This window comes from Prosthecobacter sp. GW821-HT29F12 (assembly GCF_058803405.1).
The window spans coordinates 460324-517994 of record NZ_CM179517.1 but is presented as its reverse complement, the minus strand read 5'-3'; the positions used below and the strand labels follow the sequence as shown (position 1 = coordinate 517994).

Below are 57671 nucleotides of genomic sequence, written 5' to 3'. Positions count from 1 at the left end.
AAGCGCTTTGCCTTCCACATCCACCGTGCCGCATGGCAGACTGATTCCCGGAAGTCCGGCCAGATTCACGGGAATGGTGAACACGTCTTCGAGATAAGCCGCCAGCGGGTTGTCTTTGAGTTCACCCAGCTTGTGGGCTGGTGTGGGGCTGGTAGGGGAAAGAATCACGTCCACCTTCTTGAAGGCCTCCGTGAAGTCATTGCGGATCAGCGTCCGCGCCTTCTGCGCACGGATGTAATACGCGTCATAGTAACCTGAGCTGAGCATGTAGGTGCCCAGCAGGATGCGCCGCTTCACCTCGGGGCCGAAACCTTCTGAGCGGGACTTCGTGTACTGCTCCATCAAATCCCCTGCACTGCTGCTGCGGTGGCCGTAACGCACACCGTCAAAGCGGGCGAGGTTGGCCGAGGCTTCTGCTGGAGCGAGCACGTAGTATGTTGCCACACCGAGCTCCGTATGCGGCAGGCTGATTTCTTCAATGATCGCTCCCAGAGACTCCAGCTGACGGATCGCCGCCTGCACGCTGGCAGACACCCCGGCATGGATGCCGTCGATGTAATACTCTTTGGGCAGGCCGATGCGCAGGCCCTTGATGTCCTGGCCAAGGGTTGCGGTGAAATCCGGAACCTCGATATTCAGCGAAGTCGAGTCATGGGCGTCGTAACCACAAAGATGGTTCAGCAAGAGCGCGGAGTCTTCCACCGTCTTGGTGACCGGGCCGATCTGGTCCAGCGAAGAAGCGAACGCCACGAGCCCATAGCGTGAAACACGGCCATAGGTGGGCTTGATGCCCACGCAGCCGCACAGCGCCGCAGGCTGCCGGATGGAACCACCCGTGTCTGAACCCAAGGCCGCAATGGCGAGATCCCCCGCCACCGCCGCTGCACTGCCACCGCTGGAGCCGCCGGGGACGCGGGAAAGATCACGCGGATTGCGCGTGACGCCGAGGGCGGAGTTCTCCGTGCTTGAGCCCATGGCAAATTCATCCATGTTCAGCCGGCCAAACGGGATGGCACCACCCGCACGCAGCTTTTGGATCGCGCCCGCATCGTAGGGGGCCGTGTAGTTTTCAGCCAGGATGCGGGAACCGCAGGTGCAGGGCTGGCCGGTCACGTTCATGTTATCCTTCACCGCGATGGGGATGCCCCCCAGCGGCTTCGTGATATCCGCGCGGTCGGCTTCCGCGAGAGCGGCTTCAACGTCCCAGGACAAATAGGCACCGATCTCCGCATTGCCTGCTTCGATGGATTTGGCGACATCCAAAACGATGTCTCGTGGCGTGATTTCACCCGCAGTGATGCCTTTGCGCAAGGCTGCGATGGTGGAGGAGGCGAGCATAGGAAAAAGAGAGCTGGAAGCAGCGGCAGAGGTTGGACGGTTACTCGATCACCTTGGGGATCTGAATCTGGTCGGCGATGCGTTTCGGCGCGTTGGAGAGCGCCTGCTCCTGGGTAAAGCCAGGACGGGGCTCATCCGCACGCAGCACATCATAGACGGGCATGGCGTGCGCCGTCGGCTCCACTCCGTCCAGATTGTAGCGCGTCAGCGTGTCGATGTAAGTCAGAATGCCGTCCAACTGGGACTCGTAGCGCTTGGCTTCTTCGTCGGTGAGCGTAAGCCGGGCCAGCTTGGCCACATGGCGGATGTCGATCTTATGAGCTTCAGGCATGAGGAAACGGTTCTTTCTTGCCAGCAGGAACCCTGCTTTGCAAACAAAAGGCACAGACTGTTTGCAGTCTGTGCCTTGAGAAACTTGCCTTGTTGGCTGTTACCAGCCCTGAGAGGAGGAATACGGAATCTCGGAGCGGAAGCCCACTTCAGGAGCGAACTCCGTGTAGCCCCACCAAGTGTCCACGTTTTCCTTGTGATGATAAGGTGGGCGGTAGGTGCGCTTCCAGCTAGGAATTGGGAAGGTGGCAATCTCATAGAGACCGTAGCCAGCTCTCACCAAAGTGCGCTTGGTTCCTTCAACAAGCATGTCGGAAGCAGCGGCGATGGAGCCGTCAGACTCGTTGGTCTTGCGCCAGGTGGCCGGGTATTCGAACCAGCCAAACAGAACGTTGCCGATACCGCGGCTGAGTTTCCGGCTCCACGTAAAGTGATGTCCGGGAGGAGACTGGATGTCACCGTAAGCGATGCTGGAAAGAGCGCAGACGGTGCAGGCAAGGAGTAGAAAACGATTTTTCATGTGGCTTAATGATGATTAACAAAATTTGGGCGTCATTGGCAACCATTAAGTTGCGCTTTTTTACAGTCCTTCTGCCTGTTTTATCGCTTTCCACGCGGAAATTGGCGTACCAAAAGCTGCTGCGCCTGTTCGAGGGCCGCACGATCAGCCGGACTGGCGATCACATTGTTCATTTCCGCCTCATCACGGACGTGGTCATACAGCTCGCTCGCCACCACGCTGCCTGTGTCAAAATCCCGCCATTCCGTGTAGCGCAGCGTCGGGGTGCGGACGCTCACACCCATCACCTCCGGCCTGCCACGCGGGGTACGGTCCGGATAGGCAGGTCGGGGAAACTGCGTGTAGGCGGCATCCTTGATTTGGGCCTTGGGATCGTTCAGCAGCGGCACAAGGCTGACCCCGTCCAGCCCCGGCGCATCCGGGACTGCGCACAGGGCGGTGATCGTGGGAAATAAATCCACCATTTCCACCAGCGCATCCGTGCTGGCCCCGGCATGCTTTGCCTGCGGCGGCACCACGATGAGCGGCACACGCGCATCCAGCTCAAAGTTCGAGGTCTTGGCCCACAGACTGTGTTCTCCGATGTGGTAGCCGTGATCCCCCCAGAACACGATCAGAGTGGAGTCCAGCAGGCCCTGCTTTTCCAGCGCGGCGGTCACCTTCCCCAGCTGGGCGTCCATGTAGCTGATGGCGGCGAAATACCCATGCCTCATCTCCGCCGCCTGCTCCGCCGTGGGCTGCTTTTGATCTTTCACCGGCCCCAGAATCTCCGTGCTCGGGTGAAAAGCGATCTCTGGAGCGGCGGCAGGCCGTGCGGGATCGAGCACCGGCAGCCGGTCCCGCTGATACATGTCCCAGTATTTTTTGGGAGCGTTGAACGGGGCGTGCGGCTTCCAAAAACCCACGGCCAGAAAAAACGGCTCGTTTTTGATCTCCCCCAGCACGCGCACGGCCTCGGCGGCCACCCGTCCATCATAATAGGCTTCGTCCGGCACATCGCGGCACTCGCACAGCGGCACCTTGCCATACTGGCGCAGGCTGCTGGAGAGCGTGGCCAGGTTCGGCGGCAGCGGTCCGCCGACCTGCGGCACGTCATCGCCATGGTTTGCGTAGTGCAGGAATTCCGGAGCGCTCCATGAGCGCGGGTCGCCATGCTCCTTCGTATGCCAGTTGTGGAAGATTTTCCCCACGCAGCGGGTGGTGTAGCCGTGGTCCTTCATCCATCCGGGCAGCGTGTTCACCGCCGGCTTCAGCTCACGGAAATGCGTTCCATTCACATACAGCCCCAGGGTGTCCGGACGCAGCCCGGTCAGCATGGAGGAGCGGGAGGGATTGCAGACCGCCTGCTGGCAGTAGGCCTTCCGGAAAATCATGCCGCGCTTTGCCAGCGCATCCAGATGGGGAGTGACCGCCACCGAGCCGTAGCAGCCCAGCTCCGGCCGCAGGTCATCCGCCATGATGAACAAAACATTCGTGCGTGCTGCCGCGTGCAGCAGTGGAACGAACAGCAATAAAATGGCCCCGAGGGCGGCAGAAGGACAAATCATGGTCGGCTCATAACGCACCGTCCTCAGCATTATTGCCCCGCAGGCGGGCAAAAACTCAGGCCTGCTGCCCCTTCATCTGGTTTCGCATGCTGCGCCACTCGGCACGGTGGTTCTGAGCCCAGTCATTGAGCGCAAACTCAAACCCGATGTCATGCCCCTCGCTCTCGCTGGCGAGCCACTTCAGGCGTTGAATTTCTTCCTGCTCGGCAAGGAATTCACCATACGGGGTTCCAGCTTGGGCAGCAATGGTTGGACTGGGCATGGGGCATGATCCGTGAGTTCACCCAAGATTCAAGCACGAGCTGTCGGGAGGCGCGTGCCTGTCGTTTGCACCTCATCAAGCCTTCCCCAACCGCCCTCGAGCTAAGAATTTTTCCACCGGTTAAAGAAAGCAAATGACAAGATCTGAGCACCCCTTATATAATTAAAGACTTAAAGTCACACGTTCATGCCGGAGTAGCTCAGTGGTAGAGCATCGCATTCGTAATGCGAGGGTCGCGGGTTCAAATCCCGCCTTCGGCTCCACCAACGCGTGTTTGCCATGACCCATCCGAGCATCGCTGACAATGATCCGCCACGCCGCAGCCGAGCCCGGCGGCGGGAGGCCATGATCAACGCCGTTGCTACCATTCTGGGCTGCATGGCCCTCGTGATCATGATCGCCACGGTCGTACGGGTCGTCATGATCAAGCTTTGGGAATCCGCCCGGGTCAATCCTGAGTACGTTCAGTCGGTGTATGATAATGACAAAGATCATCACTGGTCGGGCAACATCAAAGAGCAGCCTTCTCTCTTGGGCGATCCCTCCGAGATCCGTCCGTCCATTGGCGCCCCCCGTAAAATCAGCGCCAACACCCCTGTCAGTTCCCAGTCCAGTTCATTGAAACTCATGGCTTCAGGCTCCCCGAGTCCCTCCTCCATTGTGGACCTAGAGAGCAAAAGATCCCAAATTGAACGCACACTTCGTGGCTTTTTTGAAGCCTCCACCATGGACCAGCAGCTTGCTCATGTCCGTGATCCCCAGCGTGTGCGTCCATTGATGGAGCATTACTATAGAAGCCATCCGCACACTCCGCTCGAGTGGAAAACTCTTGGCTGGGCACTTCCGGTGGAGGAGGTAGGCTACCGTCTCGGGTATGCCCAGGCCGTTTTTGCCAATGCCGAGCCTGTCAGCCTCATCATTGAAGAAATGGTGGACGGCACCTTCCGGGTGGATTGGGAAAGCTCGGTTCGTTATGGCGAAATCGACTGGGAGGAGTTCATCAAAACCCAGCCGTCCGCGCCCACGCTCCTCCGCGTGATCGCCTCCAAACCTCAGAATATTCCGCCGGAGGCCGCTCCGATGGGCAGCGAACTGCTCGAAATCAAGCATCCTGACGATAATGACGTCGTTTATGCCTACTTCGATCGTAAAGATCCTAAATTCCAACCCCTTCTCCAGCAACTCCAGACCGGAAACTGGAAAGATGTCCCCTTAACTTTACGACTTTGTTTTCCAGGCCCAGCAGGCAGCGCTAAAAACGCACGGATCGCGGAAGTCGAAGGAAAAGGATGGCTGATATTGCATGGAACCAGGAGCTAGACTGTGAGCAAACCTAAACGAAACACGAAAAAGGCGGCCCAAGGTAAGGCCAGGCCTGCTGCGGCAAAATCCAACAAAACCGTGGCCTCCAAGACCAAGGCCAAACCCGTGCCAGCCAAGAAAACGCTGACCCAAAAGAAGCCGGTTCCCGCCAAAAAGACTGCAGCCAAAAAAACCGCAGCCAAGCCAGCCCCGAAGAAAGGGGTCAAAAAAGCCACTCCACCCAAGGCCGTGGTGAAAAAACCTGCGGCCAAGGCTCCTGCTCCAAAAACCAAGCCTCTCGCGGTGAAGCCCGCTCCGGTTCCGGCCAAGCCTGCCCCCAAACCGGTTGCTAAAGCGGCCAAACCGCAGGCTCCCGCCCCTTCCAAGCCAGCCGCCGCCGCCAAAGCCCCTGCGTCTCCCGCGCCAGTGGCTGTCAAAGCCTCACCAGCTCCTGCGAAGCCCGCGCCCGCCAAAAAGCCCCCCGCCCCCGTTTCAGCCCCGGCGGTGGAAGTGGCTGCACCCGTAGAGCCCCCTGCTCCGGCTCCCGCTCCAGTCGTCGCCGTGGTCAAGAAAGCACCGGCCCAGCCGCTGCCCCCTCCCGGCCCCACCAAGTCTGGCGCTTTGTTTTACGATTCCCACATGCACACCCCGCTGTGCAAGCATGCCTGGGGTGAGCCGGAAGAGTACGCCCAGCAGGCCCTCAAGGCCGGCCTCAAAGGCATCATCTTCACCTGCCACTGCCCCATGCCCAACGGCTTCTGGCCCACGGTGCGCATGTCGGAGAGTGAATTCGACACCTACGTCGCACTCGTGCAGCGCGCCGCCGACGCCTTCAAGGGCAAGCTCGACATCCGCCTCGGCATCGAGAGCGAATATTTCCCCGGTTGTGAAGAATACATCGCCAACCTCCACAAGCGTGCCGACTTCCATTACGTGCTCGGCGCCGTGCACTGGCAGGCCAAGGAATACCTCAACAAGTTCGAGACAGGCACCATCGAAAACTTCCGCCGCACCTACTTCGAGCACCTTGCCAAATCGGCTGAATCCGGCCTCTACGACTGCCTGGCACACCCGGATCTGGTCAAAAACTACCATCCGGACTCCTGGTGCTTTGCCATCGTCAAAAACACCGTCTCCGCCGCGCTCGACCGCATCGCGGCCACCGGTGTGGCCATGGAACTGAACACTTCCGGCCTCAACAAGAGCTACTCCGAAATGAATCCGGGGAATGAAATGCTGCGCATGATGGCTGATCGCAAGATCCCCATCGTCCTCGGCTCCGACTCGCATCGCGCCGTTCGCGTCGGCGAGCATTTCGTCACCGCCTTGAACCACCTGACTGAAGCAGGCTACGAAAACGTCAGCTACTTCCTCAACCGCCAGCGCATTGACCTCCCCATCCCCGAGGTGCTTGCCAGCTTGAAGAAAGCCGCAGACCACAACGCCTGATTTCCCCCCATGGTTCGCACAGGCATCGGTTACGACGTTCACTCCTTTGAAGCAGGCCGCCCCCTCGTCCTCGGCGGTGTCACCATCCCGCATTCGCACGGCCTCAAAGGCCATTCGGATGCGGATGTGCTCAGCCACGCCATCGCCGACGCCGTCCTCGGCGCTCTCGGCGAGCCCGACATCGGCCACTGGTTTCCGCCCAGTGATCCCACCATCGAAGGCATCTGCAGTCTCAAAATCCTCGAAAAGTGCGCCCAGATCGCCGCGGACAAGGGCATGCGCATTGAGAACGTGGACTCTTCCCTCATCGCTGAAGCACCCAAAGTGAATCCCCACGCCGCCGCGATGAAAAAGAACATCGCCGCCGCACTGGGCATCCAGCCCGATCAGGTCGGCGTCAAAGCCACCACCAACGAACGCCTCGGCTTCGTCGGGCGGGAGGAAGGCATCGCCGCCATGGCCGTCGCCTGCGTCAGCAAAATCTGATTCAGCGGGATTCTGCAAATCCCTCTTTTTTGTCTTCTTGCCAGCATGAGTGCAAGAGTGGAAAGAACTCGTGCTCCGTACTCGTGTTCACTCTCCGCCCGTGGATGCCTTTCACGGCTTCAATTTTACTCGTCATTCTGATTTCGTCATTCCCCTCATGTCCGACTCCGCTGCTGCCGCCGCTCTCGTCTCAGGTTACAACAAACTCAAAGCTGCTCTCGGCAGACGCATCGTCGGACAGGAGGCCGTCATTGAGCAGGTCTTCATCGCCATCGCCGCCGGCGGCCACAGCCTCCTCGAAGGTGTGCCCGGCCTCGCCAAGACCCTGCTCGTCAAATCGCTCTCAGACGCGATGCACCTGAGCTTCCGCCGCATCCAGTTCACGCCCGACCTGATGCCTGCGGACATCACCGGCACCGAGATCATTCAGGAAGATGCGGAGACGGGCCGCCGCAAACTCGTCTTCCAGCCGGGCCCCATCTTTTCCCAGATCATCCTCGCCGACGAAATCAACCGTACGCCGCCCAAAACGCAGGCCGCTCTGCTTGAGGCCATGCAGGAAAAGCATGTCACCGTTGGTCAGGTCACGCATGAACTGCCCAAGCCCTTCTTCGTGCTCGCCACGATGAACCCCATCGAGCAGGAAGGCACCTATCCGCTGCCCGAAGCCCAGAAAGACCGCTTCCTCTTCCTCATCAAGGTCGATTACCCCACCCGCAACGACGAGCGCGAAATCATCGCCCGCACCACAGGCGGCGAAACGCAGGAGATCGAAGCCGTCATCACCGCTGAAGAACTCCAGGCCGCACAGCAGCTTGCGCGCAAGGTGCCTGTGCCGGATCACGTCATCGACTTCGTCCTCGATCTCGTCCGCGCCACGCGCCCCACGGAACCCGACGCCTCCGAATACGTGAAGAGCATGCTCAGCTGGGGTGCCGGCCCGCGTGCCAGCCAGATGCTCGTCCTCGCCGGCAAAGTCCGCGCCCTCCTCCAGGGCCGCACCCATGTCACCACCGACGACATCGAAGCCCTCGCCGCCCCTGCCCTGCGCCATCGCCTGGTGCCCACCTTCCACGCCGAAGCCGAAGGCATCACCGTGGATCAGATCATCGCCGAACTGGTGAAGAAAACGAAGAAGAGCGAAACGCGAGTGCTGTGAGAATTCGAGGGCCTGGGAGCTGAAGAGAGCTTAAGTGCTCAGTAATCAGTTCTCAGTGCTCAGTTAAAATCAGGAAACAGGCCTGCAATGAGCATGAATGACGAGACCAAGCTGACGTTTGCGAAAGCATTCTGGGAGCTTCGCGTCTATGAAAGGGCACGTGATCTGCAGGGGGGTGTGTTCAGAGCATCGAGAGCCTTTCCGCCGGAGGAGAAGTACTCGCTCACCGATCAGCTTCGCCGCGCTGCACGCTCCATCGGCGCCCAGATCGCTGAGGCGTGGGGCAAGCGCGACTACATCAAGCACTTCCAGAGCAAGCTCAGCGACGCCGAGAGTGAGAACAACGAAACGCAGCACTGGCTCATCAGCGCCGTCGATGACGGCTATCTCGAAGCCACCACAGCGCGCCCCCTCTTCCAAAAATCCCGCGAAATCGGCCGCATGCTCAACACCATGTCCAACCGGGCCGAAGAATTCTGCCTCGCCCCTCTCTCCTCTAAAGTCCAGGAACCCTCCCCCGAATTCTTCCTTTCCCCCTCACAAATCCCCGACGCCATCCAATCCCTCCTCGACCCCACCACCAGCTCCACACTGAGCACTGAGCACTGAGCACTGAGCACTTAAGCCCCCTCCGCACCCACCGCCCTCAAATCCCCCCCGTGGCTACTCTCTCCGACATTCTTCAAGCCGAAGACATCACCAGTCTGCAGACTCTGCAGCTCTTTGCGCGCACGGTTGTCGAGGGTTTCACCACCGGCCAGCATGCCTCGCCGCACAAGGGCTTCAGCGTCGAGTTCCGCCAGCACCGCCCGTATGTTCAAGGGGACGAAATCCGCCGCCTCGACTGGAAGATCTTTGGCCGCACCGATCGCTTCTATATCCGTGAGTTTGATGAAGAGACCAATCTGCGCGCCACCGTCGTTCTCGATGCCAGCGGCAGCATGGGCTACCGCGGCCAGAAGGGCATTTTGAAATTCGACTACGCCCGCAAGCTCGCCGCCTCCCTCGCCTACCTGCTCATGAGCCAGCAGGATGCCGTGGGCCTCATCACCTTTGACTCCAAAATACGCGACGTCATCCCCTGCCGCACCAAGATCACGCACCTGCATCTGCTGCTTGAGACGATGGTCAAGACCGAGCCCGGCAAGGACACCAGCCTTGCCCCGGTGCTCGAATCCCTCGCTCAGCGCCTCAAGCGCCGTGGCCTCGTCATCCTCATCAGCGACTTTTTCGACGATCCCGCTGCGCTCCTGCGCTCCATCGGCGTCCTGCGCAAGAAAGGCCACGAGATCATCGCCCTCCAGCTCTGGGACCGCGACGAAATCGACTTCCCCTTTGGCAACTGGGCGCGCTTCGAAAACCTCGAAAACGACGACGACTTCCTCCTCCTCGATCCCGCCACGATTCGCCAGCGCTACATCGAGGCCCAGCAGAACTTCGCCGCCCAGCTCAAGGAGGGCTTCCGCAAGCATCAGGTCGATTACTTGAGCCTGCCTACCGACGAATCACACTCCGCCGCGCTGCGGAGTTATTTAGCACTGAGAATGCGATGAGTTTTCTTCACGGCATTCTCCTTTTTGGCGCAGCGGCCTTTCTCATCCCGCTGATCATCCACTTGTTGAACAAGCGGAAGGTCGTCACCGTGCGCTGGGGGGCCATGCACCTGCTGCACGAGGTGATCCGTCAGCGGAAGCGCAAGATGAAGGTCGAGCAGCTTTTGCTGCTCATCATCCGCATCGCCATTCCCATCGTCCTCGCACTCTGCCTCGCACGCCCGGTGCTCACGGCGCTGCGCTCGCTTGGCCTCGGCAGTTCCTCTCTCATCGTCATGCTGGACGATTCCTTCTCCATGCGCGCCCCTGCCGCGCAGACCACGCTTCCCGGCGGCACCGTCATGCAGCAGGCACGTCAAGACATGCAGACCATGATCACCGATCTGCCAGACGGCTCCAGTGCCCAGGTCCTTCTCTCCGGCGGCACGCCGCGCAAGCTGCTGGATCAAGCCACCACGGACCGCACCCTCATTCCCAAGCAGCTCAGCGAGGTGCCCTCCATGTCCGGCCCGCTGTCTGCGAACGATGCCTTCCAAGCTGCCACCTCGGCCTTGAAGGACTCCCCCAATGCCACGCGTGAAGTCGTCATCGTCTCCGACTTCCAGGAAGCCGACTGGAAAGCCATCGCCGATGGCGCCGCGCTCCCAGCACTCGAAACGATCTCCAAACAGGAGCCCAAGCCGCAGATCACCTTTTACCGTGTGGGCAGTGATCTCGCGGAGAACATCAGCATCGCCAGCGCCGACATCTCCGCACTCGTCGCCGCTGAGTCCCAGCCCATCGGTCTGCGGGTGCGCATCAAAAACCACGGCAAACGCCCCTGGCAGGACATCCCCGTGCATCTTGAAGCCGATGGCGCACGCCTGCGCACCGCGCGTGTTTCTCTCGCCCCTGAAGGCGAGGCCGTGCTCTCCTTCACGCATGCCTTCGACAAAGTCGGCGACCATTCTCTTTCAGTCCGCCTCGAAGGCGACAGCTTCGCCGACGACAACGCCTTCCATTCCATCGTGCAGGTGCGCAATCAGCTCAACGTCCTGCTCATTGATGGCAGCCCCGGCAAAGAACCGCTCAGCGGCGCCACCGACTTTCTTGAGATCGCCCTCACACCGCACACCGTCGCAGCAGCCACCCTGAAGGACCTGATCCGCACCAAGAAGATTGATCTGCGAAAGATACGCAATGAAGACCTCCGCCAGCAGGAAGTCATCATCATGGCCGATGTGCAGAAACTGCAGGGCAACACGCAGAATGAGATCGACAAATTCGTCAAAGAAGGCGGCGGCCTGCTCGTCTTCGCCGGACCTGACTGCGATCTGGATTGGTACAACCGCGAGTTCTTCCGCAAAGGCGAAGGCATGTATCCTGCCGCCATCAAGGGCCAGGCCCGCGCCGATTCCGACTCCCTGCCCGCGCGCATCCTCATGCAGCGCTTCACGCATCCCTCCGCGCTGTATTTCAATGATGCTCGTGCGGGTCGTCTCCAAGACGCCGAGTTCCGCCACTGGCTTGAGCTCGCACCACAGGGGGATCAAACTCAGCGCATCTTCAATCTCGACCGCAACGTGCCGCTGATGATCGAGAAAAAGTACGGCCGTGGCCGCGTCATCGCCGCCGCCACCACGGCCAATGCCGAGTGGAGCAATCTGCCACTGCAGCCCTTCTTCGTGCCGCTCATGCAGCGCCTCACCACCTACCTCGCCACCGTCGGCAGCGCTCCTGCGTGGCAGCTCGTCGGTTCCACGATCCGCCTGCCGCTCGAAAAAGCCGAACTCGGCGCCGAGTTCACCCTGCGTGATCCCACCGGCCAGACACAGACGCTCAAGTCCGCCAAAGAAGGTGACGCCGTCTTCGTCCAAAGCCCCTCCATCACCCAGCCCGGCATCTTCCAACTTCAAAAGGTGGGCACGGAGAAGACCATGCTCCTCGCCTTCAACATCGACGGCACCGAGTCCGATCTGAAAGCCCTGCCTTCCGCCGACATCCAAAAAATCGCCACCCGCTACGACGCCGCCTTTGCCGACACCCTGCCCGCCTATCAGGCCCTCGACCGCACCCGCCGCCACGGCAGCGAACTCTGGCAGCCCCTGCTCATCCTCCTGCTGGGCCTTCTCTTCGCGGAAGTCCTCCTGCAACAGCACATCGCCAAAGGCTAGCCGACTCAAGCATGACTCCCCAGACCGAAACCTCCCTGCGCTTCACCGGCGGCTATTCGCCGCTCCCGGTGGTCGTGCTCGCGTTCGGTCTCTCGGCGCTAATGTGGTTTCTTTATCGCCGTGAATTGAAGTATGTCGGCAGTCGCGCCGCACAGGTGCCCGCCATTCTGCGTTCGCTGGCAGTTTTCATTCTGGTGCTCGCACTCGCCGGCCCGATCCTGCGCCACGTCACCACCTTGCGTCAGCTTGGCCGCGTTGTCGTCGCGGTGGACAGCTCCGCCAGCATGCAGCTCACGGACGAGGCCACCGGTGCAGCAGCAGGCACTTCCAAAGCACGCTTTCAACGCGCCGAGGACCTCCTGCTCAAAGGCACCACACCGCTGCTGAAAAAACTCGCCGAGACCCAGGATGTGGAGCTCGTGGCCCTGCGCGGCATGAACACGCAGCGCCTGTGGTGGTACCGCCAGGGCGGCAAGGACACCTCCGGTGAAATGCCCGCTACGTTTGAGCTGCCCGCCACCTCACCCATCACCAATCTCGATCAAACCCTGCGCTCCGCACTCGGCCCCGCCACCGCAGGCACCGCGCTCGTCGTTCTGTCTGATGGCCAGCACAACTCCACCGGTTCTCCCGAAGAATTCAGCACCGCACTCAAAGCCAGCGGCACCGCCATCTTCACCATCGGCTTTGGTACTGAAATTCCACCGCCGGACTTGGCCCTGCTAGCCGTCACAGCTCCCGAATCCGTCTTCTCCAAGGAAAACTTCCAGGGCCGCCTCACCGTCAACGACAGCATGCCCGCCGGTGTTCCGGCCAATGTGCGCATCGAAAGCCAGGGCAAGGTGCTGTGGAAAAAAGACTTCACCACCGATGGCAAAGGCGAAAAGGGTTTTGATTTCATCTTCCCCGTCACAGAGCTGCCACCACCCGCCCCCGGTCAGCGCGACAAAACACTGCGCAGCGTGAACATCCTCATCTCCGCCAGCGGCGACCGCGCCGCACTGGAAAAGACACGCTCCAACAACGCCCGCGAGCTCTCCATTCACCTGCTGGAAAAGAAGCGCAAGGTGCTCATCCTCGATGGCCGTCCGCGCTGGGAGTCACGCTACATCCACAACCACTTCGACCGCGATGAACGCTGGCAGGCCACCAGCATCTTCGATGACATGGCTGACAACGCCGCCAATGGCAGCCTGCAAAAAGACTTCCCCAAAACACGCGATGAACTCCTGAGCTACGACCTCATCATCCTCGGTGAAGTCATACCAGGCCGCCTCAAGCCGGAAAGCCTCGACTGGATTCTTGAGTTCGTCGAAAAACGCGGCGGCGGTTTGATCATGATCGATGGTCAGCGCGGCAAATTGCACGAATGGAGCCAGGGCAAAACGGCCCCGCTCATCCCGGTCAAGTTTGTCCCTTCCAGCACCAAGCATCAGCCCACCAGCCTCGAACTCACCACCGATGGCCAGCGCTTCGATGCACTGCGCCTCAGCGACAGCCCCAGCGCCAACACCGCCCTCTGGCCCACGCTTTCCAAAGTGAACTGGCACGCGAATGTCGAGCCCCTGCCCGCCGCCATCACCCTCGCCAAAGCGCAGCAGCCAACCATCGTCTTCCGTCAGGTCGGCGCCGGTGCCGTGCTTTACCTCGGCACGGATGAGCTCTGGCGCTGGCGCTTTCAGGTCGCGGACTTGTATCATCAGCGTCTGTGGATGCAGCTTGGTGCTTGGATCGCCGCCCCGCCATTCCAGATCGACCAAAAGAAACTCTCCGTCGGCACCGACCGCCTGCGTTACTCGCCCGGCGAAGCCTCTGAAATCCGCGTGCGTGTGCGCAATGACAAAGGCGACATCGTTACCGATGCGCAACCCCGCGCCTACCTCATCCACGACGGCGCTGATGTCGCCACCCTGCAGCTCGAAGCAGATCCCACTCACATCGGCGTCTATCGTGCTCTCACGCCACCGCTCAAAGCCGGCACCTATGAGATCGCCGTGGCCGAAAGCCCCAGCGCGCCACGCAGCGAGGCACGCCTCTCCCTCCACGTCTCTGATACCGGCAATCCCGAGTGGGCCACGCTCACCATGAACCGCACGCTGCTCGAAACCATGGCCACCAACAGCGGCGGCCGTTTCCTGCGTGAAGAACAAGCCGCCACCGATCTTCCCAGCCTGCTGCAAAGCATCGACCGCAAGCAGGTCATCACCCAGGAGACCAATCTCTGGTCCAGCTGGTGGTGGTTCGGTGCCGCCATCCTGCTGCTCACCGTCGAGTGGCTCATGCGCAAACGCCTCAAACTCGTCTGATCATGGCCGCCTCCACGGATCGTTCCCAGCTCGCCGTCCGCGTCACACCGAACGCCAAGAAATCCGAATTCGCCGGATGGACTGCCGATGAAAAAGGTCGCCCCGTGCTGCTGGTGAAACTTCACGCCCCGCCCGTGGATGGCAAAGCCAACACCGAGCTCATCCGCTTCCTCGCAGAAGCCCTCGACTGCCCCAAAGGCCAGATCACCCTGCTGCGTGGCACTTCAAGCCGGCAGAAAACAGTTGAGCTGCCGGCGGCGGTGCTTGAGCGGCTGTCCAAGTGAACGTGGAAGTTCGCTACTCTTCTTCCACATCTCTTCGCACAAGATAGGTCCCCGCACCTGCATATCCAGGAGGATGTGCCTCTTTCAGTATGCGATTGAGCTCTCTGAGATATGCTTCGCTCGCGACACTTCCACCGACCGGAATGTAAGGGAACAAGATGCAATCATTGCTGTAACCGATCAGACGAACATCCTTGAAACGTGCATCATTCCGAAGCTGAGGCTGCATGCGTTGGATGTATCGAGCCGTGAGCCACATGTCGCTCTGCTGCAGGACAACAAGACTCGCGTCAAAACCAACGGACGCGCAGAGCAGTGACACAACAATGCTAAGAATCCGTCCCCGCAAACCCGCTGGCGGCAACTGCACAAAACGAAGACAGCCTAAAAACGCGAGAAGCGCAGGGATGCCATAAGCGCATGCAGCCCAAAGGTGAACACTCATTCCACTGAACGAATCTGACAGGGACCGCACCACACGCGCCAGCAACAGGACGGCCACGATTTGACCTCCGACCAAGACCAGCAGTCTCAGCGCTGATTTCATACGATCTGAATGTAAAGGCTACCCCCGCGCCCGCTCCAGCAGATTCATCATGAGGAAGGACAGCAGCAATGCCAGTTGCTCCCCTTCATCAGCCGGGCCCTCCTGCGTCAATCCAAAGCGCCCTTCGAAAAGCGCAGGCTGTTTGGTCAGGCGCAGCGTGGGAGCACCCGCTTCGCCACGGGTGGCGATGTAGCTCGGATGCAGCATGTAGCCGGTGAATATTCCCACGATGGGAATCTCGCCTACAAGGCCATCCAGCATTTTCGTCCACGGATTCGCTTCCTGAATCGCAAATGTCGGCGTCTGCGCTCCAGGAGCAAAGACATCATAGTGCGCTCTCCACAGCGACTTCATTCCGCGCCGGCCAATGGCTCCGAGCACCTGACCCGTGGGAGATTTGAACGTGTAGCGCGCCGACCAGTCGATGATGCGGTCCGCCTCAATCGTCGCCAGCTGCGTCCTCATCGTGTCATCCGCAAACACCTCCACCTTCTCTTTGAAGCGAAACAGCTTCTGCTTCACATAGCAAACCGTGCCGCCATGGGCATCCGTCACGTAGATCTGCGGAGAGAAGGCCAGAAGCTTGAAGTGAAAAGTCAGCGGGTAGTGCATGTGAGAGCCAAGGTGGCCTGACCAAAGGTGGTTGCAATGATATAACAGACGCTGGTTTGCAATCAGGCGGCCGCTTTGGCCATGTTGCTCAGCAGCGCCTGCGCACACGCCGCCGCAAACTCCGGCGCGTTGATCTCGCAGTCCATCTCCACCAACGGAATGCCCGGACGCAGGTTCTGACGGATGGCATCAAACAATGCCGCATCAGCCTCAGCATCATAGAACGGCTTGCCCGCAGCGCTGATGATGCTGATGGCCTTCAAGGGCAACAACACCGTGACGGGGCCACGGTAGGCATTTGCCTTCATGGCGAGGATGCGGCCCAGCTCCGCACATTCCGCAGCATCCGTGCGCATCAGCGTCACCTGAGGATTGTGAATGTAGAAGTGCCGTCCTTCAAACCTCGAAGGCACACTCGCGCGCTCCCCAAAATTCACCATGTCGAGGCAGCCCGGTGTGATGATGGCCGGAGTACCTGTCCTTGCGGCCGCATCCAGGCGTGTGGGGCCGGCGCTGAGAATTCCGCCCAAAAGTTCATCCGCCCATTCCGTGGTGGTGATGTCGAGCACGCCTGCAAACATCCCGCTTTCGATCAGCGATTCCATAATCTTGCCACCCGTGCCGGTGGCATGGAAGACGAGCACTTCATACCCGGCGTCTTCCAGCACCTGCTTCGCGCGGTTCACACACTCAGTGGTATTGCCAAACATCGAGGCGGCAATCAGCGGCTTGTCCACGCCCTCCGGCACCGTGCTTTCCACCATGCCGCAGATCGCCCCCGCAGCACGGGCCAGCAGCACACGGGAAATGCGATTGATGCCGCTGACATCGACGATGCTCGGAAACATCACGATGTCCTTCGTGCCGACATACGGCGCCACATTACCAGCCGCCAGCGTGGACACCATCACCTTCGGAAACCCCACCGGCAGTGCCCGCATCGCCGCCGTGCCGATGGCCGTGCCACCGCCGCCACCAAGGGAGATCACCCCCTGCACCTTGCCACTCGCGACCAAGGCCGACAAAAACGCCGCAGCCGCCCCAGCCATGGCCGTCACCGCCTCGCCACGGTCCTGCCGCTCCATGATGCCCGCCAAGTCCACCTGCCCCGCCGCCGCGACCTGCTCCCGCGTCACATCCGGCTTTACCTGCGGCACATCCCCGCTGCCCGTGTCGATCAGCAGCGTCTGATGCCCGCGTGCGCGGATGATTTCCGCCACGTAGGCGTGTTCGTGACCTTTGGTGTCGAGCGTGCCGAGAACTGCGATGGTTGCCATGGTGGCAGCATAAAAGCGGGCGCAGGAAGAACAGCAACCGTTTCACACCACCTCCTATCCGCCCTCCACCCGGCTTGACGGGCCAGCCTCGGGCTATTATCCTCCAGCCATGATCGCCGAACGCCTGCCACAGCTAGCAGCCATGTCTCGAGACCAAAAGTGGCTCGTTTTTCGGGAGCTTGAGGAAGAACTGGCGGCTGACGATTCGACCGAGACTCCGGCAGGAAAGGCAGCTGTGATAGAGATTCTTGAGCAGCGCTGGCAAAACTACCTGTCTGATCCTGGCTCAGCAACGACGTGGAGCAAGGTGCAGGAACGCATGCATGACTACCGTGCGAAAAAGCGCGCGGAGGAGGCATGAGCCATGAAGTGGTTGTCCTCGCCGGTGCTGACGATGACATGCTGCGAAAATTTGTCGAACTCGACGCCTTTTCAGAAGAACTCGCCGATTCCTTCGCCGCTGACACTCAGGAAGCGCTCAATCTCATTGGCCAGAATCCGTTCATTGGCTCGGGCTATTCTCATCCTCCTTTTCGGAAGTGGCTGTTGCTGGATTGGGATATGGCGGTCTTTTACCGCCCGTTAGGCAGCCGATGCTTTGTGCATGCCGTTCTCAGCCTGCGGCAGGATCCCAAAACGGTGCAAGCCATCCTCAGGACAAGGGGCCAGCCTTGACCCACCCGTCATTTTCCTCCCCCTCCGCCATTGAACACGGCGGATTCCTCGCCAAGTCAGGGGGTCCCACCCATGTCCCAAGCCGTTTTCCGCACCATCCCCCTCCGCGAACTCAACGCCGACCAGCTCCTCGACCTCTCGAAGCGCATGAAGCTCTCGCTCTCACGCGCCGACATGCTGGCCGTGCAGAAGATTTACAACGACGAAGGCCGCGAGCCCACGGACGTCGAGATGGAAGTCATCGCCCAGACCTGGAGCGAGCACTGCAAGCACCGCATCTTTGGCGCGAAGATCCAGCACACCCTCGACGGCAAGGAGGAGATCGTGGACGGCCTCTTCAAGACCTACATTCGCAAGGTCACGGAAGAGATCTGCAAGGACAAGCCCGACTTCGTGCTCGGAGCCTTTGAGGACAATGCTGGCTTTGTCCGCCTGGACGCCGACAAGGCCGTCTGCCTCAAGGTGGAAACCCACAACCACCCCAGCGCCATCGAACCCTACGCCGGTGCCAATACCGGCCTCGGCGGCGTGATCCGCGACATCCTCGGCGCAGGCAAAGGCGCGAAGCCCGTCGCCTCCATCGACGTGTTCTGCTTCGGCCCGCCCAACATCGAGCAGGAAGACATCAAGGCCAAGGACGTCATCCACCCCCTCGGCGTCATGCGTGGCGTGGTGCGCGGCGTGCGCGACTACGGCAACCGCATGGGCATCCCCACCGTCAATGGCGCGATCCAGTTTGACGACACCTTCATTTACAATCCCCTCGTCTTCTGCGGCACCGCCGGCATCATCCCGATCAAGGACATCGCCAAGGAAGTGAAGCCCGGCCACCTGCTTGTGGCTGCCGGTGGTCGCACTGGCAAGGACGGCCTCAAAGGCGCGACCTTCTCCTCCGCATCGCTCACCACCGATTCCCACGAAGAGGACCAGACCGCCGTGCAGATCGGCAATCCCATTGAAGAAAAGAAGGCCGCCGACTTCGTGCTCGCCGCACGCGAGAAAGGCCTCATCCAGTTCGTCACCGACTGCGGTGCCGGTGGTTTCAGCTCCGCCGCAGGCGAAATGCTCCGTGAAACCGGTGGCGAAGTGTGGCTGGAAAACGCCCCGCTCAAGGCCCCCGACCTCGAAAGCTGGCAGGTCTTCATCAGCGAATCCCAGGAGCGCATGGTCATCGCCATCGAGGAAAAAGACCTCGCTGCGATGCACGAACTCGCCGCCATTTACCAGACCGAGCTCTGCGTGCTCGCCAAGGCCGACGGCTCCCAGCGCCTCAAAGTCTTCCACCACGGCACCATCGTGTGCGATCTCCACGTCGCTGCTCTGCATGAAGCCCCGCGCCGCGAAATGAAGGCCAAATGGCGCACCCCGCCGTCTGTGAAGCCCGTCGTCCCCGTGCGCCCTGAATCTTGGACCGCCACGCTCAAGACCCTTCTCGCCGATTTCTCCATCGTCTCCCGCGAACCCATCATCCGCGAATACGACCACGAAGTGCAGGGCAACACCGTCCTCAAACCGCTCGCCGGTGCTTCCGGTGACGCCCCGCAGGACGGCAGCGTCATCCGTGTGGACGGCAGCAATCAGCTCGTCTCACTCGCCTGCGCCTTGCTCCCTGAGTGGGGCAAGACCGACCCGCACCTCATGGGCCGTGCCGTCGTCGATGAGTGCGTGCGCCAGCTCGTCGCCATGGGGTCCAATCCGGACCGCATCGCCATCCTCGACAATTTCTGCATGGGCAATCCCGACAACGAGCGCGAGCTCGGCGCCCTCGTGGAATGCACCAAGGGCATGGCCAAAACCGCCATCGCCTACGCCGCCCCCTTCGTCTCCGGCAAGGACAGCTTCTACAACTACTTCATCACCGACGAAGGCCCCGTCTCCATCCCCGTCACTCTGCTGCTCAGCGGCTTCGGCATCGTGGAAGATGCCAAGCACGTCATCGGTGCCTCCCTGCGCCGCGTCGGCAGCAAGATCGCCATCCTCGGCAAAGCCAGCGCCGGTCTGCGCGGCAGCATCGTCGCCAAGTACACCAAAGGCATCGGCATGGACGCCGGCCCTGACTTCTGCGAAGTCGAAAGCCTCGCCGCCTACCGCCGCTACTTTGAACTCGTGAAGCAGGGAGCCGTCCTCAGCGCCCATGACATCGGTGAAGGCGGCCTCGCCGTCGCCCTGGCCGAAATGGCCTTCAGCGGCAAAGGCGGCCTCCGCATCTCCACGGACAAGATGCCCGCCAACGCCGGCCTCACCACCGCCGAACTCCTCTTCGGCGAAACTCCCGGCCGCCTCCTCGTCGAGATTGCCCCCGAACACGTCAGCGCCGCCGAAGCCGCCGGCCTCACCATCATCGGCGACTCCACCCGCGATCCTTACCTCTACATCTCCCACAACGGCACCACCCTGATCGATTCCCCCATCGATCAGCTCAAGCCTCTGTGGCGCGATGGTTTGGTGAAGTACTATTGATCCACCTCAAACCGATCATGACCTCATTCTTCAAGGCCGGCATTCTCGCAATGCAGGCCTCGAAGTCAGTCCATGCTGCGGTGTTGCAGTGATAACAGTCAGCAAAAAGGTAAGCTGTTCGTGCAGTCGGCAGCCTGTCTCCCCTGCTCCTCGCTCTATGAATGCGACTGCTCTGCAGCCAGTCCACCGTCCGAATTCCCAGGCAGCCTCAACCGGCAGCAAACACAAGTTCCCCCCGCGCTGCTGGGCGTAATCTCAAAGCTGGCCCCCACGCTCTGCGCGCGGTACCGCATGGTCCGCAGGCCCATGCCAGTAACGGCGGGCGTCTTTTCCGTTACCATTCCCACGCCGTCGTCTTCCAGGCGCAGCTCCAGCACCTCGCCGCGCTGGTCCAATGCGATGACAATTTCACGGGCTCGCCCATGCCTCACCGCGTTGGCCACCGCTTCCTGGGCGATGCGATAGAGATGCATGGCCACCTTCGGGCTGTCGATCTGGATCTCGCCGCTTTCCTGAATGACGATGGAGATACCGGTCAGCCTGCTGGTGTTGGCCGCCAGCTCTTTCAAGGCGACGGAGAAACCGGAGTCGTCCACATGCACCGGGAAAATCCCACGGGCGAGATCCCGCGCATCTGCCATCGCCTGCTGCACGGACTCCACCACCAGGGCGGCATCCTGCGCCGCAGGTGACTGCTGCGAATGCAGATCTTCCGCCAGCGCATGCACGGCGCAGCCGATGGCTGCCAGCTGCTGGCAGAGACCATCATGCAGATCCTGGCCGATGCGCTGCTGCTCGTGCTCGCTGACCTTGATGATGTCCAGCTCAAGCTGGCGGCGCTCCTCCAGCATCTGGATGTGGGCCGCGTCAGCATCCTGCTTGCTGCGCACCGCATTCACCGCAAACACCAGCACACAGAAGTAGAACTCCCGGTTGATCATGGCCCACGCATAGCCCATCTGGGTCGTGTAGGGATTGGAGTGTATGTTGGCCACCCACCACACTCCGCCGGACACGATGGCCACAGCCATGCCCCCACTGAGTCCTGACCACCAGACGGCCAGAATAATGGGAAACGCATAAAAGATAAACCAGCTGATTTCCCAGCTGGTGGCATGATCCAGCCAGCCAAGAAGCACCGTCAGCAACATGGGCGCTGACAGCGAGATCCACCAAGGACTGGCACGCATCCTGACAGTGATATTTCCCGCCCGCGTTTTGCCCTCCCCAGGCAGAGGCCAGACATCAGTGCTGTTTACAGCACTTCCATTCATGAGATGAAAGAGGGCGGATTCAGCATGGGATCAGAAAGGCGCATTCCGAGAACTTTGCCAAGAATCAAATCCCTCATTGTTCAGGCGAAAAGTCTGAAATCCAGGCATGCAGCCGCCGGCGAAAAGAACTCGTTGTCTTCTTCTGCCAGCAGCCTTGCATGCGGCATGTCATCGCCGCTCGTTCTCCTGAAAGCCTGCGCGCTCATGCTGGCACTTGTCCTGGCCCCCTTGGCGGTTTTCGGCCTCTGCTGCATGCACACCTGGCAGGGCAGGCTTCTCAGTACCGCCATCGGTCTGCTGGCAGTCAGCCCCCTGCTCTACTGGATCGGTGATGAACGCGGCTCCGTGTTCCAGACGCGATTGGGAAAAATGGCGTCTCTCGCCGCATGCGTCGGCATCGTGGTCGCACTCTGGCAGACTCCCGATGCGCACACCTCGGAGACGGCACGGATTCACTCGCGCTTCTCCGACGGTGGCTGGCACTATGACCGCGGTTCCATCGGCTCCCTCCTGCCAGAAATCGATCAGATCCATCTCGGTTATGCCGCGGCGATGGCCTTCGATCCGTTCTTCACGCAGCAGCAACGAAGCAAACTCTCTGCGATGACCGACACCCTTTATGCTGAGATCAGCGCGGATCCAGATTTCACCGCCGTCGGTTCTGCGCTGCCGTCCATCTACCGCGAGATCAGTTTCAGGGATTTCCGTGACGGCCATTACTTCCACTACATCCCGGCCAGCTTGGACCGCAGCAAACCAACGCCCGCCCTGGTCTTCCTGCATGGCAGCGGCGGCAACTTCAAAGCCTACGTCTGGCTGCTTTCCAAAATCGCCGATGAACTCGGCATCACCGTCATCGCCCCCACCTTCGGAATGGGAAATTGGGAGAAGAAGGGTGGCTACGAGACCATCACGCGTGCCCTGGCCGATGCCGGAAAGCACGCAGCCATTGATCCCGATCACATCCACCTCATGGGCCTCTCCAATGGCGGCAAAGGCTTGTGTCTGGCCGAATCAACCGGCGGCCCAAAGTTCCGCTCCCTGATATTCCTCTCCGCCGTGCTCCACAATCGCATCAAGCCGGCGGACCTCGCCGCACGTTTGCAACCCCGCCGCGTCCTGATCCTCTCAGGCGGCAGCGACGACCGCGTGCCCTGGGAGTATGTCTCCGGTTATGCGGAAAAGCTGAAGACAGGCGGGCTTGATGTCACCTCACGCCGTTTTGACGGGGAAGATCATTTCCTGTTTTTCCACCAGCGCGGCGAGGTGTCGAAACTCATAGCCGGATGGATTGCCGCCGAATCGACGGCGCGCATTCCACCATCACGTTGAATTCCCTCTGCCTCAACGCGGCCTGCCCTTCTCAACCAGCGCAATTTGAGCTGCTTCGATCAGTTTCTGAAGCTGGGCATCTCCCGGCTGCACCTGTTCGGCAGCGTGATAATGATCAAGAGCCCGGTGTGGCAGGCCGGTTTGAAAATACACCAGCCCCAGTGCCTTGTGCGCCTGGGGGTCATTGGGTATGGCCCGCAGGATGTCCCGGAAGACGGCCACGGCTTCATCATACCTGCCAACACCTGCGAGGCTGAGGCCAAGGGTGAATGCCACCGGCGGCTTGGTGGTGGCGGTTTTGTCGATGTTGATGAGCTGCATCGTGGATTCCAGCGCCTCCTTCGGGCGGTTGAGCCTGAGCAGCGAGTTGGAAAGATTGAGCAGTCCGTTTTGAAAGCGCGGTTCGACTTTCAGCGCCTCGCGGAAGCAATGCACCGCCTTTTCGTTCTTCCCGGCGTCGGAATAGGCTGCTCCCAGATTTCCCCAGGTGCGGTATTTGCCCGGACTTTTCGCCACGGTGTCCTCCCACAGGCTTTCCCGCGTCCGCCAGACATTGTTGCGAATGCAGGTTTTCCATGAAAGCGCCCCCACACAGAGAAGGGTGAGCACCGGGATCCCCACCCGCAGCATCCGTGCGCGAAGGCCGCTGCTGCTGTTGCGCAGCCAGTCCAGCAGGCATGCCACCAGAATAAAAATGCCAATCGATGGCAGGTAGGAACGATGCTCCGCCACGAAGTCCGGCAGTGGCGTCAGTGCCGAAGACACGGAGATCGTGATGAAAAACCATCCCACGCAGGCAAAAACCAAAACAAACCGCGCATCCCCCCGGAACCGGCGGAACAAGCCCCATGCCGTCAGCACCATCCCGCTCAGCACGGCCAGGGCCAGCAGCACCGGCCCCTGCAAGAGCGAGCCATAGAGCGGCCACTCAGGATCGAGATTCATCCCCTTGGGCCAGAACATCTGCCGCAGGTAATGGGTCATGACCGTCAGTTCGGTCACAAAGTAGTGCCAGTGACTCACCGGTTCATCCCGTGAATTGACGATGTTCATGGCGGCATCGAAATTAAAGCCGTCGTGCTGCGCCGCCGCCGTCATGAAAACCAGCACAGGAATGAGCGGCATGCATAGCAGCAGCGGAAGCGCCCTGACTGCAGCTGCCCGCAGCCGCGTGCCGAGCACCAGCCAGTCCAGCAGCACCGCCAGCAAGGGGATCATGAAGGCATCTTCCTTCGTCTGCATGGCCAGCAGCACCGCCACCACCGCGCCTCCACGCAGCAGCCACCTGCCCCACCGGGACTGCACCGAGCATGAGGCGAAATACAGGCACAAACTCAGGAGCGAAAAAAGCACCACCAGCGAGGTAAAACGCTGAACAATGTACGTCACTGATTCCGTGGCCAGCGGATGGACCGCAAACAGCAGGGCAGCCGTCGCAGAAATAAACAGCACGGAACCTCGCTGCAAACTGGCGGCCAGCGGCGAACGACGGAGCAGCACCGTAACCAGCGCATAGAGCAGGATCGCATTCACTGCGTGAATCGCCACATTCGCCAGTCGGTACCAGTGCGGGTTGAATTCATCCAAACTGTAGTTCAGGCGAAAACTCGCATAGGCGACCGGGCGCATGACAGCATTGACGGCATAATCAGGGTCAGACCCAATTTTAAAGGGCCGTTTCACAAACTCGTTGAAGTCCTTCAAATGATCAAAGGTGTTTCCTCCACGAAAAAACGGATTGTCTTTGAGATAGGTATGGTCGTCAAACGCCATGGGAAAATCGGCCGTCCAGACGTAAAGGCTGGCACATAGAGCCATCAGCAAAGCCGCCATGGCTGCGTGAACCCAAAACCCGGAAGCAGGTGGTCTCTGCTCTGGCTCTGAAAGACCTTTCTGAGATGTGACGTTTATCGCATCCAGAGATGCGGCGTTGATCACTTGAGTATTCGTGACAGCGCGAGTCACGGCTTTACCGCTGGGATGTTTGCTGCGTCTGTGTTTTGACATGGCTTCGATCAGGTGATTTTTAACTGATGAAAGTTTGCCCTGAACCGGCATTCACCCGCAAAAGACATGCCGTGTCACGTTAACTGCCACGGGAGCTAAAGTAATTCCCAAACCATAAGACCGCTCACGAAAGGTGGGTCATCACCGAAACAAGCAGGCCGGCATCGAGAAACAATATTTCAAACCTCTCGCTGTGCCAGTACTGCGAAGGATTCAGCTTAGGAACGGCACAACCGCAAGTGGCAAGTGCTGTCGGCCACTCGCACTCCATGGCGGAGCCCTGCGGGGGCGTTTTAGAACGTCCGCCGTGGAATAACCAGCTCCCTCAGAGCACGCATATGAACTCGCTCGAAATATTTTAGTGCATCCGCTTAAGAACATAGCTTGACACTGCACACTTAAACTAAAACCTAGGCTACCAGCCTACTGAAAATCAACACACAATGCAATCATCAGAGATTTTTTGAATTCTTTGACGGAAATCTTTATCCTGACTTAGGCAGGCGTAAAGCACTGCCCGGCCAACACGCCTCCACTTCCTATCCATCGAGGAAAGGCAGCCGTGCCTCAGCTTGGAATTTCGGGATTTAATCTAACATTTACCACTTTGACTGGCTGCCAGTGAGCTCAGGCACCATGGTCGCGAACCCATTGTCCCGCACGCAAATACAGCTCGGCAGCACTGCGCAGCTGAAGCTTTTCTTTGATGCGCGCACGGTAAGTTTCGACTGTCGACTCACCCAGATTGAGGGTCTGGGCGATCTCGCGCGTGCTCTTGCCGCGGCCAAGCATTTGAAACACCTCCAGCTCGCGGTCCGCCAGCGTTTCCATCCCGGCCAGTTCCGAGTTGCTGCGCTTCTGCGTCATTCGCTCCAGCAGCTTGGCCGTCATTTGCCGGCTCGCATACACGTCCCCTTTCATGACACAGCGGATGGCCTCGATCACTTCCGTGGAGGCTTCGTTTTTGGTGATGTAGCCCTTGGCTCCGGCACGCAGGGCGCGCTCGGCGTAGAGTTCCTCATCATGCATGGAAAGCACCAGCACATTGATGTCCAGCCCCTGCGCCTTGATGTCCTTGAGCAGCTCCAGGCCGCTGGAGCCATGCAGGGTGATGTCCACAATGGCGATGTCGGGCTTGGTCTCCAGGATCAGCCGCATGGCATCTCGAATGTTGTCTGCTTCACCGCAGATGGACATGCCCAGGTCACGGTCGATCAGCTGTCCCAGATGTTCGCGGAACATGGGATGGTCTTCGACAAGGAGCACCTTGCAGCTGTTCGCTGCTTTCAATTCAGTTTTCTTCATGATCATAGAGTTGTTTGAGTTGTTTGAGATCTTTCAGCTGCACACGGCAGCACACCATGGTTCCACCTCGGCTTCGCGGCTCGATGGCCAGCACAGCCCGCAGCGCCTGCGCACGGTAATGCATCGTCCGCAGCCCCATTCCATCGCTGCGCGTGCGTGAGGACGGGGGCATGCCTTTGCCATTGTCTTCCACCCGCAGTTCCAGCATTTCGTCCTCGAGCTTCATCGCCACCTGAATCTCCGTCGCACCACTGTGCTTGACCGCGTTCGCCACAGCTTCCTGGGCGATTCGGTAGAGATGCATCGAAACCTCCGGGGCATCCAGCGGCACATCCACGCAGTCGTTGACCACGATCGGGATGCCCGTGAGGCGGCTCATCATTTTCCCCAGATCCGCCAGTGCCGCCGCCAGCCCGCTGCGGTCCACATGCACCGGAAAGATGCCACGTGCGAGATTGCGCGCCTCCATCACCACCTGCTGCAGCGATCCCTCGATCAAGCTGGCGTCATGCGCAGCTTGAATGCCCTGCGCCTGCAGGTCCTCCGCCAGCACCCGCGCCGCACAGCCGATCGCCGCCAGCTGCTGGCAGATCCCGTCATGCAGATCCTGGCCGATGCGCTGCTGCTCATGTTCGCTCACACTGACGATGTCTTTTTCAAGCTGCCGCCGTTCCTCCAGCATCTGGATCCGCGCCTCGTCAGCCTCCTGTTTGTTGCGCAGCGCAGTCACGGCAAATACCACCACGCACAGGTACACCAGCCGGTTGACCAGAGCCCAGGCATAGCCCAGCTGGGTCTCATAAGGATTCGTGTTCATGTTTGCCAGCCACCACACCACGCCTGACAGCACCGCGATGAACAGCCCCGCCCTGGTTCCCGCCCACCACACCGCCAGAAAAATCGGGATGCCGTAAAAGACAAACAACGTCACTTCAAAGCCGGTGATGTAGTCCAGCCAGCCGATGCCCAGCGTCACCATCATCATCATCGCAATCGTGAGCCAGACGGACTGGTGGCGCATCGCATTCGTGGCGCCCCCCCACCAGCGCGACAGCGTCGTCCCCTTTTCCGAGTCGTATGTTGCTGTGATGGTTCCGGCATTCATAGCTTCGTTTTCCATCCTTTCACCCTGTTCGTAAACTCATTGTAATCTCGAATATAATCCTCCGCCTCATAGGGCCTCGAGGCCAGCACCATCAGCACCGAATCCGCTGAATGCAGATGCTCCTGCGCCCACACCATGGGCGGCACCAGCACGCCAAAGGTGGGACGATTCAGGCAGAACTCCTCGCTGTTTTCTCCATCATCCACACTGAGGTGGCACTCGCCATGCACACAGACGAGGAACTGCTCGCACAAGCGGTGGGCATGCTCTCCGCGGGTGCTTTGCGATGGGATGCCGTAGGTCAGAAAGATGCGCTGCGCGTCAAAGGGCAGATCCTGGCTGAATTCCAGCGCCGTCAGATTCCCCCGCACGTGGTCCACCACATGGCGCATCTCATACAGACGCACCCCGCGCACGGAGCAGCTTTCAATGGTGGTTTCGTGGATCATGCGGATGGTGTTTTCACGTGTGTTGTCAAAGTGCGCACCAGGGCCTGAGGCTTGCCGGAAACGGTCAGAAACGCACGCCCGACGTATTCACCGATGATCCCCAGCATCAGCAGCTGCGCACCGCTGAAAACGGCCAGCGCCCCCATCAGCGACCCCCAGCCCAGCTGCCGCTGCCCCACAAAAACGGTTTCGAGCACCACAACCGCTAGAATTACCACCCCCAGCGCACATAGCAGCACCCCCAGCACACTGGCGATGCGCAGCGGCATGACGCTGAAATCAAACAGCAGACTCAGCGCCAGCCGGATCAGCTTGCGCAGTGTGTAACCGCTCCGCCCCTCCTGACGCTCCACGTGCTCCACCTCCAGCGTCGCGATGCGGTTGGTCGCGCCCAGGATCAATCCATCCACATAAGGATAAGGACCGCGATACGCCACGATCCTCCCCACCAGCTCATGACGCAGCGCCCGAAAGCTTGAGAGGTAAAGATCCCTCGGCTTGCCGAGCAGGAACGTAGCGCAGCAGTTCGCCAGCCAGCTGGCCACATTGCGCGCCCAGTGATGCTTCTTTTTCGCATAGCGCGAATAGACCACCTCGGCGTCGGACTCGCGCAGGTGTCGCACCAGTTTGACCGCTTCACTGGGGGGATTTTGCAGGTCATCATCCAGGTTCACCACGAAGTCCCCGCTGGCATGGCGGTACCCTTCCAGCACGGCGGCGTGCTCACCAAAATTGCGCGCCAGCTCCACCACGCTCACGGCCGCGGGAAAATCCACCACTGCCTGCCGGGCCGCCATCGCGGTGCCATCCGTGCTGCCGTCATCCACCAGCACCAGCTCCCAGGTCTCCGGTAAAGACAAGGCGCGGAAGGCGTCCAGCAACGGGCGCAGGCCTTCGCCGGTGTTGTAAAGCGGCACCACAAAGCTCAGTTCTGGAGGAGCTTCAGTTGATTCCATGCGGCAGCCCTCCGGTGGATCGTTTCGTTTTCCGCGCGACCGCAAAGACGGAGGAGCCAAACGGCACGCTCAGTTCCCGGCACAGCCCGGCGTCCAGTTTGCCCATGCCTGCAAGCAGCGAGTTCATCCAGCGCGGCGTGAGCTTCAGATCCGACTCACCCGCAGCCGCCGACTCTTTTTTCGGGCGGCTCAGGCGCCGCCACGCCAGCAGTGGCAAAAACAGCCAGGCATTCCAGTAGTGGATTGTTTCCACGGTAAAGCTCGAATGCTCTAGCATCGCCCGCACTTGGGATGCGCGATAACGCCTGGCACCGCCGACCGCCACATCGTGGGATCCACGCAGACCTTCAAACGCAGGCAGGTTCAGCACCAGCAGGCCATCCGGACGCAGCACACGGCCCATCTCCGCCAGCGCCCGCTTTTCGATCACCCCGGAATGATACAGCACATCCAGGCTGAGCACGACATCAAAGGCTGCATCCGCATGCGGGAGCGCCTCCACCGAACCCAGCTGCACCGTGCTCAGACCTCGCTGATGGCAATGCCGCACCGCCTCTTCTGCAGCATCCACACCAGCCACATTCAGATCACAAATCCGTCCCTGCAAAAACCCCAGCATCCCCCCCGTGCCGCATCCGGCATCCAGCAGCCGGCTGCGTGACGGAAGTCGCCCTGCCAGGGCATGCAGCACCTGGTTGCGCAGCACCGCATACCACCAGTGGCGGTCCTCCACCGCCCGCATACGATCGTACTCAGGTGCCTTCATGTTCAAACCTTTCCATGGCTTTCAAGACGGCGCCCACGGCATCCTCGGACAAGTAAGGATGCATGGGCAGTGACAGCACCGCAGCAGCAGCCCGGTCAGACTCCAGCAGTAGCTCGTTGGCACTGCCAAAAGCACGCTGCCGGTGCAGCGGCACGGGATAAAGCGCCGCCACAGGAATCCCGGCTCGTTGCAGGTGCAGCATCAGCGCGTCCCGCCGTTCAGACCGCACCACGTACTGGTGGTAGGCATGCTCACACCCGCCCCGCACCATCGGCGCAGTCACCACACGGCTGCCCACCAGCCGGGCATCGTATTCCGCCGCCAGCCTTCTCCTTTGCAGAATGCTCTCATCCAAAGCGCCCAGTTTCACCCGCAGCACCGCCGCCTGCAGTTCATCCAGCCGGCTGTTCACCCCGGCTTGCTCGCTGACGTAGCGCTCCTTCCATCCGTACTGTCGGATCACACGCAAACGCTCCGCCAGTTCGGTGTCATTCGTCGCCACCGCACCGGCATCTCCCAAAGCCGCCAGATTCTTCGTCGGGTAAAAGCTGAACGCCGCCACTTTGCCCAGCGTTCCGACCGGCCGCCCATGCCACATCGCACCGTGCGCCTGCGCACAGTCCTCCAGCAGCTCAATGCCATGCTCATCCGCCACACGTTGCAGACTTTCCCAGTCGGCCGGATGTCCGTACAAATGCACCACCACCGCCGCCTTCACTCCACGCCCCCGGGGAGAAGTGAGCAGCGCATCCAAAGCTTCAGGACAAAGCGTGAACGTGCCCGGCTCAATGTCGACAAATTCAGGCGCCGCCCCGCTGCGGGCCACCCCCGACGCCACCGCTGAAGGGGCAAAGGATGGCACCGCCACCTTGCTCCCCGCTCCAATCCCCAGCGCTCGCAGAATCAGCTCAATCGCATCCGTCCCGCTTGCCACGCCCACGACCTGGCTGAGCCCAAGGTATGTCGCAAATTCAGTTTCAAACGCATCCACCTCGGCGCCCAAAATATAGCTTCCACTGGCACAGACGCGTTGCATCGCCCGGGTCAGGGCCACCTCATGTCGGCGCTGATCTGCCTGCGGATACGGCAAGGACCAGTGGTTGATTGAACTTGGCATGCCCTCACCTTCATCCATGACAAATTTGTCGCAAATAACGCCACACATAGCGGTAAGCGCCACATGATGTAAAGCACTGATTTAGAGAAGCCCGCCCGGCCTTCAGGTCCAGAATCATCTGCGCCGCCCCGAACTCTGATTTAGCTCGGTGTCCTCACTCGGGTTTTTCAAAGCAACGAAATCAGCAATCCAAGCCGCCTTTTAAATGGTTTCCCCTCTGCACGACGTCTTAAAAAAACAGCACGTGTGCACAAAATGCCGAGGCTCAACCGAGCCCTTCCCCCGCTCTCAAACAACCGCCGTTTCCTCATTCGGTCTGCCAGCGCCTCCTGTCATCAAGACATGATGATAAGCCAGCACTTCCGATGAAAGATTTTGTGACCATTCCCTTTTGGTCGGAGCCTCTTTTTCAAGGCAGGTGAAGGGAATGATAAAACCCTCATTTAGGACCACTGTTGCAGCAGCTTTGACATTTTTCTGCATGGCAGGCAGCCGTGCTGCCGGCGCGACTTATCTCAGCACAGGCTCCGGTGCCTGGAACGCAAGCGGCACCTGGCAGAGCAATGCCAACCCCAAGACCGCCACCACTGACAGCGTGACGATCCAGTCAGGAAACACCGTCAACTATGCAGGATCCAATGTGGGAACAACCTTGTCCGCAGGCGGCAGCACAAACGACTTCAGCGTGGCCAACGGCAACACGATCACCATCGATGGTGGCTATCTCACTCAGACCACCGGCGGGTGGGTCCGCATTGGCAACAAAAGCGCCGGCACCTTGGATATTAAAAGCGGCGGTGTTTACCTCAACGGCCCGCTGCAGGTCGGCACCGAAACAGCCGACGGTGCAGGCGTGATCAACGTTGGCGATGGTGTGGGCGCCGCTGGCAGTGCGGTGCTGATTTTGAATACCTTGATCGATGGAACCACCGCCACCAGCACCAATGTGGAGGTCAATCTCGGCAACACCGCCGGCGCTTACGGCATCATCAACATTCAGTCAGACGGCCTCATGGAAGGAGACACGACCGGGCCTGTCCGCATCGGCAGATATGGTGCCGCCACCGGGCCCACCACCCAGAGCGCCCTCAATGTGTATGCAGGTGGCCAGCTCAAAGTGCATGATGCCTTGGAGGTAGGTTCCCTTGCCGGCTCCATCGGACTGCTGAACCTGAGCGGCACAGGTGCCAAGGTGACGCGGGAGATCGGACAGTTCACCGTGGGCTACACCGGCAAAGGTACGGTCATCGTGGAAAATGGCGCCACATTCGAGAGCCTCAACGGCACCAGAGCTGACATCTTCTTCGCAAGAAACGCGGGCAGCGAGGGCACGCTCATCATTCGTGACAACGGCACATTCATCCGCAACACCGGGGGCTCAGTAGGCGATTTTAATCTCGGCTATGTCGGCACCGGCACCATGACCGTGCAAAGTGGCGGCCAGTTCACCAACAACTCCAGCAACTTTGACTGGATCGGCACCAAGAACGGCAGCAACGGCTCCGCATACATCAATACCGGTGGCGTTTACTACTCCAAGAGTGCCTCCGTCGTCGTGGGCAGCGAGGCTGGCGCAACGGGGCTCCTCCAGGTGAATGGCGGTCAGTTCACCATGCAAGGCGGCACCCTGCAGATCGGCCTCGCAGGAAAAGGAACCTTCCAGCAAATCTCAGGCACCACCAGTGTGGTCAAAATCGTCATGTCCGGCAAAGGCGGCGAGTCCTACTTCGACATGCAGCTTGGCACCCTGTCCACCAGCAGCACCTTCTACATCGGTGGCGACACGACGGATACTGGCACGGGGACCGCCAAAGCGACTCAAAGCGGCGGCACCGTCAACATCGGCGGCACGATGTCTGTCGGTGCATCCACCACTCACACTGGAAGCTACGCCATGACGGGTGGCACGCTCAATTTCACCGCTGCCACCGCAGATGTCACCGTGGGAGAACGCGGCAACGGCAGCATGGTCATCGGTGCGGGTTCCACCTTCAGCGTGCAGCAGACCACCGGACAGTTCTATGTGGGCCGCGAGAATGGATCCACCGGATCACTCATGGTGGACGGCACCATGACAAAGACCGGCACCACCGCCATTCGCGTGGGTCAGGGCAATGCAAGTGGCGTGAACAACACCACCGGCTCAGGCTTGCTCGGCGGCACCGGAACCATCACCGCGTCCGCAGGCATCATCGTCGGCAATAACGGCACGATCACCGGCGGCACCAAGACCAGCGTGGGTGCCTTGAACATTCAGGGAGATCTCAGCCTGATCTCCAGCGTAGGCTCCAGCGCGCACAGCACTCTCTTCGTCAATTTCGACAGCTCCACCACCCTGCAGGCAGACCGCCTCACCATCACGGGCAATTTCAGTCTGGGAAATGCCACCATTGCCGGCACCTGGGCCGCAGGCAGTGCCACGGGCGTGGACAGCCGCTATTGGATCGTGGTCAATTCAGGTGGCAACGCCATCCAGGGAGATGCCAGCTTTGCCAACATGACGCTCACTTCCACCAACGACTGGGCCGCAGTTTACAAAGACATGGGCGCAGATGGTTTCGTGACCATCGACGGCCAGGACTTCGCCATGTTCTACAGCGCCAGCTTCGCCACCGGAGCCCTCACAGGCGGACACGACCTCATGCTCTCCGCCATGGCCCCTGAACCTTCTCGCGCCCTCCTCTCCCTGCTCGGCCTCTCATCCCTGCTGCTGAAGCGCCGCCGACGCCTGAATGATTGAGTCTCGCATTGTAAGGTAATGTGACATTCTCATTCAAGATGATCCTGCCATATCCACACGCCTTCTTGCCACTTGCTCCCCGAGCCGGAGGCTCGCGAGATATTTAGCCGGTGGTGAAGCGAGGCTTTGCGAGCGAGAACCACCGGATCACGCAAACCTCACACCCAACCTCAAGGCCGCATGCCGGAGGCATGCGAGAACCGTGCGCGTACTCAACGCGTGCGCTGTGTGGTTGAATGTCACGCGAGTCTAAATACCCCCTCACAGCAGCCCGCCAGCCTTCACGTCCAGATACTTGTTCGCCAGCGCCACCGGCAGCATCTGCGCAGATTCATCCACCGTCAGCACCCGACGCGCGCGCAGCGATTCCAGCAATTGTCGGCGCTCGCCAAAGTAATGCGTCAGCGCCCCGTATTGCAGCGCGTCATGCAGATGCTCAATGGGAGCCGCCGCACGCTGTTCCAGTTCCTGCTCACGCAAAGTGGCTGTGAGCACCAGATGCCGCTTCTGCATCGCGCCCACGGCTGCCGCCAGCGTTGCCCCATCCTCGCTGCGCAGATTGGTCAGCATGATCACCAAAGCTCGTCGCTTCTGCAGCGTCATCACGCGCTCCGCCGCTTCAATAAAATCACTCGGCTCGCTGCTGGCCTCGTAGTTGTACAAATGGTTGAGCAGCTTCGGCATGCTGTGCGCGCCTTTGACCGGCGGCAGCCAGCGCTGCACCCCGCCAAAGCCCACCACCCCCACTTCATCCCCCTGCCGCAGCGCGATGAAGGCGATGAGCAGCATCGCATTCAGGCAGTGGTCAAACTGGCTCAGCCCCCCGTCCAGCGCACGCATGCGGCGGCCACAATCCGGCACCAGCAGGATCGTCTGATTGCGCGTCTCCTCGTAGTCACGGCTCACCAGCATGGAGCGGCGCGACGTGGCCTTCCAGTCGATGCGTGAAAGCACATCGCCATCTTGATAGTCGCGCAGCTGGTGAAAATCCAGCGAGGCTCCCATGCGCTTCCGCTTGATGATTCCCATCTGTTCCACGCGGTTCGCCATCGCCAGCAGGGCAAAGCGCACCACCGGCTCGTAGTTCGGGTAGGCGCGCGTCTGGCTCTCGCCCGCGATGAAGTGCAGCCTGCGCCACAGGCCAAAGGCCGAGTCCACCAGCACATGCGCCGCTGTGAATGCATGCTGCCCACGCCGCACAAAGCGCGCCTCATACGAGATCGCAGCAAACTCACCCGGTGGGATGCTCACGCGATGCGGCAGCCCATCCGCCTCCGCCGCCGTCGGGATGCCATCAAACACCTCCAGCCTCAGCGTGCGCCGGGTAGAGTGTGTCACCGTCAGCGTCACCGCAGATCCCACCCCTAGCGCAAAACGTCCCGGCAGCGAGCGCTCACCCGTGATGCGCCCGCGCCGCGGCAGCGTGCAGCCATCCACTACCAGCGCCACCAGCAGCACACCGCCCCCGATTTGCCAGAGCACGGCCAGGCTCTCCCAAACACACGCCACCACCGCCAGGACGAACCAGGCGATGAGAAGTCGGAGCAGCAGGGCGGTCGGGCGCATGAAAATCAGACGCGGGGCGCTTCGATGGTCTTGAGCAGCGAATTGAGCATGTCATCCACGCTCTGGCCGCTGATCGCGATTTCCGGCGCCAGTTGCACGCGATGCCTCAGCACCGGCAGCACCGCGCGTTTCACATCCCCAGGCGTGATGAAGCTGCGGCCTTCCAGCAGCGCGTACGATTTGGCCACGCGCACCAGACTGATCGCGCCGCGCGTTCCCGCCCCGAGTGAAATGGCGCTGTGCTGGCGCGTGGCGCGCACGATTTTCACCGCATAGTCCACCACCTGCTCCACCGCCTGCACGGCAGCGGCTTCGTCTTGCGCGGCCAGGATGTCCTGCGGCGTGCAGACCTGAGGCACCTCCGCCGTGGAGAGCCCGCCCCCCGAAGCGCGCGATGAAACCGCCTTCACGATCCACGTCTCATTCGCCACATCCGGGTAGTCGATCAGCACCTTGAGCAGAAAGCGGTCGAGCTGCGCCTCCGGCAGCGGATACGTCCCTTCCTGTTCGATCGGGTTCTGCGTCGCAAAGGTCATGAACGGCGGCACCAGCGCGTGGCTCTCGCCATCAATCGTCACCTGCGTTTCCTGCATCACCTCCAGCAGCGATGACTGCGTCTTGGCAGGCGCACGGTTGATTTCATCCGCCAGCAGCAGATTGGCAAACACCGGACCGCGCCGCACCCGAAACGTGCTGCTGCTCATGTCAAACAGCGTGTGCCCGCAGACATCGGAGGGCATCAGATCCGGCGTGAACTGAATGCGGCGAAAGCTGCCGCCAAACGTGTGGGACAGCGCCAGCACCAGATGCGTTTTGCCCAAGCCCGGCTTTCCTTCCAGCAGCACATGCCCCCCGGCCAGCAAGGCCGCCAGCACCTGATACAGCACCTCCTCCTGCCCCACAAACACCTGGCTCACCGCCGCATGGATCTTCCGAAAAATCTCCGTGCTCCTCGGCATGGAAGGCGGCGCATAACCACCGGACGGCGGCGGCACGTAGAGACTGGAGACGTCAGGTTCAGGAAGGATCGGATTCATGGAGTTGTGGGCGATGTTTTAAAGAGCACGGCGGATGGTTTGAAGATCGCGCATGAGATTTACAAAATGGTGGGCGCTGTTCGGCGGCGTCACATCGAACGCATCGGTCACCCGCTTGACCGGCAGCCCGCTGCGGCGGGAGATTTCCTGGGCGAGTGCGTCGTTCATCGGCCGGCTGCCATCATCAAGCGATCGAAGTCTCTCCCGCACACGCTCCCACACCGCATCTCGGGCAGAATTCACCAGCAGCGCCACGCGCCGCATGCGCCAGAAAAACTCCCCCAGCGCGCCGATGTGGCTGGCAAAATGACGCGTCGAGTCCAGCTCCACCTCCGCCAGCGGCCCAAAGCGCGGCATCTGCTGCCAGAGCCAGAAGCCGAGGCACAACGCCAGAGTGATGACGGCCATCCAGCCATGCTGCCACAGCAGTCCAAAGAAACTGCCCGTGGAGGCCGCAACAAACAGCACCTCCTTGGAGCCATGCTCTCCGACGAGCGCGGACAGCAAGCGCGCGTGATCGTGGTCTCCGAGCCAGTGATTGCGAAAAGGGCGCGCATGCGCCAGCAGCGTGACCATGCCCATCCCATGCCTCAAATGCAGCGCCAGCGCATCGTCCTTGGGTCCGGCGGAAAACTCACCCGGCAGCAGCCTGCGTTGGAGGTTCAGGCTCTGGTAACCGCCGAGATCAAGCTGGTAGGTCCTGCCATTCCATGAAACCTCCTGACGTGACACCTCATTCACTTTTTCCTTCCAGGCCTGTTCCACTTCCCCGTCCTTGGCGCTCTCCTGCTCGCCAGCCTTGCTTTTCAGCAGGTCCTTGACCTTCTCCATCGGGAAGCGCTTCTGCACCCCGACGCCAAGCTGCTCCATCACCGGATCTTTCTGCTCTTCCAGCAGCATGGCGGAGATGAATTCGCCAAACTGCGTTTCAAAATCGTTGTACGGACGAGTGCCATCAAGGAAGTAAATGAGGTGCCCGCCGCTGTAGGTCCAGCGCAGCAGCTGTTTCGCCCGCCCCTCCGGCAGTCCACCTTCGCCGGAGACAAACATCACCGCATCATGCGGCGGCAGTTTCGCCAGCGACTTCTCCGCACGGGCCTTGTGACCCAGTTCATTGAGAAGGCGCTCCGCCGCCAGGAAAGGATTCACCCGCGCCTTGCCTTTGTAGCCGGTGACTCTCTCCACCTCCTCCCAATGACCGCCGCCGCCATCCCCGCAGGCACAGAGAACCAGCAGGCCTGCCAGCATCAGCCATCCACGAATGAAGTGCCGCATCACGCCGCACCTCCTTTCTCCACAAACGGCCACCGGTCGCACAGCGCCCCCATTTCAGCGTCTGACACCGGCATCACCGCATACGCCACCTGTACCCACGCGCCCGTCAGTTGGCGGAAGTAGTCGGCCTCCGTTTGATCTCCGGCCTGAAGCACCTGCACCAGGCAGTCCTCCTCCGTATCACTGTCCGTGATCGGCACCCGGCGGCGGATCACCAGCCACGAAAGCGAACCCCGATACAGCAGACTCAGCGCCTCCTTGAAGTCCCCCGCAGCCCATGCCCCGCGCGCTGCCGCCACGATGTCCTCCGGCAGGCTCTCGCGCATGATGTTCATCCCCATGAGCACCTTCGGCGCCCGCACCGGTGCCTTGCTGGCACCACGTGAACTGAACAGATGGCGGTTCTTCACCAGATAGATGATCAGCCAGCTCACCACCCCGATCACCAGCGCCCAAAACAACAACTGGAATAAGTCGGAAAAAAAATCCATCCCCTGTGCCTTGGCCCTGCCCTCCACCTTGTCTTGGCCCTTGTCCTTTTTTTCATCCTTCACCCATTCCGGAATTTTAAGCCGGTGAATTTCAAAGTCAGGATCTTGCAGCACCTCCCGTGCGACGATGGCAGGATCCTTCTCGTCAGCCGCCTGCACACCAGACTGAGCACCACAAATCATCAGCACAGCAATGATCACCGCCACAGTCGCGGAAGTCAGCCGCGCAGCCAGCCGCCGAAACGCCAGCTCCACATCCCAGCCTTCAATGCGTGTGCGGCAGTTCAAATACAGCGCAAAACCCGCCCCCACATAGAAGGGCTCCAGCAGCGTGACGATGACCATGTGACAGACCGCACCCCACCAGAGAAAAGCATCCGGAATCGTGCTCTCGAAATCAAAGGCTTGAAGCAGCCCGTCCCAGTCAGGCTGCGCGGATTCCGGCAGCAGGCCATACGTCCCCCACATCAGCCCAAGCCAGGCTGCGAGTTCGATATTAGAAAATGCCAGCGTCATCGAAAGCCCCGAGCTTCCCCCATCCATCGCCAAAGTCTTGATGCGCTTCTTCACCGCCGCACCACGCAGCCCCTCCAGCATCTGCGCCGGCAGCGCAAAGCTGCGGATCAAGGACAGCCGCCGCCACAGCAGCGCAGGCAGAAAATTCGTCAGCCAAAGCCGCGGCCACTGCATCAAGGTTTCTAGAAAACCGGGCCGCTCGCCAAAGGCGGCACGGCTCAGAAAGAACAGCGGCACACGATCATACAGCGGCTTCAGCCACCACACCGCCAGCGGAATCCATGCAGGCGATGAACGCAGCAGCACACTCACCAGCCCCCACAGCGGCAGCACCGTGCACACCCACAGCAGCAGGATGCGGCCAAAGTCACGCCGCACCATGGCGCAGCCCAGGTCCACAGCCTCCCACGGCTGGCGTGGCCGCAGCGTCACGGTGATGTCCTCAAGCCGCATCCTTCTGCCTCCTTCCACTCAGCAGGAGAAACGCCGCCACCAGCAGCCAGCACATGCCACCAAAGGTGTATTTCATGGCGGCGGGCAGCTCTCGGGCCGACCAAAAGCCCTCAACGATGGCCGCTGAAAAAGTCATGAGGGTGGCACCGACAAGCAACGGCATGGCTTTGCGTCCTGCCAGAACGAGAGCATCACGCCGGCTGAGCCGGTTCGGTTTTAAGACAGACAAACCCAGCCGAAATCCAGCCATGCCCGCCACCACCATGCCCGTGATTTCAAAAGCTGAATGCCCGGCCACAAACGTGTAAAACAAATGGGGATCTCCCGCATAGGCAATGTAGCCAGCCATGGAGCCGATGCTGAGACCATTGAACAAAAGCACAATCAGAGAGCCCACACCTGCCACCAGCCCGCTGGCAAACGTGTAAAAATCGATGCCAATGTTGTGCATGATGTAGAAGCAAAACATCTTGAAATCAGACCCAAATTTGTTGCGCACGTTGGCGGCGAGCGTCGATCCCTTTCCATACATCATCTCCGCCTGCATCATTCCCTCGGGTCCAAGCATGGTCATCGACCATTCCGGATAATAGGGTGTCACGACGATCAGCAGCAGCGCGGGCACGTAGAACAAGGCGCTGCACCACCAGAACAACTTCCACTCCGCGCGCACCGTCTGCGGAAACTCCACAAGAAACAGGCGCGCAAAAGCATCCCATCCCCCGGAGCTGTGCCGCTCCAGCACACGGTAGCTGCGGATCGCCAGCGCATTGAGGTGCTGCGTCAGGCGCTGCGGGCTCATGCGGTGCTGCGCCACGCTCAGGTCATGGCACACCTGCCGGAAAGTGGCGGGCAGTTCCTCCACCGCAGCCGTGGGGTGTGACTTCTCCGCTTCATTCAGCAGCGTCTCCAGCTTCTGCCAGCGTGGCTCGATCTGCTTTTCAAACTGGGCAGGAGTCATGAGCGAAACATGGCTGCTCCTTTCAGCGGTGGCGGAGTACCGCTTTTGTCTTCCGGGGCCTGCAGCCACAGCGCCATGCCACATAGCCGGCGCAGTCCTTCCACTCCCGTTGCCTCGGTCAGCGGTTGCACCAGCGTGGCCAGTTCGATCCGGCGCTCATCCGCCCACAGCGGCGCACGCTCCAGGAACTGCAGCAGCGCCGCCTGCTCCTCCCGCGTCAGCACCTGCGATGGCGCACGCCTTTCCGCACGGATTTCCACATGCGGCGTGATTGACTGCGGCACCTCCGCATACGTCACCACGGTGTTGGCCACCAGATCACCCAGTCGCTGAAATCGCTTCGTAAACAGCATGCACACGATCCCCGTGAGGTACAGCCCCGGCATGAAATCCACCACCCGCAGAAAATTGCGCATCACCGCCTGCGCAACAGACACAGGCCCGCCGGTCACGCTCATCACCCGCAGTTTCATGGATCGCTGTCCCGGCGTCGCACCCTTTGCACCCGCCTCGAAAAACACGTTGTAAAACCACTCCATGAAAAACGCAAACAGCAGGGACAGTCCGCGTGTCATGTCCTCGCCAATCAGTCCTAGCAGCAGCCAGTGCGCACAGATCGCCATCACGATGTCGATGCAGATGCGGATGATGAGGTCGATCAAATAGGCCATGCTGCGCACCGCCGGCCCCGCCACGCGCAGTTGAATCTCCACGCCGTCCGCGAGTTCGACTGTTTGCAAGGTGTCCGCGCGTGCCTCTGCCATGAGCCATCAATGAAGCGGTTCCGTTTGGTTTTGACAACCCGCGAATTATTTTCGTAGAATTTGTAAACGCAGGGTATGGTTCCAGCGCTCATACTCCCACTTTCGCCCGCCATGGAATCCCCCCTTTCAAATCCCTACTCCTCCCCGGTCGCCAATCTCTTTGGTTCCGCCACCAACAGCGTGGCTGAGGCTGTCTCCCCCAGCACAATCGCCCAGCTCGCTGGCACCAAGCCATGGGTGCGCTTCATGTCGGTGATCTTCTGGCTCGTGGGCCTGTTTCTGGTCCTCTGGAGCTGCCTCTACGCTTTGCTCGCAGCCTCAGGCACGTTCAGCAGTCCCGAATTCACAAGCAATCCCGCCATCGCGGGCAATCCGATGTTCTCTAAAAATCCCGCTATCCTAACGGGCGTGATGATTGGCACATCGGTCTACCTTGGCGTGTTTGCCTTCCTCACCATCTACCCCGCTCTGAAACTTTGGAAGTATGCCAACAGCATCGCCAAACTGATGGCCTCACACTCCATTGCGGATCTCGATGCCGCCCTGACCGAGCAGCGCCGCTACTGGAAGTTTCACGGCATCATGACCCTCATTGGCATCTGCATGGTCCTCATCGGCATCATCGCCTTCTTCGCCGTGATCTTTACCGCCATCAGTTCAGGCATGAAATTGCCGCACTGATCTCAGCCCATCAGCGCCACGGCGATCGGATCCACCAGCGGCTTGCCCACCCGCGTGAGCCGCACATGGCCTGCATCATAGCTCAGCAGCCCCTGCTCACGCAGCGTCTCGAGCATCTTGCGTGACTCGGCTTGAACCAATTCCAGCGGCAGTCCTCGCGCGGTGCGCAGTTCCAGGCCAAAGCGCTCCGTGCGCCGCTGTTCCGGCGTGAGTTCCTCCACATCCGCCGCCGTTTCTTCACCAGCCAGCGTCATCGCCATGTAGCGCGGCGTGTCCTTCACGTTGTTCCAGCGCCTCCCGCCCACCGTCGAAAACGCCCCGGGCCCGATGCCCAGATAATCCTCCCCCAGCCAGTAGGCCTCATTGTGCACGGAGCGATGCCCCGGCTTCGCGTAGTTTGAAATCTCGTAGTGCTCAAACCCGCCGCCCTCCAGCGTGTCGATCGCCAGATTGAAAAACTCCGCATCACGCCCTTCGTCTTCGCGATACTCCCCCGCTTTGAGCCGGCGGAAAAAATCCGTGTCCTCCTCGTAGTTGAGGTTGTAGGCCGAAATGTGATCCGGCTGCAGCGAGATCGAGTGCTCCAGCGTCTGCCTCCAAGTTTCCACACTCTGCCCGGGTATCGAAAACATCAGATCCAGGTTCAGGCTCGGAAACCCCGCCTCCTTCAGCACCTGCCAGGTCGCTTCCGCATCCGCCCGGGCATGGTCCCTCCCCAGCGTTTTCAGCGTCTCATCGTCCCAGGCCTGAATCCCCAGGCTCACCCGCGTCACGTTCATCTCGCGCATGATCGCCGCCTTGGAGGCCGTCACCGTGCGCGGATTCGCCTCCATCGTGAATTCCACCACCTCCGTCATGTCCACCCGCTCCTTCAGCCCGCGCAGCAGCCGCTCCAGATGCACATCACTCAGCATCGTCGGCGTACCACCACCGAAAAAAATCGTCTGCGGCCGCAGCGGCTGCTTTTCAGCCTCCCGCAGCAGCGCATCCACAAACGCCGTCATGTCCGTCCCGCCCGGCGTGTGCTTATGAAAGCTGCAGTAGGGGCAGATGCGGTGGCAGAAAGGAATATGGACGTAGAGATGCTTCACTCTTTGTATGCTAGCAGAGAATGCTTGCTCCGGCATCCAGCATCTACCATCTAGCATCACCCCCATGTCCGACGAAACTCATCACGAACGCGAACTCGGCGGCCAGCTTCTGGCCGCCGTCTCCCGTTCGTTCTACCTCACGCTCAAAGCGCTGCCCAAGGAGCTGCGCGAGCCCATTTCCCTCGCCTACCTGCTCGCACGCACCGCAGACACCATCGCCGACACCGCCATCGTCAGCGCCTCCGTGCGGCTCGACTGCCTCGAACGCTATCGAGAACTGGTGCGCGGCACCGGCGAAGCCCAGGGCCTGGCAAGCACGCTCATCACTCAGTTCTGCACCCAGCAGAGCGACGACTCCGAGCGCCGCCTCATGGAAAAATTCGCCGACGGCATCGCCTGGCTGCGCACCATGCAGCCCGTCCCCCTCGCGGCCATCCAGAGCGTCCTGGAGCACATCATCGACGGCCAGATGCTCGACATCCGCCGCTTTCCCGCCGACGGCCGCCTGCGCAGCCTCGCCAGCGCCGAAGAGCTCGACCAATACGCCTGGCTCGTCGCTGGATGTGTCGGCGAATTCTGGACCCAGCTCTGCGCCACCGAACTCCCCGGCTCGCTCGATCCCAGCGTCACCACCGCCCAAATGCAGGAATGGGGCGCACGCATGGGCAAAGGCCTCCAGCTCATCAATATTCTCCGCGACATCGGCGAAGACACCCGCGACGGCCGCTGCTACCTCCCCTGCCAGCCCGCAGACATCCAAACTGAGTGGAGCCTCTGGCTGCAAACCTGCACCGACCACCTCGAGTGCGGCCTGCTCTACGTGCAGCATGTCACCCATGGCAAGCTCCGCTACGCCACCGCCCTGCCCCTGCTCCTCGGCATTCAAACCCTCGCCAAAATGCGCTCCTCCCCTTGGGATAAAGTCCAGCAAGGCATCAAAATCTCCCGTCTCGACGTCGCCAGCATCCTCGCCCAAGCCGCCATCGCCTGCCGCAGCGCCACCGCCATGGAAAAGCTCTACCGCAAGCTCGCGCAGGGTTGATCCAACTTAATTCGGGATGCAGTTGCAGGGCCAGCGGTCACTGCCGTGATACGCCTGGTAGCTGGGCGTCCGTGATGATCAGCTTGTTGTTGTGCGTGACTGTCAGGCGGTCACCCTTCATGACGATGTGGAACGTGTTCCATTCTCCAATCGGTTTGTCAGCCTTCACCTTGGGTGTCACCCCGGCATGAACTTTGGCTCAAAGCTGTCCGTGTTGGAAAAACACGTTCCTGTCACAGGTCGCCAGCAAGCTATCTAGCCGTATCGCTTCATCGAGGTCGACGGCCTCGGAGGCGCGCCGATTGCAGTCCTCGGCTCCGGGCCTGAGCCCCCGCTTTACTGCGCCCCCAAGCCTATCTTTATAGTATTTAGAGGAGAATGAATTAAGGATTGAAATGGCTTGGTCTGTCCTGCTAGCCTCCATTATTCCGGTGAATTTTCCCCATCAAGCTCGCGTTGAAGCCCACTGCATCATGTTGAAATACATATTTTTACTAATCGCAGCCCTCTTGCCATGTGTTTTGCCGTTCCAAGCCATGGCTGCAGGGGTCTGGTCCACGTTGCCCACGGCCCCCTCCGGGGTCGGTTTGATGATGCTTCAGCCGGATGGAACCCTGCTGATTTTTGATGGCGGTGGCACCACGATTGCCAAACTCACGCCGAACGCCCAGGGAAGTTACACCGCAGGGACATGGACTTCCCTGAAGTCCATGTACAATTCCCGGCTTTATTTCTCCTCCCAGGTGCTCAAGGACGGCCGCATTTATGTGGCTGGCGGAGAGTATGGCACCGGCGGATCTGCAGCTGAGGTTTACAATCCACTCACCAATAAGTGGCTCATGACCCCTTCCCCCGGGGTGCGCTTCAGTGATGCCAATTCCGCCATGATCCCTGACGGGCGCGTGCTGAATGCCGTCGTGTCGGTGTCGCGGACCACCAAAATTTACGATCCGGCCACCAACACCTTCACCGCCGGGCCGACCTGTCTCGGCAGCAACAATGAATCCGCCTGGGTTCGCCTGCCAGACGGGAGCGAACTGATGGTGGACATCAACTCCACCAACTCCGAACGCTACATCCCGGCATCAAACACCTGGATTGCCGATGCGACGGTGCCTGTGTCGCTTTACGATCCCTATGGCTCGGAAACGGGAGGCGCCATGTTGTTGCCCAATGGCAAGGCCTTTTTCATCGGCTCGCTGGGACATTGTGCCATCTACACACCTTCCGGATCAACCGCGAATGGAACGTGGACGATCGCGGCAGACATCCCCGGCGCACAGGGCGCACCTGATGCGCCCTGCGCCATGCTGCCCAATGGCAAAGTGCTCGCGGCAGTGTCTCCGGTGCCGACTTCAGCTCAGCACTTCCCCTCGCCCACAGCCTTTTATGAATACGATTATACGAACAATACGTGGACGGCCGTGCCCACCCCGGGCGGTTCACAAAACCATGCTTCTTATTATGGCACCATGCTGGTGCTGCCGGACGGCACCTGCTTGTATTCGAATTTCAGCTCCACCATTTACTGCTACACCCCGGACGGCACACCGATCTCGGCGGGCAAACCGGTGATCTCATCCGTCTCGCAAAATGCAGACGGCACCTTCCACATTGTCGGCACCCAGTTGAACGGCTGGTCCGAAGGCTCGAGCTATGGCGATGACAATCAGAATGCGACGAACTACCCCATCGTGCGTCTGACCTCTGGCTCGTCGGTGTACTACGCTCGCAGCTTCAACTGGAACAACAACGGCGTCGTGACCGGGGCGCTGCCAGTGACGACTGAATTCACCGTGCCGAGTTCCGTGCCAAACGGCACTTACAATCTCGTGGTGGTCGCCAATGGCATCAGTTCAGACCCGGTTTCTTTCACCCTCAATCCCATCGCCATCACGCTCCCTGCCAGCGTCACGGAAAATGGTTTGGCAGATTCCGGCACCGTGACTCTCCCCACGGCCGCAGCTGCAGACACCGTTGTCTCCCTGAGCTCGGCAAACACTGTGAAGGTGACGGTCCCCGCTTCGGTCACGGTGCTGGCCGGGCAGACATCGGCGACGTTTGACATCACTCCGGGCAACGATGCGGTCCTTTCCGGCAATCAGGCCATTGGCATCTCCGCCGTGGCTTCGGGGTATCAGTCAGGCTTTGCCAATTTGATTGTCATTGATGACGACACGGCCGTGATCTCAATCTCGCCCTCAGCCACCTTTGCTTCAACGGGCGGCACCGGCGGCCCCTTCTCGCCGGCCTCAAACGTCTACACGATCACCAACACCGGCAACACGAGCGTGACATGGTCCGGGGCCATCACTCAATCGTGGCTGACGCTGTCACCCACCAGCGGCACCATCCCGGGCGGAGGCAATGCCACCGTCACGCTGACGATCAACTCCGCGGCCAATTCACTCGCCACAGGCAGCTACTCCGACACGATCACTTTCACCAATACCTTGACTGGAGACGGCTCCACCACCCGTGCCGTGTCGCTGTCAGTTGCAGGCACACCGGCCATGTCCGTGACAGCAGGGGCTCTGGCCTCCACGGGCGGGGCGGGCGGCGCCTTTGCGCCTTCCAGCGCCCTTTTCACCATTCAGAATCCTGGCACCGCTTCCATGAGCTGGACGGCGGCCAAAACAGCCTCCTGGCTGACCCTTTCGTCCACCAGCGGTACGGTCGCTGCGGGATCAACGGCAAACGTCACCGCATCGATCAACACGACATCCGCCAATGCGCTCTCTGCCGGAGCTTACAGCGACACCATCACCTTTACCAATATCAGCAACGGCAACGGCAACACCACCCGCTCTGCTTCGCTTCTGGTGCAGGCAAAGGTTGGCTCGCAGGCGCTCTCCACCAATCCGGGCTGGAGCACCCAGGGCGAGTGGACCTACGGCGTGCCGACGGGCAGCGGTGGGCCGCCCAATGGATTTGCAGATCCCACCGCTGGCAAAACCGGCAGCAATGTCTATGGCGTCAATCTGTCCGGCAATTACTCCACCACTCCTGGCGGCCCGTTTTATCTGACAACGACCGCCTTCAACTGCACCACGTCCACCCAGACCAAGTTGAAATTTCAACGCTGGTTGAACACGGACGTCCAGCCTCTGGCTTTCGCAACGGTGGAGGTTTCCAACGACGGCTCCACGTGGACCCAGGTCTATGCCAATGACTCGGGCGCGGTGACCGATTCCGCATGGCAGGCGGTGACCTATGACATCTCGGCAGTGGCAGATCATCAAGCCACGGTCTATGTACGCTGGGGTTACCAGGTGGCGGCTGGCGCGCTCGCCTACTCTGGCTGGAACATTGATGACGTGGATATTTTGGGCAACGCCAGTCGATTGGCGCCCACCGCGACCTCGCAGAGCAAGTCCCTCGCATTCGGAGCCACTCAAGCCCTCACCCTGGCAGGCACGGATACCAACTCGCCCAGCGGCGCCCCCCTCAGCTTCACGGTCTCCACCCCGCCTTCGCATGGCACGCTCTCCGGCACTCCCCCCAGCGTAAGTTACACCCCCGCGCTGGGCTACTCAGGCTCGGACAATTTTGCCTTCACCGCCACCAACCTCTATGGCATCACCAGTTCTCCTGCCACCGTCAGCCTGACGATTGCAGCCGGCCCGCCGGTGGCGACGCCGAAATCGGTCACCGTCGCTCCTGACACACCGACGGCGGTTACACTCACGGGCACCGATCCCAACATCCCTGCTCTGCCGCTCACTTTCACGACCACCTCTTCTCCCGCTCACGGCACCCTCTCCGGCACCGCACCCAATCTGACCTACACGCCTGCCGCCGGCTATACGGGCCCGGATTCATTCACCTTCACCGTGAACAATGGTGTCGCCACCAGTCCTGCCGCGACGGTTTCCATCACCGTCGGCATCGTGAACATTGTGGAGACGCTCAGTTCCAAGGCGAACATCGTTGGCAACAAGCCCCTCTCCACACTCGTCCTGGGTGCCGATGGTGCGCTCTACGGCACCTGCCAGACCGGTGGCCTCAACAATCAAGGCTCCGTCTTCAAGATCACCACCGCCGGAGTGGTCACCACCTTGGTGAATTTCTACGGTGTCAACGGTGCCGCACCGCAGGCGGGCCTCTGCCTCGGCAGCGATGGCAACTTCTACGGCACCACCACCGCTGGCGGAGCCAACAATCTGGGCACCATCTTCAAAATGACCCCGGCAGGCGTGCTCACCACCCTGGTCAGCCTCAGCTCGGCAAGTCCAAACATGGGCTCCGTGCCAAAAGCGCCGCTGGTGCAGGCTTCCGACGGGAACTTTTATGGTTCGACCACGGCTTCAGGAGCATCCACCAATGGCACCCTGTTCCGCGTGACCCCCGCTGGCGTGCTCACCGTCCTCAACAGCTTCACCGGCACGACGGGGTCGGTGCTCGGCTCCAACTGTCAGGCGGCGATGATTCAAGGCAGCGATGGCAATCTCTACGGCGTCACCGGCGGTGGCGGTGCGGGTGGCTTTGGCACCTTGTTCAAAATGACGACCAGCGGCACCTTCACCACCCTCGTCGCCTTTACTGGAACCACCGGTGTGGCGATCGGATCCACCCCGCTGGGTGCGCTGGTGCAGGGCTCGGACGGCACGCTCTATGGCACCACATCCACCAGCGGCGCGAATGCCAACGGCACCATCTTCAAATGCACCACCGCAGGCGTGCTGACCACGCTGCAAAGTTTCACCGGGGCTTCCGGCCTCGTGATCGGCGGCACCTGTGTTTCACCACTCGTGTTCGCGGCCGATGGCGTGACGCTCTACGGCACCGCCTCGGCCGGAACGACGTATGGCTCGCTCTTCACCATCACCACGGCGGGTGTGTTCACCAACATCAAGACTCTTACTTCCACGGACGGGCCGTCAACTCCGATGGGCGGCATGACGTTCGTAAGCGCGGACGGCAACTTCTACGGCACCCTTTCCGGTAATGCATCAAACGTCGGAGCGACACGTGGCGGGGTGTTCAAGCTGGTCCCGGGCACCATCACTTTCAGCACTCTGGCAACCTTCTCATTGAAGCCGCCGATCTATCGCAACCTCATCAAACACAGCGACAACAACCTCTACGCCACCACGACGCAGGGCGGCACCTATCAATACGGCAGCGTCGTCAAGTTCGTGGCACCCAGCACGCTCACCACGGTGAGGAGCTTTGACAGCATTTCAGGCACCACCAATCCCAACACGCTCATCGTCGGCACCGACAATAATTTGTACGGCACCAATCCCACCGGCATCGCCAGCACCAACGGTTCAGTGTTCAAGCTAACCACGGCCGGCGGACTGACCACTCTGGCGACCTTCGGCGGAACCTCCGGCACTCTGGGTGCTTCGCCCAGCGCACATCTCACTCCTGGCGGCGACGGCAACTACTACGGTGTCACCTCCGGTGGTGGCACCAGCGGCTTTGGCGTCGTTTTCAAGGTGACTCCCACGGGAACCTATACCGCTCTCGGAGTCTTCACGGGCACGACGGGCACCCTGCTCGGCTCGGCTCCACAAACCCGCCTCGTGCTCGCGCCTGATGGCAATCTCTACGGCACCACTTCGACGGGTGGCGCCGGTGGGTTTGGCACTATTTTCCGTGTCAATGTCGCGACCGGCGCCGTGACTTCACTGATCACCTTCACCGGCACCACCGGGGCCGTTCTCGGCAGCAGCCCCAATACCAACCTCGTTCTGGACAGTGATGGCGTTCTCTACGGCACGACGACCGGCGGCGGCACCGGCAGTTCCGGCACTGTCTATTCATTCACGACGGCTGGCGTTCTGACCACCTTGGTGAACTTCACCGGCACTGCAGGCGCGGCACCTGGCTCCACTCCCGCCTCAAACCTCGTCTTTGGCAGCGATGGCATTTTGTACGGCACCACCACGGGCGGCGGCGTCAGCGGCGCGGGCACCGTTTATTCCTGCACCAAAGCCGGAGTCTTCACCTCGCTCGTCGCCTTTACCGGCGCGACGGGTACGATGCCGGGCAGTTCCCCCTCCTCCATGCTGCTGCAGGCACCCGACGGTTGGTTCTACGGCGCCACCGGCTTTTCCGCTGCTTACTCCATGGGAACGGTCTATCGTGTCCACCCCAGCGGCATGGCACAGTCCTTGTATGCTTTTGGTTCAAGTGCGGACGGCGGTGTGGCCACAGCCTCCGGCAGTTTGTCTCTGGACTACCGCCTCGTGCTCGGTGCGGACGGTTATCTTTATGGCGCCAATGCAGGTGCCATCTACCGCGTGCATCAGCAGCCTGCGGTTCAGGATCTGCCAGATGCCATCGTCAGCTCCAGCACCAGCGCGACCCTCACGGCCAGTGTGATTCCGAATCTCGACTCGGCGACAGCCTATTTCGAGTGGGGTCTCTCCACCAGCTATGGCACGCAGTCGGCCGTGCAGAACCTCGCCGCTGGCACCACCGCCGTGGATGTGAGCGCAAGCCTCAGTGGCCTCATTGGTGGACAAATCTACCACTACCGGCTGGTCACCATCACCGCCCAGGGCACTTATTACTCCCCGGATCAAACCTTTGCCACCCAGGGCCCTCCCATCGTGATCACCGGTTCATGGACCGGCACCGCTCAAAACGGCATCACCGTGGACGGTTACATCAATCCTCTCGGCAGTCTGACCAACTACTGGTTCGAATACGGCGAGACCACCGCCTACGATGACTTCACCGTGCCACAGGTCATGGAGAGCGTACCCATCACGCTCGATCCCGAGACCGAGCCCGATGGCCCGCAAAACCTCTCCAGCGGCGTCGCGATGCTGCCTGTCTCCGTGACCATTGGTGAAGGCATCACCCCAGGCACAGTCTTCCACATCCGCCTGGTGGCTCAAAACAGTTTTGGCATCACCTATGGGGACGATCAGGTCATCACCACCCTCACTCCTCAGCCCACCGCCATCGTCGAACCCACCTTCCATTATGTCGTGACCGGCACATCGCCCCAGAGTGGTCTCACCCTGGCCAATGACGGCTACTTCTACGGCACGACGAACACGGGTGGCTCCATCAATGTCGGGACCGCCTTCAAGATGTCCCAGGGCGGCACCATGACAAAGCTCACAGACTTCTACGGTACCGCCAACAGTGGCGTCGATGGCAACGGCCCTCAGGGGGCGCTCATTCAAGGCCCCGATGGCAATCTTTACGGCACCACAAACACCGGCGGCACCACAAATTCAGGCACCATTTTCAGACTGACGCCGGATGGCACACGCACCACCCTGGTAAACTTCACCGGCACCTCCGGTGTGGCGCTCGGTTCCGGTTCAGTCTCCAAGCTGACCCTCGGTCTCGATGGCAACTTCTACGGCACCACCACCGGCGGCGGCACCTCGAGCGGCAACGGCACCGTCTTCATGATGACACCCGCAGGTGTGCTGACCACGCTGGTCAATTTCACCGGCACCACAGGCGCTAATCTGGGAACCAGTCCGCGCGGACTCTTGCTGGCCAATGACGGCAACTTCTACGGCGTCACCAACACGGGCGGCTCAGGCGGCGGGAATGGCACCATCTTCATGATGACGCCTGCAGGTGTGCTGACGACGTTGGTGAACTTCACCGGCGCCACCGGAGCCGCGCTGGGCACCGGTCCCAACTGCACGCTCGTTCAAGGCGTCGATGGCAATCTCTACGGCACCACCGCGACCGGGGGCACCTTGAATCTCGGCACGGTCTTTGTCTGCACTCCCACCGGCACGTTCACCACCCTCGTGCAGTTCTCAGGCACAGTGGCTCCGGCCTTGGGATCCAGCCCCAAAGGCGCGCTGGTTCAGCTGAGCGACGGAAATTTTTACGGCACCACGACCGCCGGCGGCACCGCAGGTGGCAATGGCACTTTCTTCCAGATGACTCCAGCCGGGGTGCTCACCACTTTGGTCAATTTCACCGGCACCACCGGCACCGCACCGGGCACCGCACCGCAGGGGTCATTGGTGGCCGGAGTGGATGGCACTCTCTACGGTGCCACCAGCAGTGGCGGCCTGTTCAATCAAGGCACCCTGTTCAAAGTCTCCACCATTGGCTTGCTGACCACCTTGGTGAACTTGAACTCGCCACCCGTTTTCAGCAAACTCGTGCAGGGAAGCGAGGGCACCTTCTTTGGCACCACCACTGGCGGCGGCACGGCTCTTGGCTACGGCACCTTCTTCAATGCTTCCATTGACGGTGCTCCTGCCATCCTTTCCCAGCTCCCTCCTGTCTCCGGCACCAGCGCCATCACATCCCGCGGCGGCTTGCTTCTCGGCAGTGACGGATTCTTCTACGGCACCAGTTCCGCTGGCGGCGCCACCAACTTCGGCTCTGTTTTCAAGGCAAGTCAGTCAGGCGTGGTGACCACTCTGCTCAACTTCACCGGCACCACCGGTGCGGCCCCGGGCTCCAGTCCGCAGGCGGCGTTGATCCAGGGTTCAGACGGCAAGTACTGGGGGACGACCAATTCGGGGGGCAGTTCGTCCAACTTCGGCCAGGTTTTCACCATCACCTCGGCGGGCCTGATGACCCAGGCGGCGGTTTTCACCGGCACCACCGGCTCAGCGCTCGGCTCCAATCCTCAGGGCCCCCTGCTGCAGGCCAATGATGGCAACTATTACGGCACCACCACCACAGGAGGCACCGGTGGCAACCTTGGAACCGTCTTCAAGCTCACGCCTGCGGGTGCCTTCACCAACCTCGTCAACTTTAACAACGTCATTGGCGGTGTGCTGGGTTCGAGCCCTCTCGGCGCCATGGTTCAGGGACCTGACGACGCACTCTATGGCGTGACCAGCACCGGCGGCACGGCGAACCTGGGAACCGTTTTCAAAGTGACCTTGGCAGGTGGGTTCACCAACCTCGCGAGCTTCACCGGCACCACGGGAGCACTGCTGGGCTCCACACCGAGCTACGGCCTCTTCGTCGGACCCGACGGTCATTTCTACGGCGTGACTTCCAGCGGCGGTCTTTACAACCAGGGCACCCTGTTCCGTGTCGGCACGGATGGCAGCGTGCAGAGCTTGTATTCATTCACCGGCCGCCACGATGGCATCGCAGCGGCCAATGGTCTGCTGAATGCAAATGACGGCTATCTCTACGGTCAGACCAGCTCCGGCATTTTCCGCGTCCATCCCACCCCCGCCGCACTGGCGCTGCCCGCCACCAATGTGCTCGCCTACAGCGCCACCTTGAACGGCTCCATCGTTGGCGAGGAATACTCTGGCACCACCTTCTTTGAATATGGACTGACCACCAGCTACGGCACCACCACCACACCTCAAGCTTTCAGCGCGGGGAACACCCAGCTTGCCAGGACAGCAGGCATCGTCGTGCAGCCCTTCCTCACCTATCACGGCCGCATGGTTGCAGTGACCTCGGGCGGTGTGTTCCCAGGACCGGACCGCTCCTTCTCCACCTCCAATACGGGCACCTTCATCACCGCCAGTGATGTGCCGGTCACCATCGACAGCTTCAGCGCCAGCGGCCTGCCCCTGACCCTCACTCTCGGCTTCTCTCCGGCAAATGGCACCGTCTTGAAACTCGTCAACAACACCGGCAGCAGCCCCATCAGCGGCACCTTCGCCAGCCTGCCGGAAGGCAGCGCCGTCACCGCGACGTTCAATGCCCAGTCCTATCTCTTCCAGATCAGCTACACCGGCGGCGATGGCAATGACATCACCCTCACCGCCACCACCCAGGTCATCGCCTTCCCCACTGTCGGCCTGAAGCGCACCACGGATGCCGCCTTCGCGCTCGGCGCCACTTCGACCAGCGGTCTGACCGTCAATTATCAAATCGTGGCCGGCTCCGCTTCAGCGACGCTCGCAGGCAGCACCGTCACCCTCACGGGCACCCCGGGTGTGGTCACCGTCAAAGCCACGCAGACCGGCAACGGCGGGAGTATCGGTGCTGCCCTGCCAGTGTATCAATCCTTCATCGTCCAGACAGCGCCCGGCTTTGTGCAGCTCAGCAGCAGCAAGGCCAATGACTTCACTCTCGGCATCCGCAGTGATGGCACGCTCTGGGCTTGGGGCATCAACTCAAACGGACAGCTCGGCGATACCACCACCTCCTCCCGGCGCACGCCGGTTCAGGTCGGCTCTGCCACCAACTGGTCCAGCGTAAGCTGCGGCACCTCACATGTCGTGGCCCTCCGCAGTGATGGCACGATGTACGCCTGGGGCCTGAACTCCAGCGGCCAGGTCGGGGACTCATCATTCACTCAACGCACCAGCCCCGTTCAGATCGGCACCCTGGCACAGCTCGGCGTCACCAAGGTTTGGTCCCTCGCCTCAGCCGGAGCCACCCACACCGTGGCGGTGGCAAACGATGGCACACTCTGGGCCTGGGGTGGCAACTCCAACGGCCAGGTCGGCCAGAACAGCACCCTCACCACCACCTATTCCACCCCCACCCGCATCGGCACGGCCTCCACCTGGTCCATCAGCGGCCAGACCTTGAGCGCGGGCGGCGACTTCACCTTCGCCATCGACACCCTGGGAAAACTCTGGGCCTGGGGTCTCAACACCAGCAACCAGCTCGGTGACGGTTCTTCCACCACACGACTGGCCCCCGTCCAAATCGGAACCGGCACCACCTGGCAAAGCGTCGCCGCCCATTCGAACGGTGGCTTTGCGACGCTGACCACCGGCACGCTCAATGCGTGGGGACTTAACTCAAGTGGACAAGTCGGGGACAACACGCTGACTCAGCGCTCCGCCCCGGTCGTAATCGGCGGCACAACAGACTGGTCCGGAGCCACTCTCGCCGCTGGCAGCAATCACTGCATCGTGAGAAAAACGAATGGAACGCTGTGGACCTGGGGCGCCAACACGCTGGGGCAGCTCGGCCAGGGTTTCGCAGACAACGCGGCCCGCGCCAACACTCCCCTCCAGGTTGGTACCGCGTCCAATTGGGCGGCCGTTACTGGCGGTGTGAGCGTCTCCCACGCCGCGACCTCGGATGGTTCGGTTTACAGCTGGGGCACCAACACCAATAACATACACGGCGTGGTCATGCGTTCGCTCCTGCCGCTCTCGCAGCAGTTGGGCGCGGTCTCCAGCGCGGTGGGCAGCACCAACAATACCTACTTCATCAGACCGGACGGCACCCTCTGGGGCCTCGGTGGCAATTCCTCGGGACAGCTGGGTCTCGGCGCGACCGATTCCAGCCAGCATCCGACTCCGGTGCAAATGGGCACGGGCTTCACCTGGCTCAGCGTTTCCTCCGCCAACAGCTCCATGCATGCCATTCGCAGCGACCACACCCTTTGGGCCTGCGGTAACAACGGCAGCGGCCAGCTCGGTGACGGCACCATTACCACCCGCTCGTCGCTGATCCAGATCGGCATGGATGCAGACTGGAACTTCATCTTCGATGCCAACAACTGCACCTATGCCATCAAGACCAACGGTACGCTCTGGGCCTGGGGCGCGAACAGTCTCAGCCAGCTGGGTGACGGCACCACCACTCAGCGCAACTTCCCCATCCAGATCGGCACCGACACCAACTGGCGCATGGTCGCTGGCTCCGCGAGCTCCTCGACCTCCTTCGCCGCAGGTTTGAAAACCGACGGCTCGCTCTTCACCTGGGGCAGCAACTCCAACGGCCAGCTCGGCAACGGCACCACCACCACCGTCGTTCGGCCCACGCAAGTCGGCGTCGCCACGGACTGGGCCACGCTCGCCGCTGGCAACACGCATGTCCTCGCACTCAAAACCAATCACACCCTCTGGGCCTGGGGATTGAACAGCAACGCTCAGCTGGGCGACGGCACCCTCACGCAGCGTACGTCACCACTGCAAATCGGCACTGCCACCAACTGGGCCAGCATTGCCGCCGGGACGGCACACTCGCTGGCCACCACCAGCGACGGCAGCCTGTATGCCTGGGGCAGCAATGCGGTGGGCCAGTTTGGCAATGGCACGATCACCACCAACTTCAGCCCGGCGCGTGTCGGTACCGGCACCCTGTGGAGCACCCTGCCCGTGCAGGCCTTTGCGACCCACAGCCTGATTTTTGCCATCGACCGCACCCTCTGGACCGCCGGCCAGAACTCCTCCGGTCAAAGCGCCTTTGCGGGACGTAATCTCTGGGTGCCGACCCTCGCTGTGCCAGGCCTGAACTCCCCCCAAAGCCTCACCTTCACGCCGCCATCCACGGTGACCGTTGGCAATACCATCACCCTCAGCACCACAACGACCAGCGCCCTGCCCTCCAGCTACATCGTCACCGGGCCCGCCACTCTGGTGGGCGATCAGCTCACCGTGAACTCCGCCGGCACCGTCTGCGTCATCGCCTACCAGCCCGGGGACAGCGCGTGGCAGTCGTCCGACATCAGCCATGTCCTCATCAATGCCACCGCGCCAGATGTCACCACTCTCGCCGCCACCTCAGTCGGCACTACCACCGCCACGCTCAACGCCATTGTCAATCCAGACGGCACCACCAGCACCGCGCAGTTCAAATACGGCACAACCACCAGCTACGGCACCAATGTGGCCTTCGCTCTCAATGGTGATCACGACGTCGTCCCGCAAAACATAACCACCACCCTCACCGGTCTCACCCCTGGCACAACCTACCATTTCATCGCCGCTGCCACCAGCACACTAGGCACCACCAATGGTGACGACCTGGTCTTCACCACTCTCAGCACCAACGCCGATCTTGCCTCCCTCTCCTTTGCCGGAGGCACCCTCACGCCTGCCTTCGCCCCAGCCACCACCAGCTATGCTTCGGAAGTTTCCAACGCCACTTCCAGCATCACCCTCACCCCCGTGGTGGCGGAGGCGCATGCCAGCTTCACCGTAAATGGCGCTGCCAGTCCAATCCTCCCTCTGACGGTCGGCACCAACCCTCTGGCCATCCTCGTGACGGCGCAGGATGGAGTCACCACCAAGACCTACACACTCACGGTCACCCGCCGCACCCCCTATCAAGACTGGGTCCTGACCACAGGGATCGCAAACGGCAGCTCAGGCGCGCAGCAAGACAGCGATGGCGACGGTATTCCCAACCTCCTCGAATGGGCCTTCGGTACCAATCCAACCCAGCGCTCGTCCGGCATCATCAGCGTCACGGGCGGCGCGATCTCCAAGCGCGGCACCCCGGGCGTTCTGATCTCCGGCCCCGATCATCTGGCTGTCTTTGGACGTCGGATGGACTACCTCTCCGCCGGACTCGTTTATACCGTCGAGTTCAGCGCCAATCTCACCTTCTGGCAGCCTTCCACGGACACCCCCGTGTCCATTGGCAACGATGGAGAAATGGAAGCGGTGACCGTGCCCTATCCAGCGCAGATCAATGGCCAGGACGCACGCTTCTTCCGTGTGAAAGTCATCACTCAATGAACGAGCCTTTCGGTAGCGAATGGCTGCCGCCCGTCCTGCAAATCCCGTAGAACGAATAACGAAGCGATAGCGCGTGCTTCCCAGGAAGTGCTGCCTTATAAACGCGCCAGCCCCATCCGGGAAGTAAACCGTGCCCCCGTTTGCGCACGCGCTGACCAGCTGCGTTGCCCATTCAGGAGGAACTTTCCAGGAGCTTGCGCTCGGTCTTCGTCTGCCGGGCAATGCGTTGAGGAGCCTCTTAAGATAAGACCTAGGTTTCTACCTTACTATGTCAAAAGCATCGTCAGGGCATGAACAATCCGCAGCCGCAAGTGTCAAAAACGTTGAATGTGAAGAACTCATGGCATGGCTTCCCAAAATAGGAAGGTTCAAAAACCGAGCTGCGAAGCCCGCCGAAGGAGGAACATGCCCTGATTTTATGGCTCCAGATAGACTGGTACGTCCCGCGCTATGGGTTGGATCGGAGGTGCATTTCATGATTGCAGCTTTCCAAGGTCCCGATAGCATCTAGCTTTTGTGTTAGTCATATGCGATAATGCCCCCCTTGAAGCCCCTCCGGACGGTAATGATGACCCAAAATCATCCGTGCGAAAAATCCACCAATCCGCATGCATTATTAAAGCTCAAAACCACAACTCGCAATTGGTGACGTACCATCTTCAAAACCGCCGCACTCCGACAAGCGCCGGCTCGGTCTTGCTGGCTGTGTTGTGCCTGGTGGCAATGCTCTCGTTTTTAATCATCATGGCAGTGTCCGTTTCACAGCAGCATGGCGAAATGCAGCAGGCAAGATACGGCATGATACGCGCCCGCCAGCTTGCGGAAATGGGAGTGGCTGTGGCAGCCCATCCTCAAATCAGGGTTGGGGATCCACTGCTGCGGCGGAGTGTTTCCGGTGTGGAGCGCTTTGAAGTCCTGCTTGGCACCGAAGAATCCCGGTTGAATCTCAATGCATTGCTCACGGACCAGCATCTTCCCGTTCTCGAGCGGATGTTGAAATCTTGGGGTATCTCGGCGGCCGATGCTCAGGGCATCGTGGCAACGCTGATGGACTGGACGGACGCCGACGATTTGAAACGTAGGCCGGACAGTGCGGAAAAGCTGGATTACGATCATCTTGGATATTCAGACCGG

General features: G+C 60.8%; 43 protein-coding genes and 1 tRNA gene (2 of these 44 only partly in view). 19 read left to right on the top strand and 25 right to left on the bottom strand.

Annotated elements, in window-relative coordinates:
• The 5 genes from gatA to AC3RLQ_RS02055 form a co-directional block, all read right to left on the bottom strand.
• Positions 1 to 1338, bottom strand: partial view of an Asp-tRNA(Asn)/Glu-tRNA(Gln) amidotransferase subunit GatA gene (gene gatA, locus AC3RLQ_RS02075; RefSeq protein ID WP_487687212.1) — the 5' portion only. The gene continues 84 nt to the left of window position 1, outside the view; the window shows 1338 of its 1422 coding nt (coding positions 1-1338); the start codon lies at positions 1336 to 1338; its stop codon lies off the left edge, out of view.
• 40 nt (positions 1339 to 1378) lie between these two features.
• Positions 1379 to 1669 carry an Asp-tRNA(Asn)/Glu-tRNA(Gln) amidotransferase subunit GatC gene (gatC, locus tag AC3RLQ_RS02070; RefSeq protein ID WP_493033870.1) on the bottom strand — a complete coding sequence of 97 codons (291 nt, stop codon included), beginning with the start codon at positions 1667 to 1669 and terminating at the stop codon, positions 1379 to 1381.
• Between the two features lie 99 nt (positions 1670 to 1768).
• Positions 1769 to 2188, bottom strand: a complete 420-nt coding sequence (locus AC3RLQ_RS02065) for an exosortase system-associated protein, TIGR04073 family (protein ID WP_493033868.1) — start codon at positions 2186 to 2188, stop codon at positions 1769 to 1771.
• Between the two features lie 80 nt (positions 2189 to 2268).
• Entirely contained in the window at positions 2269 to 3735 is a 1467-nt protein-coding gene (locus tag AC3RLQ_RS02060) for a sulfatase (protein ID WP_493033866.1), read from the bottom strand.
• A 55-nt stretch (positions 3736 to 3790) separates the two neighbouring features.
• Positions 3791 to 3997: a hypothetical protein gene (locus AC3RLQ_RS02055; protein WP_493033864.1), complete on the bottom strand. Its 207-nt coding sequence runs from the start codon at positions 3995 to 3997 to the stop codon at positions 3791 to 3793.
• Positions 3998 to 4185: 188 nt separating this feature from the next.
• On the opposite strand from AC3RLQ_RS02055, the gene AC3RLQ_RS02050 reads away from it, so the two are divergent.
• The 10 genes from AC3RLQ_RS02050 (at position 4186) to AC3RLQ_RS02005 (ending at position 14689) form a co-directional block, all read left to right on the top strand.
• Positions 4186 to 4260 (top strand) — tRNA-Thr (locus AC3RLQ_RS02050).
• 82 nt (positions 4261 to 4342) lie between these two features.
• Complete coding sequence (locus AC3RLQ_RS02045; RefSeq protein ID WP_493033862.1) at positions 4343 to 5317, top strand: hypothetical protein; 975 nt, start codon at positions 4343 to 4345, stop codon at positions 5315 to 5317.
• Between the two features lie 3 nt (positions 5318 to 5320).
• A complete protein-coding gene (locus AC3RLQ_RS02040; protein ID WP_493033860.1) occupies positions 5321 to 6748 on the top strand; it encodes a histidinol-phosphatase in 1428 nt (475 codons plus the stop codon).
• A gap of 9 nt (positions 6749 to 6757) precedes the next feature.
• Positions 6758 to 7234, top strand: a complete 477-nt coding sequence (ispF, locus tag AC3RLQ_RS02035; protein WP_493033858.1) for a 2-C-methyl-D-erythritol 2,4-cyclodiphosphate synthase — start codon at positions 6758 to 6760, stop codon at positions 7232 to 7234.
• Between the two features lie 157 nt (positions 7235 to 7391).
• Positions 7392 to 8393 carry an AAA family ATPase gene (locus tag AC3RLQ_RS02030; protein WP_493033856.1) on the top strand — a complete coding sequence of 334 codons (1002 nt, stop codon included), beginning with the start codon at positions 7392 to 7394 and terminating at the stop codon, positions 8391 to 8393.
• A gap of 93 nt (positions 8394 to 8486) precedes the next feature.
• On the top strand, positions 8487 to 9002 hold the full coding sequence (locus AC3RLQ_RS02025) for a four helix bundle protein (protein ID WP_493033854.1): 516 nt from the start codon (positions 8487 to 8489) through the stop codon (positions 9000 to 9002).
• A gap of 50 nt (positions 9003 to 9052) precedes the next feature.
• The gene (locus AC3RLQ_RS02020; protein WP_397385672.1) at positions 9053 to 9946 is read left to right on the top strand and encodes a DUF58 domain-containing protein; all 894 of its coding nucleotides are present in this window, start codon (positions 9053 to 9055) and stop codon (positions 9944 to 9946) included.
• Positions 9943 to 12099 carry a BatA domain-containing protein gene (locus AC3RLQ_RS02015; RefSeq protein WP_493033851.1) on the top strand — a complete coding sequence of 719 codons (2157 nt, stop codon included), beginning with the start codon at positions 9943 to 9945 and terminating at the stop codon, positions 12097 to 12099. Before AC3RLQ_RS02020 ends, AC3RLQ_RS02015 begins: the two co-directional genes overlap by 4 nt.
• An 11-nt stretch (positions 12100 to 12110) precedes the next feature.
• The gene (locus tag AC3RLQ_RS02010) at positions 12111 to 14405 is read left to right on the top strand and encodes a hypothetical protein (protein ID WP_493033849.1); all 2295 of its coding nucleotides are present in this window, start codon (positions 12111 to 12113) and stop codon (positions 14403 to 14405) included.
• A gap of 2 nt (positions 14406 to 14407) precedes the next feature.
• Complete coding sequence (locus AC3RLQ_RS02005) at positions 14408 to 14689, top strand: DUF167 domain-containing protein (protein WP_493033847.1); 282 nt, start codon at positions 14408 to 14410, stop codon at positions 14687 to 14689.
• Between the two features lie 13 nt (positions 14690 to 14702).
• Here AC3RLQ_RS02005 and AC3RLQ_RS02000 read toward each other — a convergent pair whose 3' ends face one another.
• The 3 genes from AC3RLQ_RS02000 to AC3RLQ_RS01990 all read right to left on the bottom strand — a co-directional run bounded on the left by AC3RLQ_RS02000 (position 14703) and on the right by AC3RLQ_RS01990 (position 17125).
• Positions 14703 to 15236: a hypothetical protein gene (locus AC3RLQ_RS02000; protein ID WP_493033845.1), complete on the bottom strand. Its 534-nt coding sequence runs from the start codon at positions 15234 to 15236 to the stop codon at positions 14703 to 14705.
• An 18-nt stretch (positions 15237 to 15254) separates the two neighbouring features.
• Complete coding sequence (locus AC3RLQ_RS01995; protein ID WP_493033843.1) at positions 15255 to 15848, bottom strand: LURP-one-related/scramblase family protein; 594 nt, start codon at positions 15846 to 15848, stop codon at positions 15255 to 15257.
• Positions 15849 to 15910: 62 nt separating this feature from the next.
• Complete coding sequence (locus AC3RLQ_RS01990) at positions 15911 to 17125, bottom strand: Tm-1-like ATP-binding domain-containing protein (RefSeq protein ID WP_493033841.1); 1215 nt, start codon at positions 17123 to 17125, stop codon at positions 15911 to 15913.
• Between the two features lie 109 nt (positions 17126 to 17234).
• On the opposite strand from AC3RLQ_RS01990, the gene AC3RLQ_RS01985 reads away from it, so the two are divergent.
• The 3 genes from AC3RLQ_RS01985 to purL all read left to right on the top strand — a co-directional run bounded on the left by AC3RLQ_RS01985 (position 17235) and on the right by purL (position 20260).
• Positions 17235 to 17486: a hypothetical protein gene (locus AC3RLQ_RS01985; protein ID WP_493033839.1), complete on the top strand. Its 252-nt coding sequence runs from the start codon at positions 17235 to 17237 to the stop codon at positions 17484 to 17486.
• An 8-nt stretch (positions 17487 to 17494) separates the two neighbouring features.
• Positions 17495 to 17800: a type II toxin-antitoxin system RelE/ParE family toxin gene (locus tag AC3RLQ_RS01980; RefSeq protein ID WP_493033837.1), complete on the top strand. Its 306-nt coding sequence runs from the start codon at positions 17495 to 17497 to the stop codon at positions 17798 to 17800.
• A 72-nt stretch (positions 17801 to 17872) separates the two neighbouring features.
• On the top strand, positions 17873 to 20260 hold the full coding sequence (gene purL / locus AC3RLQ_RS01975; protein ID WP_493033835.1) for a phosphoribosylformylglycinamidine synthase subunit PurL: 2388 nt from the start codon (positions 17873 to 17875) through the stop codon (positions 20258 to 20260).
• A gap of 155 nt (positions 20261 to 20415) precedes the next feature.
• Here purL and AC3RLQ_RS01970 read toward each other — a convergent pair whose 3' ends face one another.
• Positions 20416 to 21450, bottom strand: coding sequence for a sensor histidine kinase (locus AC3RLQ_RS01970; protein ID WP_493033833.1), 1035 nt, complete (start codon positions 21448 to 21450; stop codon positions 20416 to 20418).
• Positions 21451 to 21699: 249 nt separating this feature from the next.
• Here AC3RLQ_RS01970 and AC3RLQ_RS01965 point away from each other — a divergent pair, with 249 nt between their 5' ends.
• Positions 21700 to 22866, top strand: a complete 1167-nt coding sequence (locus AC3RLQ_RS01965) for an alpha/beta hydrolase (RefSeq protein WP_493033831.1) — start codon at positions 21700 to 21702, stop codon at positions 22864 to 22866.
• A gap of 12 nt (positions 22867 to 22878) precedes the next feature.
• Here the strand turns inward: AC3RLQ_RS01965 and AC3RLQ_RS01960 are convergent, their stop codons facing one another.
• The 8 genes from AC3RLQ_RS01960 to AC3RLQ_RS01925 all read right to left on the bottom strand — a co-directional run bounded on the left by AC3RLQ_RS01960 (position 22879) and on the right by AC3RLQ_RS01925 (position 31054).
• Positions 22879 to 24639: a tetratricopeptide repeat protein gene (locus AC3RLQ_RS01960; RefSeq protein ID WP_493033829.1), complete on the bottom strand. Its 1761-nt coding sequence runs from the start codon at positions 24637 to 24639 to the stop codon at positions 22879 to 22881.
• A gap of 861 nt (positions 24640 to 25500) precedes the next feature.
• Positions 25501 to 26178 (bottom strand): response regulator transcription factor, encoded by a 678-nt coding sequence (locus AC3RLQ_RS01955; protein ID WP_395731451.1) that lies wholly within the window; start codon positions 26176 to 26178, stop codon positions 25501 to 25503.
• A complete protein-coding gene (locus AC3RLQ_RS01950) occupies positions 26165 to 27298 on the bottom strand; it encodes a sensor histidine kinase (protein ID WP_493033827.1) in 1134 nt (377 codons plus the stop codon). The genes AC3RLQ_RS01955 and AC3RLQ_RS01950 overlap by 14 nt, the downstream gene beginning before the upstream one ends.
• Positions 27280 to 27732: a sugar 3,4-ketoisomerase gene (locus AC3RLQ_RS01945; RefSeq protein ID WP_493033825.1), complete on the bottom strand. Its 453-nt coding sequence runs from the start codon at positions 27730 to 27732 to the stop codon at positions 27280 to 27282. The genes AC3RLQ_RS01950 and AC3RLQ_RS01945 overlap by 19 nt, the downstream gene beginning before the upstream one ends.
• Positions 27729 to 28688 (bottom strand): glycosyltransferase family 2 protein, encoded by a 960-nt coding sequence (locus tag AC3RLQ_RS01940; RefSeq protein WP_493033823.1) that lies wholly within the window; start codon positions 28686 to 28688, stop codon positions 27729 to 27731. The genes AC3RLQ_RS01945 and AC3RLQ_RS01940 overlap by 4 nt, the downstream gene beginning before the upstream one ends.
• Positions 28675 to 29454, bottom strand: a complete 780-nt coding sequence (locus tag AC3RLQ_RS01935) for a class I SAM-dependent methyltransferase (protein WP_493033821.1) — start codon at positions 29452 to 29454, stop codon at positions 28675 to 28677. Before AC3RLQ_RS01935 ends, AC3RLQ_RS01940 begins: the two co-directional genes overlap by 14 nt.
• Positions 29441 to 30571, bottom strand: coding sequence for a DegT/DnrJ/EryC1/StrS family aminotransferase (locus tag AC3RLQ_RS01930; RefSeq protein WP_493033819.1), 1131 nt, complete (start codon positions 30569 to 30571; stop codon positions 29441 to 29443). Before AC3RLQ_RS01930 ends, AC3RLQ_RS01935 begins: the two co-directional genes overlap by 14 nt.
• 288 nt (positions 30572 to 30859) lie before the next feature.
• Complete coding sequence (locus tag AC3RLQ_RS01925; protein WP_493033817.1) at positions 30860 to 31054, bottom strand: hypothetical protein; 195 nt, start codon at positions 31052 to 31054, stop codon at positions 30860 to 30862.
• Between AC3RLQ_RS01925 and AC3RLQ_RS01920 the strand changes: the two genes are divergently transcribed.
• Complete coding sequence (locus AC3RLQ_RS01920) at positions 31053 to 33311, top strand: beta strand repeat-containing protein (protein ID WP_493033815.1); 2259 nt, start codon at positions 31053 to 31055, stop codon at positions 33309 to 33311. The genes AC3RLQ_RS01925 and AC3RLQ_RS01920 overlap by 2 nt on opposite strands.
• A gap of 261 nt (positions 33312 to 33572) precedes the next feature.
• Here the strand turns inward: AC3RLQ_RS01920 and AC3RLQ_RS01915 are convergent, their stop codons facing one another.
• Genes AC3RLQ_RS01915 through AC3RLQ_RS01890 form a run of 6 tightly spaced genes read right to left on the bottom strand, consistent with a single transcriptional unit; the run spans position 33573 to position 40374 of the window.
• On the bottom strand, positions 33573 to 34877 hold the full coding sequence (locus tag AC3RLQ_RS01915; protein WP_493033813.1) for a DUF58 domain-containing protein: 1305 nt from the start codon (positions 34875 to 34877) through the stop codon (positions 33573 to 33575).
• 5 nt (positions 34878 to 34882) lie between these two features.
• Positions 34883 to 35914 carry an AAA family ATPase gene (locus AC3RLQ_RS01910; RefSeq protein WP_493033811.1) on the bottom strand — a complete coding sequence of 344 codons (1032 nt, stop codon included), beginning with the start codon at positions 35912 to 35914 and terminating at the stop codon, positions 34883 to 34885.
• A gap of 18 nt (positions 35915 to 35932) precedes the next feature.
• A complete protein-coding gene (locus AC3RLQ_RS01905) occupies positions 35933 to 37189 on the bottom strand; it encodes a DUF4350 domain-containing protein (RefSeq protein WP_493038806.1) in 1257 nt (418 codons plus the stop codon).
• Complete coding sequence (locus AC3RLQ_RS01900) at positions 37189 to 38649, bottom strand: DUF4129 domain-containing protein (RefSeq protein WP_493033809.1); 1461 nt, start codon at positions 38647 to 38649, stop codon at positions 37189 to 37191. Before AC3RLQ_RS01900 ends, AC3RLQ_RS01905 begins: the two co-directional genes overlap by 1 nt.
• Positions 38639 to 39610 (bottom strand): stage II sporulation protein M, encoded by a 972-nt coding sequence (locus tag AC3RLQ_RS01895; protein ID WP_493033807.1) that lies wholly within the window; start codon positions 39608 to 39610, stop codon positions 38639 to 38641. The genes AC3RLQ_RS01900 and AC3RLQ_RS01895 overlap by 11 nt, the downstream gene beginning before the upstream one ends.
• Complete coding sequence (locus AC3RLQ_RS01890; protein WP_493033805.1) at positions 39607 to 40374, bottom strand: RDD family protein; 768 nt, start codon at positions 40372 to 40374, stop codon at positions 39607 to 39609. The genes AC3RLQ_RS01895 and AC3RLQ_RS01890 overlap by 4 nt, the downstream gene beginning before the upstream one ends.
• 111 nt (positions 40375 to 40485) lie before the next feature.
• Between AC3RLQ_RS01890 and AC3RLQ_RS01885 the strand changes: the two genes are divergently transcribed.
• Positions 40486 to 41055: a DUF5362 family protein gene (locus tag AC3RLQ_RS01885; RefSeq protein WP_493033803.1), complete on the top strand. Its 570-nt coding sequence runs from the start codon at positions 40486 to 40488 to the stop codon at positions 41053 to 41055.
• Positions 41056 to 41057: 2 nt separating this feature from the next.
• On the opposite strand, the gene hemW is transcribed toward AC3RLQ_RS01885, so the two are convergent.
• A complete protein-coding gene (gene hemW, locus AC3RLQ_RS01880) occupies positions 41058 to 42146 on the bottom strand; it encodes a radical SAM family heme chaperone HemW (RefSeq protein WP_493033801.1) in 1089 nt (362 codons plus the stop codon).
• Between the two features lie 64 nt (positions 42147 to 42210).
• Here hemW and AC3RLQ_RS01875 point away from each other — a divergent pair, with 64 nt between their 5' ends.
• Positions 42211 to 43188 (top strand): squalene/phytoene synthase family protein, encoded by a 978-nt coding sequence (locus tag AC3RLQ_RS01875; protein WP_493033800.1) that lies wholly within the window; start codon positions 42211 to 42213, stop codon positions 43186 to 43188.
• A gap of 37 nt (positions 43189 to 43225) precedes the next feature.
• Here AC3RLQ_RS01875 and AC3RLQ_RS01870 read toward each other — a convergent pair whose 3' ends face one another.
• Positions 43226 to 43357, bottom strand: coding sequence for a 3-keto-alpha-glucoside-1,2-lyase-like domain-containing protein (locus tag AC3RLQ_RS01870; RefSeq protein WP_493033798.1), 132 nt, complete (start codon positions 43355 to 43357; stop codon positions 43226 to 43228).
• A 421-nt stretch (positions 43358 to 43778) separates the two neighbouring features.
• Between AC3RLQ_RS01870 and AC3RLQ_RS01865 the strand changes: the two genes are divergently transcribed.
• Positions 43779 to 56537, top strand: coding sequence for a choice-of-anchor tandem repeat GloVer-containing protein (locus AC3RLQ_RS01865; RefSeq protein WP_493033796.1), 12759 nt, complete (start codon positions 43779 to 43781; stop codon positions 56535 to 56537).
• Positions 56538 to 57281: 744 nt separating this feature from the next.
• Positions 57282 to 57671, top strand: the 5' portion of a protein-coding gene (locus tag AC3RLQ_RS01860; RefSeq protein ID WP_422315282.1) for a type II secretion system minor pseudopilin. The gene runs 471 nt beyond the window's last position; only the first 390 of its 861 coding nucleotides appear in the window; the start codon lies at positions 57282 to 57284; the stop codon falls past the right edge of the window.

Bases quoted from the DNA above. Each gene is read 5' to 3' on its own strand.
- AC3RLQ_RS02060 (WP_493033866.1), bottom strand. From the start codon at position 3,735: ATGATTTGTCCTTCTGCCGCCCTCGGGGCCATTTTATTGCTGTTCGTT.
- AC3RLQ_RS01915 (WP_493033813.1), bottom strand. From the start codon at position 34,877: ATGCGCCCGACCGCCCTGCTGCTCCGACTTCTCATCGCCTGGTTCGTC.
- AC3RLQ_RS01940 (WP_493033823.1), bottom strand. From the start codon at position 28,688: ATGGAATCAACTGAAGCTCCTCCAGAACTGAGCTTTGTGGTGCCGCTT.
- AC3RLQ_RS01865 (WP_493033796.1), top strand. From the start codon at position 43,779: ATGATGCTTCAGCCGGATGGAACCCTGCTGATTTTTGATGGCGGTGGC.
- AC3RLQ_RS01935 (WP_493033821.1), bottom strand. From the start codon at position 29,454: ATGAAGGCACCTGAGTACGATCGTATGCGGGCGGTGGAGGACCGCCAC.
- AC3RLQ_RS01890 (WP_493033805.1), bottom strand. From the start codon at position 40,374: ATGGCAGAGGCACGCGCGGACACCTTGCAAACAGTCGAACTCGCGGAC.
- AC3RLQ_RS01985 (WP_493033839.1), top strand. From the start codon at position 17,235: ATGATCGCCGAACGCCTGCCACAGCTAGCAGCCATGTCTCGAGACCAA.
- AC3RLQ_RS01995 (WP_493033843.1), bottom strand. From the start codon at position 15,848: ATGCACTACCCGCTGACTTTTCACTTCAAGCTTCTGGCCTTCTCTCCG.
- gatC (WP_493033870.1), bottom strand. From the start codon at position 1,669: ATGCCTGAAGCTCATAAGATCGACATCCGCCATGTGGCCAAGCTGGCC.
- AC3RLQ_RS02030 (WP_493033856.1), top strand. From the start codon at position 7,392: ATGTCCGACTCCGCTGCTGCCGCCGCTCTCGTCTCAGGTTACAACAAA.
- AC3RLQ_RS01910 (WP_493033811.1), bottom strand. From the start codon at position 35,914: ATGAATCCGATCCTTCCTGAACCTGACGTCTCCAGTCTCTACGTGCCG.
- AC3RLQ_RS01990 (WP_493033841.1), bottom strand. From the start codon at position 17,125: ATGGCAACCATCGCAGTTCTCGGCACGCTCGACACCAAAGGTCACGAA.
- AC3RLQ_RS01900 (WP_493033809.1), bottom strand. From the start codon at position 38,649: ATGCGGCTTGAGGACATCACCGTGACGCTGCGGCCACGCCAGCCGTGG.
- AC3RLQ_RS02005 (WP_493033847.1), top strand. From the start codon at position 14,408: ATGGCCGCCTCCACGGATCGTTCCCAGCTCGCCGTCCGCGTCACACCG.
- ispF (WP_493033858.1), top strand. From the start codon at position 6,758: ATGGTTCGCACAGGCATCGGTTACGACGTTCACTCCTTTGAAGCAGGC.
- AC3RLQ_RS01905 (WP_493038806.1), bottom strand. From the start codon at position 37,189: ATGCGGCACTTCATTCGTGGATGGCTGATGCTGGCAGGCCTGCTGGTT.
- AC3RLQ_RS02045 (WP_493033862.1), top strand. From the start codon at position 4,343: ATGATCAACGCCGTTGCTACCATTCTGGGCTGCATGGCCCTCGTGATC.
- AC3RLQ_RS01960 (WP_493033829.1), bottom strand. From the start codon at position 24,639: ATGGCGTTTGACGACCATACCTATCTCAAAGACAATCCGTTTTTTCGT.
- AC3RLQ_RS01950 (WP_493033827.1), bottom strand. From the start codon at position 27,298: ATGGAAAACGAAGCTATGAATGCCGGAACCATCACAGCAACATACGAC.
- AC3RLQ_RS01925 (WP_493033817.1), bottom strand. From the start codon at position 31,054: ATGCAGAAAAATGTCAAAGCTGCTGCAACAGTGGTCCTAAATGAGGGT.
- AC3RLQ_RS01965 (WP_493033831.1), top strand. From the start codon at position 21,700: ATGTCATCGCCGCTCGTTCTCCTGAAAGCCTGCGCGCTCATGCTGGCA.
- AC3RLQ_RS01875 (WP_493033800.1), top strand. From the start codon at position 42,211: ATGTCCGACGAAACTCATCACGAACGCGAACTCGGCGGCCAGCTTCTG.
- AC3RLQ_RS01885 (WP_493033803.1), top strand. From the start codon at position 40,486: ATGGAATCCCCCCTTTCAAATCCCTACTCCTCCCCGGTCGCCAATCTC.
- AC3RLQ_RS02015 (WP_493033851.1), top strand. From the start codon at position 9,943: ATGAGTTTTCTTCACGGCATTCTCCTTTTTGGCGCAGCGGCCTTTCTC.
- AC3RLQ_RS01970 (WP_493033833.1), bottom strand. From the start codon at position 21,450: ATGCGTGCCAGTCCTTGGTGGATCTCGCTGTCAGCGCCCATGTTGCTG.
- AC3RLQ_RS01920 (WP_493033815.1), top strand. From the start codon at position 31,053: ATGGCAGGCAGCCGTGCTGCCGGCGCGACTTATCTCAGCACAGGCTCC.
- AC3RLQ_RS01955 (WP_395731451.1), bottom strand. From the start codon at position 26,178: ATGAAGAAAACTGAATTGAAAGCAGCGAACAGCTGCAAGGTGCTCCTT.
- AC3RLQ_RS02025 (WP_493033854.1), top strand. From the start codon at position 8,487: ATGAATGACGAGACCAAGCTGACGTTTGCGAAAGCATTCTGGGAGCTT.
- AC3RLQ_RS01895 (WP_493033807.1), bottom strand. From the start codon at position 39,610: ATGACTCCTGCCCAGTTTGAAAAGCAGATCGAGCCACGCTGGCAGAAG.
- purL (WP_493033835.1), top strand. From the start codon at position 17,873: ATGTCCCAAGCCGTTTTCCGCACCATCCCCCTCCGCGAACTCAACGCC.
- AC3RLQ_RS01930 (WP_493033819.1), bottom strand. From the start codon at position 30,571: ATGCCAAGTTCAATCAACCACTGGTCCTTGCCGTATCCGCAGGCAGAT.
- AC3RLQ_RS02065 (WP_493033868.1), bottom strand. From the start codon at position 2,188: ATGAAAAATCGTTTTCTACTCCTTGCCTGCACCGTCTGCGCTCTTTCC.
- AC3RLQ_RS02010 (WP_493033849.1), top strand. From the start codon at position 12,111: ATGACTCCCCAGACCGAAACCTCCCTGCGCTTCACCGGCGGCTATTCG.
- AC3RLQ_RS02000 (WP_493033845.1), bottom strand. From the start codon at position 15,236: ATGAAATCAGCGCTGAGACTGCTGGTCTTGGTCGGAGGTCAAATCGTG.
- AC3RLQ_RS02055 (WP_493033864.1), bottom strand. From the start codon at position 3,997: ATGCCCAGTCCAACCATTGCTGCCCAAGCTGGAACCCCGTATGGTGAA.
- AC3RLQ_RS01945 (WP_493033825.1), bottom strand. From the start codon at position 27,732: ATGATCCACGAAACCACCATTGAAAGCTGCTCCGTGCGCGGGGTGCGT.